39 protein-coding genes and 1 other RNA gene are annotated in these 50,702 nt (G+C 66.3%); 10 read left to right on the top strand and 30 right to left on the bottom strand.

Annotated features, from left to right (window positions below; translation table 11 throughout):
- Window positions 1–678 precede the first annotated feature (678 nt).
- Entirely contained in the window at window positions 679–1,011 is a 333-nt protein-coding gene (locus tag ACFFJ6_RS25465) for a hypothetical protein (protein ID WP_378393248.1), read from the bottom strand.
- A 264-nt stretch (window positions 1,012–1,275) separates the two neighbouring features.
- Between ACFFJ6_RS25465 and ACFFJ6_RS25460 the strand changes: the two genes are divergently transcribed.
- Window positions 1,276–2,052 carry a L,D-transpeptidase gene (locus ACFFJ6_RS25460; protein ID WP_378393246.1) on the top strand — a complete coding sequence of 259 codons (777 nt, stop codon included), beginning with the start codon at window positions 1,276–1,278 and terminating at the stop codon, window positions 2,050–2,052.
- 151 nt (window positions 2,053–2,203) lie between these two features.
- On the opposite strand, the gene ACFFJ6_RS25455 is transcribed toward ACFFJ6_RS25460, so the two are convergent.
- Entirely contained in the window at window positions 2,204–4,486 is a 2,283-nt protein-coding gene (locus tag ACFFJ6_RS25455) for a fused MFS/spermidine synthase (protein ID WP_378393244.1), read from the bottom strand.
- A gap of 296 nt (window positions 4,487–4,782) precedes the next feature.
- Between ACFFJ6_RS25455 and ACFFJ6_RS25450 the strand changes: the two genes are divergently transcribed.
- The gene (locus tag ACFFJ6_RS25450; protein ID WP_378393242.1) at window positions 4,783–6,393 is read left to right on the top strand and encodes a phytoene desaturase family protein; all 1,611 of its coding nucleotides are present in this window, start codon (window positions 4,783–4,785) and stop codon (window positions 6,391–6,393) included.
- Window positions 6,394–6,449: 56 nt separating this feature from the next.
- On the opposite strand, the gene ACFFJ6_RS25445 is transcribed toward ACFFJ6_RS25450, so the two are convergent.
- Complete coding sequence (locus ACFFJ6_RS25445) at window positions 6,450–6,761, bottom strand: hypothetical protein (protein ID WP_378393240.1); 312 nt, start codon at window positions 6,759–6,761, stop codon at window positions 6,450–6,452.
- A 361-nt stretch (window positions 6,762–7,122) separates the two neighbouring features.
- On the opposite strand from ACFFJ6_RS25445, the gene ACFFJ6_RS25440 reads away from it, so the two are divergent.
- The gene (locus tag ACFFJ6_RS25440; protein WP_378393238.1) at window positions 7,123–8,013 is read left to right on the top strand and encodes a 50S ribosomal protein L11 methyltransferase; all 891 of its coding nucleotides are present in this window, start codon (window positions 7,123–7,125) and stop codon (window positions 8,011–8,013) included.
- Window positions 8,014–8,031: 18 nt separating this feature from the next.
- On the opposite strand, the gene ACFFJ6_RS25435 is transcribed toward ACFFJ6_RS25440, so the two are convergent.
- Complete coding sequence (locus ACFFJ6_RS25435) at window positions 8,032–8,328, bottom strand: hypothetical protein (RefSeq protein WP_378393236.1); 297 nt, start codon at window positions 8,326–8,328, stop codon at window positions 8,032–8,034.
- A gap of 71 nt (window positions 8,329–8,399) precedes the next feature.
- Here ACFFJ6_RS25435 and ACFFJ6_RS25430 point away from each other — a divergent pair, with 71 nt between their 5' ends.
- Window positions 8,400–10,229 carry an aminopeptidase P family protein gene (locus ACFFJ6_RS25430; protein ID WP_378393234.1) on the top strand — a complete coding sequence of 610 codons (1,830 nt, stop codon included), beginning with the start codon at window positions 8,400–8,402 and terminating at the stop codon, window positions 10,227–10,229.
- A gap of 332 nt (window positions 10,230–10,561) precedes the next feature.
- The gene (locus tag ACFFJ6_RS25425) at window positions 10,562–11,851 is read left to right on the top strand and encodes a multidrug effflux MFS transporter (protein WP_378393232.1); all 1,290 of its coding nucleotides are present in this window, start codon (window positions 10,562–10,564) and stop codon (window positions 11,849–11,851) included.
- 210 nt (window positions 11,852–12,061) lie between these two features.
- Here the strand turns inward: ACFFJ6_RS25425 and ligA are convergent, their stop codons facing one another.
- The 9 genes from ligA to ACFFJ6_RS25380 all read right to left on the bottom strand — a co-directional run bounded on the left by ligA (window position 12,062) and on the right by ACFFJ6_RS25380 (window position 25,392).
- Complete coding sequence (ligA, locus tag ACFFJ6_RS25420; protein ID WP_378393230.1) at window positions 12,062–14,209, bottom strand: NAD-dependent DNA ligase LigA; 2,148 nt, start codon at window positions 14,207–14,209, stop codon at window positions 12,062–12,064.
- 55 nt (window positions 14,210–14,264) lie between these two features.
- The gene (gene recN, locus ACFFJ6_RS25415) at window positions 14,265–15,950 is read right to left on the bottom strand and encodes a DNA repair protein RecN (protein WP_378393228.1); all 1,686 of its coding nucleotides are present in this window, start codon (window positions 15,948–15,950) and stop codon (window positions 14,265–14,267) included.
- A gap of 12 nt (window positions 15,951–15,962) precedes the next feature.
- On the bottom strand, window positions 15,963–16,868 hold the full coding sequence (locus ACFFJ6_RS25410) for an outer membrane protein assembly factor BamD (RefSeq protein WP_378393226.1): 906 nt from the start codon (window positions 16,866–16,868) through the stop codon (window positions 15,963–15,965).
- 248 nt (window positions 16,869–17,116) lie between these two features.
- The gene (gene lpxC, locus ACFFJ6_RS25405) at window positions 17,117–18,079 is read right to left on the bottom strand and encodes a UDP-3-O-acyl-N-acetylglucosamine deacetylase (protein ID WP_378393224.1); all 963 of its coding nucleotides are present in this window, start codon (window positions 18,077–18,079) and stop codon (window positions 17,117–17,119) included.
- A gap of 365 nt (window positions 18,080–18,444) precedes the next feature.
- Window positions 18,445–20,238: a cell division protein FtsZ gene (gene ftsZ / locus ACFFJ6_RS25400; protein WP_378393222.1), complete on the bottom strand. Its 1,794-nt coding sequence runs from the start codon at window positions 20,236–20,238 to the stop codon at window positions 18,445–18,447.
- 93 nt (window positions 20,239–20,331) lie between these two features.
- Window positions 20,332–21,657 (bottom strand): cell division protein FtsA, encoded by a 1,326-nt coding sequence (gene ftsA, locus ACFFJ6_RS25395; RefSeq protein ID WP_378393220.1) that lies wholly within the window; start codon window positions 21,655–21,657, stop codon window positions 20,332–20,334.
- Window positions 21,654–22,646: a cell division protein FtsQ/DivIB gene (locus tag ACFFJ6_RS25390; protein WP_378393218.1), complete on the bottom strand. Its 993-nt coding sequence runs from the start codon at window positions 22,644–22,646 to the stop codon at window positions 21,654–21,656. Before ACFFJ6_RS25390 ends, ftsA begins: the two co-directional genes overlap by 4 nt.
- 279 nt (window positions 22,647–22,925) lie before the next feature.
- The gene (locus ACFFJ6_RS25385) at window positions 22,926–23,915 is read right to left on the bottom strand and encodes a D-alanine--D-alanine ligase family protein (RefSeq protein WP_378393216.1); all 990 of its coding nucleotides are present in this window, start codon (window positions 23,913–23,915) and stop codon (window positions 22,926–22,928) included.
- Window positions 23,916–24,075: 160 nt separating this feature from the next.
- Window positions 24,076–25,392 (bottom strand): glycosyltransferase family 87 protein, encoded by a 1,317-nt coding sequence (locus ACFFJ6_RS25380; RefSeq protein WP_378393214.1) that lies wholly within the window; start codon window positions 25,390–25,392, stop codon window positions 24,076–24,078.
- A gap of 290 nt (window positions 25,393–25,682) precedes the next feature.
- On the opposite strand from ACFFJ6_RS25380, the gene ACFFJ6_RS25375 reads away from it, so the two are divergent.
- Window positions 25,683–26,516 carry a bestrophin-like domain gene (locus tag ACFFJ6_RS25375; RefSeq protein ID WP_378393212.1) on the top strand — a complete coding sequence of 278 codons (834 nt, stop codon included), beginning with the start codon at window positions 25,683–25,685 and terminating at the stop codon, window positions 26,514–26,516.
- A 3-nt stretch (window positions 26,517–26,519) separates the two neighbouring features.
- Here ACFFJ6_RS25375 and murB read toward each other — a convergent pair whose 3' ends face one another.
- The 11 genes from murB to rsmH all read right to left on the bottom strand — a co-directional run bounded on the left by murB (window position 26,520) and on the right by rsmH (window position 40,253).
- A complete protein-coding gene (murB, locus tag ACFFJ6_RS25370; protein ID WP_378393252.1) occupies window positions 26,520–27,452 on the bottom strand; it encodes a UDP-N-acetylmuramate dehydrogenase in 933 nt (310 codons plus the stop codon).
- 2 nt (window positions 27,453–27,454) lie between these two features.
- Entirely contained in the window at window positions 27,455–28,858 is a 1,404-nt protein-coding gene (gene murC, locus ACFFJ6_RS25365) for a UDP-N-acetylmuramate--L-alanine ligase (RefSeq protein WP_378393210.1), read from the bottom strand.
- Window positions 28,859–28,989: 131 nt separating this feature from the next.
- Window positions 28,990–30,090: an undecaprenyldiphospho-muramoylpentapeptide beta-N-acetylglucosaminyltransferase gene (gene murG, locus ACFFJ6_RS25360; RefSeq protein ID WP_378393208.1), complete on the bottom strand. Its 1,101-nt coding sequence runs from the start codon at window positions 30,088–30,090 to the stop codon at window positions 28,990–28,992.
- 4 nt (window positions 30,091–30,094) lie between these two features.
- Window positions 30,095–31,237: a putative lipid II flippase FtsW gene (gene ftsW / locus ACFFJ6_RS25355; RefSeq protein WP_378393206.1), complete on the bottom strand. Its 1,143-nt coding sequence runs from the start codon at window positions 31,235–31,237 to the stop codon at window positions 30,095–30,097.
- Window positions 31,238–31,484: 247 nt separating this feature from the next.
- A complete protein-coding gene (gene murD, locus ACFFJ6_RS25350; protein ID WP_378393204.1) occupies window positions 31,485–32,885 on the bottom strand; it encodes a UDP-N-acetylmuramoyl-L-alanine--D-glutamate ligase in 1,401 nt (466 codons plus the stop codon).
- Window positions 32,886–33,003: 118 nt separating this feature from the next.
- Complete coding sequence (gene mraY / locus ACFFJ6_RS25345) at window positions 33,004–34,089, bottom strand: phospho-N-acetylmuramoyl-pentapeptide-transferase (protein ID WP_378393202.1); 1,086 nt, start codon at window positions 34,087–34,089, stop codon at window positions 33,004–33,006.
- Window positions 34,090–34,100: 11 nt separating this feature from the next.
- Window positions 34,101–35,537: a UDP-N-acetylmuramoylalanyl-D-glutamyl-2,6-diaminopimelate--D-alanyl-D-alanine ligase gene (locus ACFFJ6_RS25340; RefSeq protein WP_378393200.1), complete on the bottom strand. Its 1,437-nt coding sequence runs from the start codon at window positions 35,535–35,537 to the stop codon at window positions 34,101–34,103.
- Entirely contained in the window at window positions 35,534–36,991 is a 1,458-nt protein-coding gene (locus tag ACFFJ6_RS25335) for a UDP-N-acetylmuramoyl-L-alanyl-D-glutamate--2,6-diaminopimelate ligase (protein WP_378393198.1), read from the bottom strand. The genes ACFFJ6_RS25340 and ACFFJ6_RS25335 overlap by 4 nt, the downstream gene beginning before the upstream one ends.
- A 117-nt stretch (window positions 36,992–37,108) precedes the next feature.
- Window positions 37,109–38,809 carry a peptidoglycan D,D-transpeptidase FtsI family protein gene (locus ACFFJ6_RS25330; RefSeq protein ID WP_378393250.1) on the bottom strand — a complete coding sequence of 567 codons (1,701 nt, stop codon included), beginning with the start codon at window positions 38,807–38,809 and terminating at the stop codon, window positions 37,109–37,111.
- 50 nt (window positions 38,810–38,859) lie between these two features.
- Window positions 38,860–39,240 carry a cell division protein FtsL gene (gene ftsL, locus ACFFJ6_RS25325; protein WP_254986435.1) on the bottom strand — a complete coding sequence of 127 codons (381 nt, stop codon included), beginning with the start codon at window positions 39,238–39,240 and terminating at the stop codon, window positions 38,860–38,862.
- Complete coding sequence (rsmH, locus tag ACFFJ6_RS25320) at window positions 39,240–40,253, bottom strand: 16S rRNA (cytosine(1402)-N(4))-methyltransferase RsmH (RefSeq protein WP_378393196.1); 1,014 nt, start codon at window positions 40,251–40,253, stop codon at window positions 39,240–39,242. The genes ftsL and rsmH overlap by 1 nt, the downstream gene beginning before the upstream one ends.
- Window positions 40,254–40,753: 500 nt before the next feature.
- Here rsmH and ACFFJ6_RS25315 point away from each other — a divergent pair, with 500 nt between their 5' ends.
- Together ACFFJ6_RS25315 and rnpB are read left to right on the top strand one after the other, a co-directional pair.
- The gene (locus ACFFJ6_RS25315) at window positions 40,754–41,620 is read left to right on the top strand and encodes an N-acetylmuramoyl-L-alanine amidase (protein ID WP_378393194.1); all 867 of its coding nucleotides are present in this window, start codon (window positions 40,754–40,756) and stop codon (window positions 41,618–41,620) included.
- A gap of 64 nt (window positions 41,621–41,684) precedes the next feature.
- Window positions 41,685–42,115: RNase P RNA component class A (gene rnpB / locus ACFFJ6_RS25310), an RNA gene on the top strand.
- A gap of 58 nt (window positions 42,116–42,173) precedes the next feature.
- Here rnpB and ACFFJ6_RS25305 read toward each other — a convergent pair.
- The 4 genes from ACFFJ6_RS25305 to ACFFJ6_RS25290 all read right to left on the bottom strand — a co-directional run bounded on the left by ACFFJ6_RS25305 (window position 42,174) and on the right by ACFFJ6_RS25290 (window position 46,039).
- A complete protein-coding gene (locus tag ACFFJ6_RS25305) occupies window positions 42,174–42,749 on the bottom strand; it encodes a Fic/DOC family protein (protein ID WP_378393192.1) in 576 nt (191 codons plus the stop codon).
- Window positions 42,750–42,757: 8 nt separating this feature from the next.
- Window positions 42,758–42,958 (bottom strand): hypothetical protein, encoded by a 201-nt coding sequence (locus ACFFJ6_RS25300; protein ID WP_378393190.1) that lies wholly within the window; start codon window positions 42,956–42,958, stop codon window positions 42,758–42,760.
- A 50-nt stretch (window positions 42,959–43,008) separates the two neighbouring features.
- A complete protein-coding gene (locus ACFFJ6_RS25295; RefSeq protein WP_378393188.1) occupies window positions 43,009–44,595 on the bottom strand; it encodes a DHA2 family efflux MFS transporter permease subunit in 1,587 nt (528 codons plus the stop codon).
- Window positions 44,596–44,785: 190 nt separating this feature from the next.
- Window positions 44,786–46,039 (bottom strand): HlyD family secretion protein, encoded by a 1,254-nt coding sequence (locus tag ACFFJ6_RS25290; protein WP_378393186.1) that lies wholly within the window; start codon window positions 46,037–46,039, stop codon window positions 44,786–44,788.
- 174 nt (window positions 46,040–46,213) lie between these two features.
- Between ACFFJ6_RS25290 and ACFFJ6_RS25285 the strand changes: the two genes are divergently transcribed.
- Entirely contained in the window at window positions 46,214–46,858 is a 645-nt protein-coding gene (locus ACFFJ6_RS25285) for a TetR/AcrR family transcriptional regulator (RefSeq protein ID WP_378393184.1), read from the top strand.
- Window positions 46,859–46,890: 32 nt separating this feature from the next.
- On the opposite strand, the gene ACFFJ6_RS25280 is transcribed toward ACFFJ6_RS25285, so the two are convergent.
- Both ACFFJ6_RS25280 and ACFFJ6_RS25275 read right to left on the bottom strand, forming a co-directional pair.
- Complete coding sequence (locus ACFFJ6_RS25280; protein ID WP_378393182.1) at window positions 46,891–48,084, bottom strand: extensin-like domain-containing protein; 1,194 nt, start codon at window positions 48,082–48,084, stop codon at window positions 46,891–46,893.
- 108 nt (window positions 48,085–48,192) lie between these two features.
- Window positions 48,193–50,148, bottom strand: a complete 1,956-nt coding sequence (locus tag ACFFJ6_RS25275; RefSeq protein WP_378393180.1) for a methyl-accepting chemotaxis protein — start codon at window positions 50,146–50,148, stop codon at window positions 48,193–48,195.
- 216 nt (window positions 50,149–50,364) lie between these two features.
- Here ACFFJ6_RS25275 and ACFFJ6_RS25270 point away from each other — a divergent pair, with 216 nt between their 5' ends.
- Complete coding sequence (locus tag ACFFJ6_RS25270; protein ID WP_378393178.1) at window positions 50,365–50,601, top strand: hypothetical protein; 237 nt, start codon at window positions 50,365–50,367, stop codon at window positions 50,599–50,601.
- Window positions 50,602–50,702 lie beyond the last annotated feature (101 nt).

Raw genomic sequence — 50,702 nt, 5'->3', positions numbered from 1 at the left:
GCTGATCACAACGTTTGACGAGGTCCCACCATTGCATCAGCCTCAGATCCGAAAATCCAAAACCGACACTCGTCGCCGCGCTTCACAGCGCAAACGAACATGGTGTTTCCTTGAAACGTGTATCCGCCGAAGTCTTTCGTCCGGTCCCAATCGCCAAAGCCGAAGCCCCAACAACCGAGACCCGCAAGGACTCCGCCGTCCACGTTTCTCTTTCTTCTTCTCAACTTGTCAAACAGCCCGAGGTCACGAAGACCTCTACACCCTTAGCGGGGTGTCTACCCTACACCGACAATGAAAAACGCCAACCGATAACCTTTCGGCTGTTGCGTCACTCATCGAAGTGAGGATGCATCAAAGGCGCCAATTTCTCCCTTGGCCTGTAAGCCAAGAGAGGAAGCCCGACCCGCGGGCAGCGCGTAGATGTGTGTATAGACCCCGACCTCCGGGGCTGCAAGCGGAAAAATGAAAGTTTCAAGAATTTTCCCGGTTCCGGGCGTCAAGGCACCAGAGGGGCTGTATGCCGCGCCAATTCGGCTCCTGCGGCGGCCTTCACTCGAAGGATGCTTGCTTCCGGTGGCAGCCAACAAGGAAAAACTGGCGAAGCAGGCCGGCGCGTGAGGATCTCACGACAGAAATCGAACGACGGCGGGCCAGGCCCGCGCGCCGTCCGTAAGATGTTTACCGGCAGCGGAAGCGGCCGTGACGATAGTAACCGTAGCAACGGTGGCCGCGATGATAGCGATAACGCGGGCCCTGGTTCGGTATGCCGAGAACGCCGTTGACGGCGCCCACCGCACCGCCGACGCCGGCGCCAATGGCGCCACCCACCGCGCCGCCGATCGGACCAGCAGCGCGATTACCGCGATAGGCTCCCTCTTCTGCGCCGCGAACGATACCCTGAGAGTGGCCGGCCGTCGGGATCGCAAGCAGCGCCAGCGCCAGCGCGGCCGCAGCCAGCGTCGCCTTTAGCGGCCTGTAATCAAGGGCAACCGCCTTTGTCGTGGTCTTCATTGGAATCCATCCTCCGGATTGTCCCCCGAGCGATCGTCGGAGCCGATTTGCAATGCATCAACCCGCAGTCGCAACTTCGGTTCCATTCCGCCGCGATTCCGCCCCACCATCGTCTTCGCTCCGCCCGGCGCAGGCGCAATTAACACTACCAGCAGTTTTCTTGCTGCGCTGCGGGCGGATCTGGAAACAACCAGACCCGCTGCGCATATTACCGACGGGGACGGCTCACATCTTGGAAAGACCGGGCCGAGGAGGCCGGAATTCATGCGTTCGTATCTCGCTTCCCTCACCGGTCTGATCATGTTGGCAACCGCTGGCTCGGCCCACGCCAAGATTGCCATCACGGTCGACAAGGACAATCAACAGATGACCGTCGCGGTTGACGGCGTCGAACGCTATCGCTGGCCGGTCTCGACCGGCAATCCGTCCCACGAGACGCCGAACGGCTCGTTCCAGACCTTCCGGATGGAGCCCGACCACTACTCCAAGGAGTTCGACGACGCGCCGATGCCGCACGCGATCTTCTTCACCAAACGTGGCCACGCGATCCATGGCACAGATTCCGTCGGCAAGCTCGGCATTCCGGTGTCCCACGGCTGCGTGCGCCTGTCGCGCGAGAATGCATCGACGCTGTACGCGCTGGTCGAGAAGGATGGCGTGCTGAACACGACGGTGACGCTGACCGGCTCGTCGCAAGTTGCGCTGGCGCGACAGCCGGGCAAGGCCAACACCGCGGTGGCGCGCCGCGCGCCGCTGCCTGCCCCCACCTATGATGCGGACGGTCAGCCGGTGCAGCTCGCGCCGCCGACCCAACCGCGTGTGGCCGGTCCGCAGGTCGCCGACGACGGCTACATCTACCCGGCCGACGGCGACGACGGCCGCCGCTATCCGGCGCCTCCCGGCTACCGGCGCGGCTACGGACAGCCGCAATATCAGCCGCAGTATCAGTATTCGGACGACGACAGCTATGGCCGCCCCGTTTACGCCCCCCGCGGCTACTACCAGCCGCGTAGCTATTATGGCGGTTACTCGGCGTACTGATCCACCAACGAACCACTCCATCGACGCGCGGCTGTCCCGACAGCCGCGCGTTTTTGTTGGCGAGGACGCCCCACAACGCGGCGGCCATGGCACAACGAAGTCGCCGCCCAGCCGCGCTATGCGATGAGAAAGCTGAAAGCCGTAGCGGCGGCTATTCCTCGCCCTCGCGTAGCCTGCGCCACACCGCGCCAAGCACGTTGGAATAATCGTCCGTCCAAACCCGCTGGTGCGGGCGCGGTTCGGTCAGGGTCCAGTCCTGCGCCGTGGCAATGCTGCCGACATCCTCCGGCTCCCGGGCCGACACCACCACGGAGGTCGAGAAGATGTACTCGGCGTCGCGGTCCGAATCCTCCGAATAGCTCCAGCTTTTCAGCCCGTTGGCGGCCGCGATGCCGACCACCACGCTGGTCAGCTCGAGATGTCGATTGGAAACGTGCATCAGGACGGCCCCCTGCGGCGTCAATTTCGATTTGTAGATCGCCATCGCCTCCCGGGTCGCGAGGTGGATTGGAATGGCGTCCGACGAATACGCGTCGACGATGATCAGGTCGTAGGCGCCGTTAGGTTCGTCCGCGAAAGTCAGCCGCGCGTCGCCCATCACCGGCTGCAGATCGGGCGCGCATTTGCTCACATAGGTGAAGTATCTCGGATCGCGCGCGGTATCGACCATCGACTGATCGATCTCGAAAAACTTCCAGGTCTCGCCCGATTGCGACGCGCAGGCGAGCGATCCCGAGCCGAGCCCGATCACCGCGACGCGTATCGGTCCATTCTTGCGAGCGCGGATCGCCGAGATCCCCTGCCCGATGCCGCCATCCTTGTAGTAATAGGAAATCGGTTCCGGCCGGCCGGTCACCGGCGTGCCGTCGTCGTTCTGCATCTTCTCGGCACCGTGGATCGTCGTGCCGTGCAGCAGCACGTGATACTGGCCGTTCGACGTCACCTGGATCTTGTGAACGCCGAAGAAGCTGCGCACCGTCTCCACCCGTCCATCGTCGGATGGATAGAGCCGGATCAACGCCAGGGCCAGCACGACAGTGGCGAACACCTTCCAGCGGCTGGCGCGCAGCACCAGCGCCGCGAAAGCCGCCACCGCGGCAACGTCGCCGACGATCAGCAAGCGATTGATGCTGAGCCAGTCGTAGATCTTGCCCGAAGCGAAGGCCGGCGCGATCAGTGCCACTGCGAGCGCCGCCAGAAACGCCCAATACCAGCAGGTCCATTGCGGCACGCGCTCGAGCACACGCGGCCGGCACAGCACGGCGAGAGCCAGCAGGATCGGATATTCGGCGATCCAGGAGAAGCTGTACGGCGCCACCAGCCCGGCGAACAGGCCGCCGACCATGCCGCCGAACGACAGAGCCACGTAGAATCCGGTGAGATACCGTGCGTCCGGCCGGGTCCGTGCAAGTTCGCCATGGCAGGCCATCGCGATAATGAAGAACGAGATCAGGTGGCCGGCCAGCATCACCAGCAAATTGGCGGTGCCCGTATAGGCAAGCAGGACCGCAATTACGGCGATCGCCAGCGGCTGCAGCCCCAACATCCATTTGTGCGGCAGCAGCGGCCGCGACTGGAAAACCAGCACCCAGGTGAGCAGGTACAGCGACAGCGGCAGCACCCAGAGCAGCGGCGCCGCCGCAACGTCGGTCGAAATATGGGCCGTGACCGCGATCAAGAGGCCGGACGGGACCGCCGCCAGGAACACCCAGCGCGTCCGCAACATCCATGACGGCGCTGCCGCGTCGCTGTCGTCGGGGGCGCCTGCCCGGATATCCATTTTCGGGGAGCGCAGCAGCAGATAGCCGCAGCCGGCGATCAGCAGGATGAGCAGACCGTAGCCGCCGGTCCACACCAGATTCTGCGAGCGCAGCGCCAGTGTCGGCTCGAGTAGCACCGGATAGGACAGCAGCGCCAGGAAGCTGCCGATATTCGAGGACGCGTATAGGAAGTATGGATCTGGGCCGTTGGGGTGGCCGGTGCGCACGAACCAGGCCTGCAGCAGAGGGTTGTTGGCCGCCAGCGCGAAGAACGGCAGGCCGATCGATACCGCGAACAGCCCGAGCAGCCAGAACGCGTAGCCGCTGGCGGGCGGCGTGCCCCAACCACCGGCGATCGACAGCGGCAGCGTCAGCATCGCCGCCACCAGCAACACCAGGTGGATCACGATCGGAACCAGACGGTTGCGAAACTGGCTGATGAAATGGGCGTAGGCATAGCCGCCAAGCAGCAGCGACTGAAAGAACACCATCGCCACCGACCACACTGCCGGGGAGCCACCGAGCCGGGGCAGCACCATCTTGGTGAACAGCGGCTGGACAGAGAACAGCAGCAGCGCGCTGGTGAAGATCGCGGCGGTGTAGACGATCAGAATCAGCCGGTCGCGCGCCTCCGAATTGTGACGGGCAGCGGCAGGCAGCATCGGCTCGGTCATACGGTCTCCAACGTGGACGATCCGGCCAGGCCGGGCAGATCAACTCAAGACGCGCGGGCGAACCGCGCCGTGCGGCGCTCCCGTCCCGGGCCCGCCGGCCCGACCATCGCAGAACCCGGGGCCGCCATCCACTCGGATCGCACCACCGCGACGTTGTGCCGTGCCGGGCTGAGCCCCCGGCGTGCGCAACTGAGACGGCTCTGATAAACAGCTCGCGACAAGCAAATCTTTGATGACAAAACGGCGTTCCGGCGGTCCGACGCCGCCGACCGCCTTTGGGAAGGCCGAGAAAACCCATGTCCGATCTCGATGCGCTGATCATCGGCGCAGGTCACAACGGCCTCACCTGCGCCGCCTATCTGGCGCAGGCCGGGTTGAAGGTGAAGGTGGTCGAGCGCCGCAGCGTGGTCGGCGGAGCCGCGGTGACGCAAGAGTTTCATCCAGGCTTCCGGAACTCGGTCGCCGCCTACACCGTCAGCCTGCTCAACCCCAAGGTGATCGCCGACCTCAAGCTGGCCGAGCACGGCCTGCGCATCGTGGAGCGCCGCGCACAGAATTTCCTGCCCGCCCCGAGTGGCAAATATCTGCTGACCGGCGCCAAATACACAGCCGATTCTGTCGCGCATCTCAGCAAGCGCGACGCGAGCCGATTCGACGGCTTTGCCGCCGAGCTGGAGCAAATTGCCGATGTGCTGCGGCATTTCGTGCTGCGCGCACCACCCAACCTGGTCGACCGCTTTGGCATTGGAGCCATCCGGGAAAGCATCGCGGCGCTCGGCACGGCTAATCGGCTCCGGACCCTGTCTCTGGAGCAGCAGCGCCTGCTGCTCGACCTGTTCACGTGCTCGGCTGGCGAGATGCTCGATACGCGGTTCGAACACGACCTGGTCAAGGCTCTGTTCGGCTTCGACGCCATCGTCGGCAATTACGCCAGCCCCTACGCCGCCGGCTCCGCTTACGTGATGCTGCACCACGCTTTCGGCGAGGTGAACGGCAAGAAGGGCGTCTGGGGCCACGCGATCGGCGGCATGGGCGCCATCACCCAGGCGATGGCCGCTGCAGCTCGCGGCGCCGGCGCCGAGATCGAGACCGGGGCCGGTGTCCGCGAAGTGCTGGCGCAAAAGGATCGCGTCGTCGGCGTCACTCTCGACGACGGCCGCATTATCCGGGCGAAATACGTCGCCGCCAACGTCAACCCCAAGCTGCTGTACACTCGGCTGCTGCCCAAGGACGCCCTGCCGGACGACTTCCAGCGCCGTATGAAGGCGTGGAAGAATGGCTCCGGCACCTTCCGGATTAACGTCGCGCTGTCTGGCCTACCCTCGTTCAAGGCGCTGCCGGGGACCGGTGACCACCTGACCGCCGGCATCATTATCGCGCCCAGCCTCGATTATATGGACCGGGCGTTTATCGACGCGAAGCAGCATGGCTGGAGCCGGGACCCAGTCGTGGAAATGCTCATCCCTTCCACCCTCGACGACTCGCTTGCGCCGGAAGGTCGGCACATCGCCAGCCTGTTCTGCCAGCACGTCGCGCCGGAGCTGCCCGGCGGGGCCTCATGGGATGCGCATCGCGACGAGGTCGCCGATCTGATGATCGCGACGGTCGACCGCTACGCGCCGGGCTTTGCGGCCAGCGTGCTCGGACGTCAGATTCTGTCGCCGCTCGACCTCGAACGCGAGTTCGGCCTGCTCGGCGGCGACATCTTCCACGGCGCGCTCAGTCTGAACCAGCTGTTCTCCGCCCGCCCGATGCTCGGCCACGCCGACTATCGCGGCCCGCTCAAGGGCCTCTACCATTGCGGCAGCGGCGCCCACCCCGGCGGCGGCGTCACCGGCGCCCCGGGCCACAACGCCGCAGCGGCGATCCTTTCGGATCACCGAAGGCTGTTCACAAGCCGTGGATAAGCTCGTGCGCAAGCCTGTGGATATGATGTGGAAAAGCTCTCGGCCTCAAGGGCTGTTCAGCCCTTCAGGCAGCGCTTTGCTTCGGAAATCTGAGCCCAGGAGTAGCCGTTCTTGATCGCCCAGGCGATCGACTTGGCGCGGCCGTGCTCAGCGACGTGATAGCGGATCGTGGCGCAATCGACCGGGATCGCCGGCGGCGCAAAGGAGTGCTGCTGGGGGGAGGATTGCTGCGGGAAAGAGGTCAACTGGAGCTGCTCGGCAAACGCGTCCGTAGAGCCCACCCAGGAAGCGGCCAGGCACAAGGCCATCGTGGTCAGCAAGCCGCCGCGGCGCGTCGACAGTGGAGAAATTTCGCAAGTCTTGAACATTAGCCCTCATCGCTGTTGCGCTCGTGCAGAGCGCGGGAGGGGGCGCCAATGCTCAATCCAGCATTCGACACGGGGCCTCTTGGGCCCAGCCAAGCACCTCTCCTCCGGGGGAGTTAACGCGGGGATTCGTCTTTGGACCCCGGCTTGTGTCCCGTGGGACACAAATATGGCTTTTTGGCAACCGGCCGACCTCGCCGGCTCTCGCCTAAAGCTCTCACCCGTCATCTCAAAGGCCGCAATCAGAACCTCAGGGCTTGTGGATAAGTCATGGACATGCTGTGCCTTTTCGGCGCAGAAGCTGTGGATGCGATGTTGATAATCCGGGCGAGCGCACGCCTGCCGCCAACTTTTCGGACCTGCCATGCCTGATCCCGCCCCCACCGTCCGCGCCAGCTTCGTGCTCGGCGACGAGGCAACCGCCCGCCGCGTCACTGACCTGCTTGGCGAGTGCTTCGACGAGGCCGAGATGGCGATCGCCGCGTTCGAACGACCGGACCTGAGCTGGGAGGTCGCACTGCATTTCGGCGAGCAACCGAATCTCGAGGCAATCCGCGAGCTCGTCGCGCAGGCGGCTGGAGAGAATGCAGCGCAGGCGATCAGCGTCGAGACGGTCGCAGCCAAGGACTGGGTGGCGGCGAGCCTGGAAGGACTGGTGCCGGTGCCCGCCGGCCGCTTCGTCGTGCACGGCAGCCACGACCGGGATCGCATTCCGCCGAACAAGCTCGGCATCGAGATCGAGGCCGCGCTCGCCTTCGGCACCGGCCATCACGGCACCACCCGCGGCTGCCTGACCCTGCTCGATCTGGTGCTCCGCGCCGGGCCGCCGCGCAGCGTGCTCGACCTCGGCACCGGCACCGGTGTGCTGGCCATTGCCGCCGCCAAAGCGCTGCGCCAACCTGTGCTCGCCACCGACATCGACGGGCAATCGGTCGCGGTTGCCAAGGAGAATGCGCGCCTCAACGGCGTCGGCAATCTGGTCCACGCCGAATGGGCAACCGGCTTCGCGTCGCCGGCGTTCGCCGCGCATGCACCGTTCGATCTGGTGCTGGCGAACATCCTCGCTAATCCGCTGCGCGCGCTGGCGCAGCCGATGTCCGAGCACCTCGCGCCGTCGGCGCTGGTGATCCTGTCGGGCCTGCTGCAGCCGCAGGCGCAGAGCGTGATCGCGGCCTATCGGGCGCGCGGCTGCGTGTTGCTGCGGCAGATCGTGATCGAAGGCTGGAGCAGCCTGCTGCTGGCGAAAACCTTTTGAGGCAAACCTGCGGCGGGGCTACTCGGCCGGCTTGGTGGGGAAGCGAACATGCGCGCCCTGACTGGTCGGCGGCTTTTTCACGCGCGCGTCGGACAACCGGTCCAACATCTGGGTGATCACACCGCGCGGCTTCTTGTCGTCGGGCTCGGACTTGGCAACGGAGTTTGGACGAACGGGCGGTGCGATCTTCTCGAATGAAAAAGCAGGCATGTGTATCCCCTCATCGTTGAGTTGAGACACTCCCGGGTTGATCCCGGACGCGTTATCAGAGTGCTGGCGCACCCGCGCCTGTTGCTTGCAGGCTCGATAAATCAAGCATAACTCGTGCCATAAGCAAAGCTTTTCGCAGTCACCGCACGCGTCGCGCAGGATGAGGAACCGCACCGATGTTCGAAGCGCATTTTCAAACCTTCGAGGATCCCGAAAGCGGCGTCGCGCTCGGCGCGCGACTTTCCGCGGTTCGCGAGGAGCTGGCGCGCCGCAAGCTCACCGGCTTCGTCGTTCCGCGCTCAGATCAGCAGCAGAACGAATATGTTGCGCCGTCCGAGGAGCGGCTCGCCTGGCTCACCGGCTTCACCGGATCGGCGGGGTTAGCGGTCGTGCTGAGCCAAGGGGCCGCCGTGTTCGTCGATGGTCGCTACACGCTGCAGGCGGCCAAGCAGGTCGACACCGCAGCGTGGGCGATCGAGTCGCTGGTCGAGCCGCCGCCGGAACGCTGGCTGGAAGCGCATCTGCAGGCCGGCGACCGCCTCGGATTTGATCCGTGGCTGCACACTTCTTCGGCAGTCGAGCGGCTGCAGTCCGCTTGCGCCAAAGCCGGCGCGGAGCTGGTCGCGGTGGACAGCAATCCGATCGACGCGGTGTGGAGCGAGCGCCCGGCTCCGCCGCTCGGCGCCGTCAGTATTCATGGCGCGGAATTCTCCGGCGAAAGTGAAGCGGCCAAACTCGACCGCATTCGCGAGGAACTCGGACGGCTGAAAGGCGACGCCCTCGTGCTATCGGACTCGCACGCCGTGGCGTGGACCTTCAACATCCGCGGCGCGGACGTCTCGCACACACCGTTGCCCCTCTCCTACGCGCTGGTGCCGAAAGACGGCCGCCCCACCATTTTCATCGACGCGCGCAAGCTGTCGAACAGCGCCCGCGATCATCTCGAGCAGACCGCCGAAGTCGCCGAGCCCTCCGCCCTCGCGCCGGCGCTGCAAGCGATGGCTGCGACCGGCGCCGCGATCGCGCTGGACAGCGCCACCGCCGCCGACGCGTTGACGCGGCTGATCAAGAACGCCGGCGGCAAGCCGCTGCGCGGCGCCGATCCGGTCGCGCTGCTCAAGGCAGTGAAGAATGAAGTCGAGATTGCCGGCACGCGAACCGCGCATCAGCGCGACGCGGTGGCGCTGGCGCGCTTCCTCGCCTTCATCGATGCCGAAGCGCCAAAGGGAACGCTGACCGAGATCGACGCGGTCGAGGCGCTGGAGAGTTTTCGTCGCGACACCGGCGCGCTCAAGGACGTGTCGTTCCCGACCATCTCCGGCACCGGCCCGAACGGCGCGATCGTGCATTATCGTGTCACCCGCAAGAGCAACCGCCGGATCCAGCCGGGCGATCTGCTGCTGATCGATTCCGGTGCGCAGTATCGAGACGGCACCACCGACGTCACCCGCACGATCGCGATCGGCGAGCCGACCGCCGAAATGCGCGATCGCTTCACCCGCGTGCTGCGCGGCCATATCGCCATCGCCCGCGCGGTGTTTCCCGACGGCACCACGGGCGCGCAGCTCGACACGCTGGCGCGGCAATTTCTGTGGCAGGCCGGAATCGATTTCGAGCACGGCACCGGCCACGGCGTCGGCTCTTATCTGTCCGTGCACGAAGGCCCGGCGCGGATCTCCAAATTGGGCACGACGCCGCTCAAGCGCGGCATGATCCTGTCCAACGAGCCCGGTTACTACAAGACCGACGCATTCGGCATCCGCATCGAGAACCTCGAACTGGTTGTTGAGAAACTGGTCGAAGGCGCAGAGAAGCCGATGAACGCTTTCGAGACGCTGACGCTGGCGCCGATCGACCGCCGGCTGATCGACCTCGACATGCTCAGCCAGAAAGAACTCGCCTGGCTCAACGCCTACCACGCGCGCGTCCGCGCCGAAGTCCGCCCGCATCTCGACGGCCCGACGCAACTCTGGCTCGACGCCGCCACGGCGCCGCTGGAGCGCTAACCCCCCGTGCCCCGGACGCGCTGCGACACGCAGTGCGCCTCCCTCGTGCCCCGGACGCGCTGCAGCACGCAGTGCTGCTGCGCAGATCCGGGGCCCCGGTTATCGCCGAGTGTGGCGTGTGACAAAACCGGGGTCCCGCATCTGCGGCGCATCGCTGCGCGTTGCGCCTTGTGCGGGACACGGGGCTTCGCGAGCGAGAGGCTCCACGCGGGTCTCAGCCCCTCCCCGCATAGCCGTATGCCGAAAACGGCCTGTTAGGGCGCATCCGGCACGATACAGTCGGTCGCTCACCGACACCTCACACCAGCACGCCTTCCAGGAACCGCCCCTACATGCACGGCATCGTCGGCAGATATGGCAGGATCGACGCCAGCGCGCGCGACCGGCCACCGTCGAAGCTGCTGATCCTCCTGCTGGTGCTGATGAACGGCGCCGCGCCGATCGCGCTGTATATCTTCGTGCCGGCGTTGCCGGTGCTTGCCAGCGATTTCGGCAGCGACATCTCGGTCGCGCAGATGACCGTGTCGCTCTACATGGTCGGGCTGGGGTTGTCGCAGCTGATCATGGGACCACTGTCGGACCGCTTCGGTCGACGCCCGGTGCTGCTCGGCGGGCTGCTGCTGATGGTCGTGGCCAGCATCGGCTGCATCTTTGCCCACACGCTGCCGCAGCTGATCGCCGCGCGATTCTTCCAGGCGCTCGGCGGTGCCTCCGGCATGGTGATCAGCCGTGCGGTGATCCGCGATCTTTACAGCCGCGACCGCGTCGGCGGCATGCTCAGCCTCGTCATCGCCGTGATGATGATCGCGCAGATGCTGTCGCCGCTGTTCGGCGGCCTGATCGAAACCGCGCTGGGCTGGCGCGCCATCTTCTACGTTGTCACGGCCGGCGCGATCATCGTCGCCGCCGCGGTCGCGCTGGCGCTGCCGGAGACGCGCCGCCGAGGTGGACCTGCCGCGGCCGGCAGCTTCCGCGGCGATGTCGGCGCACTATTCCGGAGCCGCGCCTTCATCGGCTACGCACTGTGCCAGGTGCTGGCCTCGGCGATCATCTTCACCTTCGCGGGCGGCGGACCTTATGTCGTGGTGACGCAGATGGGCCGCACCAGCGCCGAATACGGCGCGTGGTTCGCCAGCTCCGGTTTCGCCTATCTGCTCGGCAATGTGTTCTGCGTGCGCTTCGGACCGCGCACCTCGCTGGACAAGCTGATCTGGTTCGGCCTCGCCATGCAGATCGGCGGCGCGCTGCTCAATCTCGTCTGGGGCGTGCTCGGCTGGAATCAGGTGCCGGTCTGGCTGTTCCTCACCCACATGATCATCATGTTCGGCAACGCCAGCGTGATGGCCAACGCCACTGCGGGCGCGATCAGCATCCGCCCGCACGCAGCCGGCACCGCATCGGGGCTGCTCGGCTTCACACAGTTCGGGATCGGCTCGCTGTGCTCGCAATTCGGCGCCTATCTCGGCGGCCATTTCGCCACGCCACTGCCGCTCAACATCGCAGTGTTCGGCCTCGCGCTGGCCTGCGCCGCCTCGATGACCTTCCTGGTGCCGCGAAGTAACTTCGTTCCGACCGAGGACCTGATCGAGCGCGCGGAGAGCGAAGAGCCGCCGGTGATGTGAGGCGACGCGCGCCTCGCAATAACTCGCGGCGCGGACCGTGAATCACCGCGATGCTCTGGGATACTGGGTCGCCCGCCTGCGCGGGCGATGACGGGGGTGGATGGGGCACGGCCGCGCGTCACAACAGGCCGTCATCCTCCGCAAATGCGGAGGACCCAGTATCCCAGAGCCTGTCGATTGCAGCACCTCCCGACGAAGCGCGGGCCGGCGCTATCCCCCGATCAGCGCCAGCCACTCGTCCTCGGTCAGCACCGCGACGCCGAGGTCACGGGCCTTGGTGAGTTTCGAGCCGGCGTCCTCGCCGGCCACCACGTAGTCGGTCTTCTTCGACACCGAACCCGCCACCTTGGCGCCGAGCCGCTCGGCCGCGGCCTTGGCTTCGTCGCGGGTGAACTTCGACAGCGAGCCGGTGAACACCACGGTCTTGCCGGCCACCGCGGTGTCGCGCTTGACCTTCTCGGCGGGCAGCACCTCGGTCAGTTCGGCAAGCAGCGCATCCAGTGCGGCCCGGTTGCGCGTTTCCGCGAAGAACTCGACCACGGCATCGGCCACGACGTCGCCAATGCCGGCGATATTGTCGAGGTCCTGATAGGCCTCGGATGGATTGCCCTCCTCGGTCTGCGCGTCGGCGGCGGTGCGCATCGCGTCGAGAAAGGCGTCGATCGTGCCGTAGTGGCGCGCCAGCAGCTTGGCGTTGCCCTCGCCGACGTGACGGATACCGAGCGCGAAGATCAGCCGGTGCAACTCGATCGAGCGCCGGGCATCGATCGCAGCAAACAGATTGCGTACGGAGGTTTCGCCATAGCCTTCGAGCTCTTCGAGCTTCAGCTCGGCGTTGCGTTTCTGCAGCGTGAAGATGTCGGCGGGCTCCTGCACCCATCCCTTCTCGTGAAACAGCACGATCTGCTTTTCGCCGAGACCATCGATGTCGAACGCCAGCCGCGACACGAAGTGCTTCAGCCGCTCCACCGCCTGCGCCGGACAGATCAGCGCGCCGGTGCAGCGCCACACCGCCTCGCCCTCTTCGCGCACAGCGTGGCTGCCGCACACCGGGCATTTGTGCGGGAAGCGATACGGCTCGGCCGTGGCCGGCCGCTTGTCCAGCACCACGCTGACGATCTGCGGAATCACATCGCCGGCGCGCTGCACCACGACGGTGTCGCCTTCGCGGATATCGACCCCGTCGCGTAGCGGCGAGCCGTCGTTACCGAGGCCCTTGATGTAGTCCTCGTTGTGCAGTGTGGCGTTCTGCACCACGACGCCGCCGACCGTGACCGGCTGCAGCCGCGCCACCGGCGTCATCGCGCCGGTACGGCCGACCTGGATGTCGATCTTTTCCAGCACCGTGGTGGCCTGCTCGGCGGCAAACTTGTGCGCGATCGCCCAGCGCGGCGACCGCGACACGAAGCCGAGGCGCTCCTGATAATCGAGGCGATCGACTTTGTAGACGACGCCGTCGATGTCGTACGGCAGCGACGCACGCTGCTCGCCGATCCGGCGATAGAACTTCAGTGCGTCCTCGACGCTGTGGCACTGCGTGATCTCGGGATTGACGACGAAGCCGACGTGATCGAGCCACTGCAGCATCTTGTGCTGGGTCGGCTCGTCCATCGGATAGTCGCTCATCTCGCCCCACGCATAGGCGAAGAATTTCAGCGGCCGCGACGCGGTGATCGCAACGTCCTTCTGCCGCAGCGAGCCGGCGGCCGAATTGCGCGGATTGGCGAACACGGTGTCGCCCGCCTCTTCCTGCCGCTTGTTGAGCGCGAGGAAATCCTGCTTCAGCATGTAGACCTCACCGCGCAGCTCGCAGGCCGCGGGGATCGCCTTGCCGTTCAGTGTATTCGGAATGTCCTTGATGGTCCGGACGTTGGCGGTGACATCTTCGCCGGTGAAGCCGTCGCCGCGCGTCGCCGCGCGCACCAGTTCGCCGTGCTCGTAGCGCAGCGACAGCGACAGACCATCGATCTTCGGCTCGGCAACAATCGCGGGCACAGCGTCGAGCCGCAGGAAGCGCTGCACGCGCTCGACGAATTCTGTCACCTCTTCGTCGGTAAATGCGTTGCCGAGCGACAGCATCGGCACGACATGCTGAACCTTGGCGAAGCCCCGTGCCGGCGCCGCACCTACGGTCTGGGTCGGTGACGAGTCGCTGACGAGATCGGGGAACTTCGCCTCGATCGCCTCGAGACGCCGCCGCAAGGCGTCGTACTCCGCGTCCGAAATCTTCGGCGCATCATGCTGATAGTAAGCGGCGTTGTGCCCCTCGATCTCCAGCCTCAGCCGCATCAGCTCGATCTTGGCTTTCGGCCTGGTGAGCTTGGCGAGGTCGGGGGCGGGTTTCGGCGACTTGGTCATAACCGATCGATACAATGGCGGCTTCGGAAGTGCCACCCGCTCACCACGTCCGCCCTTACCCCGCGGCCTTGATCAGCCGGTCGGCCGCCGCCCGTGCTTCGGCGGTAATCTCGGCGCCGGCGAGCATGCGGGCGATTTCCTCGCGGCGGTGATCCTGTTCCAGGGCGGCAACGCGGGTGGCGACGCGTTTGCCCTTGTCGAGGGCGGCCTTAGAGATCAGCAGATGCTGGTCGGCGCGGGCGGCGACCTGCGGGGCATGGGTGACGGCCATCACCTGGACCTTAGAGGCCAACCGCGCCAGCCGGCCGCCGATCGCGTCCGCAACCGCTCCCCCGACGCCGGTGTCGATCTCGTCGAACACCAACGTCGGCGCCGAGCCCTTGTCGGACAGCACCACCTTCAGCGCCAGCAGGAAGCGCGACAGTTCGCCGCCGGACGCGACCTTCATCATTGGCCCCGGCCGCGTGCCCGGATTGGTCTGGACCCAGAATTCGACGCGGTCGATGCCCTGCGGCCCGGCCATCGCGGCGTCGGCCTCGACCTGGGTCATGAACTTGGCGCGCTCCAGCTTCAGCGGCGCGAGCTCGGCGCCCACCGCCTTGTTGAGCTTCTCGGCGGCCTTGCTGCGCGCCGCGGAGAGTTTTGCGGCAGCGGCGCTATAGCGACCGTCCGCCTCGCCGGCGGCCTTTTCAAGCGTGACCAACCGATCGGCGCCAGCATCGATCAGCGCGACATCTGCGGCGTATTTCGCCGCCAGCGCGGCGAGCCCGTCCACCGGCGTCGAGTATTTTCGCGCCGCCGCGCGTAAAGCGAACAGCCGCTCCTCGATCCGCTCCAGCTCGAGCGGGTCGAAATCGGCGGCGGCGAGCGCGGCGTTGAGGTGCTGATCGGCCTCTTCCAGCGCATTGATGGCGGTATCGATCGCCTTCACGGCCGGCTCGATCAGTTGCGGCGCGCTGCCGGCGCGGCGCTCCAGCCGGCGCACCGCGGAGGCGAGCGCGGCGACCGGCGAATGATGCCCGCCAACCACCTCCTGCGCCTCGCGCAGATCGGCGGCGATCTTCTCGCCCTGCATCATGGTGGTGCGGCGCTCGGCCAGCGACGTCTCCTCGCCGTCCTTCGGCGCGAGCTGCTTCAGCTCGTCGGAGGCGTGGCGCAGATAGTCCGCCTCGCGGGCGGCGCGCTCCATGCCGGCGCGATGCTCGTCGAGCGCAGCGCGCGCCGTGCGGCGTGCGTCCCACAGCCCCTCGAGCGCCGCGACGTCCTTCTCCAGTCCGGCGAAGGCATCGAGCAGCCGCCGATGGGTGGCGGCGTCGACCAGCGCGCGTTCGTCGTGCTGTCCGTGGATCTCGACCAGCGTCGCCCCGACCGCCTTCAGGGTCTGCACGCTGACCGACTGGTCGTTGATGAAAGCGCGGGTGCGGCCGTCGGCGAGCTGCACGCGGCGCAGGATCATTTCGCCAGCGTCCTCCTCGTCGCGATCATCGAGGCCGTTGGCGGCCAGGATCGTGAACGCCGGATGGCCCTTGGCGAGATCGAAGGTGGCGGTGACCTGGCCGTGCTCTGCGCCGTGGCGGACGAGCGCGGCATCACCCCGGCCGCCCAGCGCCAGCGCAAAGGCATCGAGGAGAATCGATTTGCCTGCGCCAGTCTCGCCGGTCAGCACGGCGAGGCCGCGGGAGAACTCGATGTCGAGCCGCTCGATCAACACGATATCGCGGATCGAAAGGCGCGCGAGCATGCGAGGTAAGTCCTATCCGAGACCGAGCTTTTTAAAGGACTTGCTGATCCAGGAGCCCTTGTTCTCGGTGGGTTCGAGTCCCCCCGACTTTACAAGATTATAAGCGTCTTTGTACCAGCGGCTGTCAGGAAAATTGTGGCCAAGCACGGCGGCGGCCGTCTGCGCCTCGCCGACGATGCCGATCGCCATATAGGCCTCGGTCAGGCGGGCTAGCGCTTCTTCGACGTGGCGGGTGGTCTGATAGCGCGTCACCACGGTCTTGAAGCGGTTGATCGCCGCCGCGTAGTCGCGCTTCTCCATGTAATAGCGGCCGACGTCCATCTCCTTGCCGGCGAGCTGGTCGCGGGCGCCTTCCAGCTTCTGCTTGGCTTGGGTGGCGTATTCGGAGGTCGGATATTTGCGGATCACCTCTTCGAGCGCGGCGATCGCCTTCTCGGTGCGGCCCTGGTCGCGGGAGATGTCCGGAATCTGGTCGTAATGCGAGGCAGCGATCAGATACTGCGCGTAGGCGGCGTCCGGGCTGCCGGGATGCAGCGTGACGTAACGCGTCGCCGAGCCGATGCAGCTGTCGTAGTCGCCGGCCTGATAATAGGAATAGGCCGACATCAGCAACGACTTGCGGGCCCAGTCCGAATACGGGTGCTGGCGGTCGACTTCCTCGAACTTCTTGGACGCGGCCTTGAGGTCCTTGTCCTTGTTCATCAGGTACAAGCCCTCATTGTAGAGCTTGTCGGCCGGCTCGTCGTTGAACTTGTCCTCGTCCTTGGCCAGGAACTTGTCCCAGATCGCGCCGGTGCCGCAACCGCCGAGCGGCAGCGCCAGCATCGCCAGACTGGCCAGCAGGGGAAGGCTGCGCCAGAAACGGTCGCTTCCGCGCGAGACCAGCCTGTTTCGCAGTCCGAGCCGCTGTGCCGACATCAATTCCAACCTGACCAACTGGAGAACGTTGCGCTCCGGCATCCGGTAGAGCCGTCATGGCTCGCGTCCGGCCTGCCCCCGAAGCATCGAGTCAACCGTCCGGCTGTTTAGCCGAAAAAGGTTATCGGACCAACCGGGTAAGCAGGCATTCCGCCGGGAATAAGGCGACTGGGCGGTCGCGTCCGAGACATGGGAAAACAGGCGCGGCGGGACTTGGAGCTGTTGAGAAGAGCCCGGGGCCGGCGGGATCAGGACATATCCGGCCCGTAGGCCGGAGCAACCATACCGCCGACCAGACCGGTGACGGCCTCGGCGTGCCCCCGGACGGCGCGGCGCGCCGGCTCGGATTCGATCACGCGGTAGGCGGTGCGATCGGCCAGCAGCGCCGTCAGCACCGAGTGATTGAGCTTGTGGCCGCCGCGGACCGAGCGATAGGCGCCAAGGATCGGCAGGCCCGCCAGCGCCAGATCGCCGATCGCGTCGAGCAGCTTGTGACGGGCGCATTCGTCGGCATAGCGAAGGCCTTCGGCGTTCAGAAGACGCTCGTCGTCGAACACCACCGAATTCTCGAACGATGCGCCCTTGGCGTAGCCCATCTCCCACAGCCGGGCGACGTCGCTCATGCAGCCGAAGGTACGGGCGCGGGCGACTTCGCGGCGGAACGCTTCCGGCTCGACGCCGAGGGTGTAGCTCTGCTGGCCGATCACCGGATTGGAGAAGTCGATCTCGACCTCGACCCGGAAGCCACCGGCATGGGGGCGAATCTCGCCGACCGACTTGCCTTGCGTGACGCGGACCGGCTTGAGAACCTGGATGAAACGGCGGGGAGCCGACTGTTCGCGAACGCCGGCCTGATCGATCGCAGCGACGAACGGGGCGGCGCTCCCGTCCATGATCGGGACTTCCGGACCATCGACTTCGATCGTGGCGTTGTCGATGCCCATGCCGCGGAGAGCGGCGAGAACGTGCTCGGCAGTCGAAACCAGAGGGCCTTCGCTGTCGCCGAGCACGGTGGCAAGTTCGGTGGCAACAACCGATTTGGCGGTGGCGGCGATTTCACGATCCGCGCCGTCGAGACCGGTCCGAACAAAAATATAACCCGCGTCGATGGATGCGGGCCCGATGGTGAGATTCACTTGCTGACCGGAATGAACACCTACGCCCGTCACCGTGGCTTGCGAACGCAGCGTTGTCTGCCGGCTGAATTTCATGCGTAAACCGCCCAACATTGACCACCAGTCAGCCCAACCCGGACGTTATTCCGATCTCTTCTCAAGACCTTGTCCGGCGACTCGACCGTGTGTCCCCAAGTCCGGAAAACCATAGCACTGCCCCAAAGAGCGCCAACTCACGCTTTTTTACGGATTGTTACCCCAACTCCGCCGCAATACCGCCGCCGCTGCCATGAATTCAGACGCAATCGTGGCAGAGATCGTTCCCTGCCCCGCCTGATGATTTTCAATTTTCCTTTTAGGATCAATCATCTAGACCCTCGCTCAATCTTTGCATCGCACAAAAAGAAGACCCCGGAGGAGGTCCTCCGGGGTCTTGTCATGGTTGGAAATGAGGCACGGGATCAGTTGGCCTGCCGCCGCAAGAAGGCGGGGATATCCAGATGGTCGTCACCCTGTGGCGCCTGGGATACAGGTGCCGGCCGGCCATGGAGGTCCAGTCCCTGCGGGGCCGGACGCTTGGCATATTCCGAAACCGGGTCATGACCCATCTGCTCGGCGACGCTGCGCTGCGGACGGCGTTCCGGCAGCGGCGGCATCTGCGGGACCGCGGGAGCGGCGGCGACCCGGACCGGCGGCGCCGTCTCCGATTCGTCGTCGCGGCGGCTGAGGCCGTTCGCCAGGCGCTGCAGCAGCGAAAGCCGGGTCTTCTGCGGTTCGTCGTCCGTCTCGCCGCGGGCGGCCTGACGGATTTCGTTCTGCGCCGGCACCGGCAGCTCGTCGAAGCGCGGCATGCGGGGCGCGCGCAAGGCGGCCCGGTCCGGCTGCTGCGGAATGAACGAGTCCGGCGCCTCCGGCTCCTCGGACACCGCACGAGTCTGCTCCATATCCGGGAACAGGGACGGCTTCTGCGGAATCGGGCGGACGGTGACGTCGCCGTAGGACGCCGGCTCAACCGGAGCCTGAGCGACCTGCGGGGCCGGCATCTGCTCGGTGCTGACGGCGGCGGCGATCGCGGCCAAGGCGGCGCGTTCGACGTTCGGATTGCGCGGAGCCGGAGCCACCGCGTTGACCGCTGGGGCGGCAGGAGCCTGCGCGGCGCGTGCCGCCGCAGCTTCGGCGATGCGCTGGTTGTCGGCGCGCAGCTTGGCAGTCAGTTCAGCCAGACGGCTGTCCGCCGGCGCAGCAACCTGGGCAGCCGCGCCGGCCGCAGCCGCGTTCCGCGACAACTGAGCCTGCTCGATGCCGGTCGCCACGACCGACACGCGGATGATGCCGTCGAGGCTTTCGTCGAAGGTGGCGCCGACGATGATGTTGGCGTCCTGGTCGACCTCCTCGCGGATGCGGGTGGCGGCTTCGTCGACTTCGAACAGCGTCAGGTCCTTGCCGCCGGTGATCGAGATCAGCAGGCCGCGGGCGCCCTTCATGGACGAGTCGTCGATCAGCGGATTGGCGATCGCGGCTTCGGCGGCGGTCAGCGCGCGCTTCTCGCCGGAGGCTTCGCCGGTGCCCATCATCGCCTTGCCCATCTCGCGCATCACGGCGCGGACGTCGGCGAAGTCGAGGTTGATCAGGCCTTCCTTGACCATCAGGTCGGTGATGCAGGCGACGCCGGAATACAGCACCTGGTCGGCCATCGCGAAGGCGTCGGCGAAGGTGGTCTTCTCGTTGGCGACCCGGAACAGATTCTGGTTCGGGATGATCAGCAGCGTGTCGACGACTTTGTGCAGCTCGGTGATGCCGGACTCAGCGGTCCGCATCCGGCGCGCGCCCTCGAAGTGGAACGGCTTGGTGACGACGCCGACGGTGAGGATGCCCATCTCGCGCGCGGCCTTGGCGATCACCGGCGCGGCGCCGGTGCCGGTGCCGCCGCCCATGCCGGCGGTGACGAACACCATGTTGGCGCCGTTAAGATGATCGCGAATCTCGTCAATCACTTCCTGCGCTGCAGCAGAGCCGACGTCGGGCTGCGAGCCGGCGCCGAGCCCCTGGGTCACCTGCGTGCCCATCTGGATCAGCCGCTGCGCCTTCGACATCGTCAACGCCTGCGCGTCGGTGTTGGCGACCACGAAATCAACGCCATCGAGACCGGCGGTGATCATATTGTTGACCGCATTGCCGCCGGCGCCGCCGACGCCGAACACGGTGATCCGGGGCCGCAGCTCGCGAATGTCAGGAACGTTGAGATTGATGGTCATGGTTGCCTCTCGATTACGCGCGCGTTGGTTCGTGAAGTCCCCGGCAAGCGGCCTGGACAATCTGTGATGGCGGAAGGGGGCGGAAAAGAGTCATCAAAAGCCCTCGCGCAGCCAGCGGCCGACTTTGCCGAAGTAACCGGCGTGATCGGCGCTGCGGACCTGGCGGGAATGCCGCGGCTCGATGTGCTCCAGATGGGCGTATTGCGGGTAGACCAGCAGGCCCGTGGGAACCGCGAAGGATGCGCTCTTGGCTTCCTGCGGAAGCCGGCCGAAGCCGAGCGGACGGCCGACCCGCACAGGGCGACCGAGAATGCGAGTGGCGAGTTCGGGAATGCCGGTGAGTTGCGACGCGCCGCCGCTCAGAACCACGCGGGCGCGCGGCTCAGCAGCAAACGGCGAATCCGCCAGCCGGTCCCTGACCATCTCAAAAATCTCCTCGGCGCGATGCCGGATGATGTTCGCGATCGTCGCGCGGGAGATCACCTGCGGGGTGTCCCGCTCATTGTCTCCGGCGGCCGGAATAGACATCAGTTCGCGCGCATCAGAACCGCCGGTTAGCACCGTGCCATATAACGTCTTGATTCGCTCGGCATCCGCAATGCAAGCGCCGAGTCCGCGCGCCAGATCCATCGTGATGTGGTGACCGCCGAGCGCGAAGCCGCTCGAATGGACGAAGCGCCCGGCCGAGTAGATCGCCATCGTGGTGGTGCCGGCGCCCATCTCGATCAGCGCCGCGCCCAGGTCCGCCTCGTCGTCGGTGAGAACGGACAAGCCGGCCACATAAGGACTCGCCGCCATCGCCTCGACGCTGAGATGGCAGCGCTCGACCGCCAGCATGATATTCTTGGCGACAGTCGCGTCGGTGGTGACGACATTCATGTCGACGCCGAACTGTCGCGCGACCATGCCGCGCGGATCGCGAATGCCCTTGACGCCATCGAGCGTGTAGCCGACCGGCAGCGCGTGCAACACGGCGCGGCCCGGCGCAGTCGCGTGATGCATGCCGGTGGAGGTCACGCGGCTGACGTCATCCGACGTGACGGCACCACCCTTGATATCGGCGGCGGCTTCGATCAGTTGGCCCTGAAGCCGGCCGGCCGAGACCGACAGCAGCACGGACTCGACGCGCACTTTTGCCATCCGCTCGGCCAGCGCGACGGCGTGGCGGATCGCCTTCTCGCACTCGACCATGTCGACGACCGCGCCGGCCTTGACGCCGCGCGACTGGATCTGGCTGTAGCCGACCAGCTCGATGGCGTGGGTGCGGCCGCGCAGTGCGTCCTTCGGCGGCGACGGCTTCAGCCGCGCGATCATGCAGGCGATCTTGCTGGTGCCGATGTCGAGCGACGCCACCATCGCGGTCCGATGCGGCGGCATCGGGCGGGTCTTCGGAGTCTGAGTGCGATCGAAGCCGGTCACGCGTCACCAGCCTTCTTTTTGGACTTCTTGTCCTTGAACAGTTCTTCGCGCGCCTTCGCCGCATCGTCGGACAGCCGCACGGTCAGCCGATCGGGCAGCCGCATGTCGACCGTCGTGATGTCGCGCGAAAACAGCTTGTCTTCCTGATCGAGCCTGCTCAGCGTCGCCAGCGAATTGCCGACGTCCTGCTCCGGCAGCCGGATCACGAGCCCGCTGCTGAGCCAGACGTTCCAGCGCCGCTCACCCACCAGGGCGACGGCGCGGGTCTGAGCCTGAACCTGCGGATAGCGCGCGAGCAGTGCGAGGAAATCCTTAGCGCGCGTCCCCGCCCCTTTGCCGACCACCAGCGGCAGCGACATGAAGCGCCGCGCAACGTAGGGCTCGAGCACGGCGCCATCGTCGGCGATCACAGCGGTGCGCCCGTCAAGCTGCCAGCGCGCGAACGCGGTGCGCTCGACGATGTCGATCTGCAGTTCGCCCGGATAGAACTTCAGCACGGTCGCATCGGCGATCCACGGATTGGCCTTCAGCTTGTCGCGCACCGCGGCTGCATCGAGGAACAGCAGAGACGACCGGCCGGTGACGCCACCGATCGCCAGCACTTCGTCCTGAGTCAGCTGCTTGCGGCCGCTAATCGCGACCTGCTGGATGCGGAAGCCGGCGATGTTGGCGATGGCGTTGCGGGCATCGTCCAGCCCCTGCACGAATTCGTCGACATGGCCGCCCTTGACGATGCCGAGTCCGGCGCTGCCCATCAGGATCAGCACCGTGGCGACGACACCGATGCGGCGCGGGGTGTATTTTTCGAGAGTCGCGATCAGCCCACCGGGCTGCTCGGGACGGACCAGCCGCGCCGGCCGGGGCTCGGGCCGCCTGCGGCGCGCCCAGCGGTGGCGCAACAATGCAACGATCGCCACGGCGACCGCTTTCAGGTCAGACTGAAACCCCGACAGTCGCGACGACCGGGCGAGGCGCCCTCCACCATGCATTGCTAGAGCTCGTACACGTTATGCCCGCAACCAACCGGGCTAAGGCGCAAGCAGCATCTCGAGGCTGTGCGATTACGCCATGAAGAGACGGAAGGTCCGCCCGGTCATGCCTCGCCAGTCGAGCGCCAACATGCGCAGCCAGCGTTAACCTTCGGCCCAACTGGTAAACAAAAAGTAAAGGCGCCCGAATCAGGGCCGGATTTGTTGCGATTCATGAGGGATTTGGCTGGAGAAGAGGTAAATCTGCAGGGGTTCCGCGGGAACCTGACTGCGCGCTCGTTAACGCCGGAGGCTGCGTTCGGCGAGCGCGATCTGGCCGTGAAGAAAGTCGGCGAATTCGATGCCCTGCGCCTTCAGCGCCTTGGGGTAGAGCGACGCCTTGGTCAGCCCGGGCAGCGTGTTGGTCTCGAGGAAGACCGGACCGTCGGCGGCCACGATGAAGTCGGACCGCGAGTAGCCGCGGCATCCGATCACGCGATGGGCCCTGACGGCAAAATCCATGATCACGGCAGCGACCTCGGGGGCGAACCGGCCCGGGCAGATCTCCTGCGTCGACTTGGCGAGATATTTCGCCGTGTAGTCGAAGCCGCCGTCGGCTGGCACGATTTCGATCGACGGCAGCGCCAGCAGCGAACCGTCCGCCTGCTCCAGAACACCGCAGGTCGCCTCGATGCCGGAGACGAACGGTTCGATCAGATAGTCTTCCGTCTTGGCCGCGTTGCGGACCGCGACCAGATCCTGCTTGGCGTTGACGAAGAACAGTCCGTAGCTCGATCCGTCCCGGGTCGGCTTGGCGATCAGGCGGCCGTAGGTCTCGAGCGCAGCCTCGGCGTCCGCCAATGCGACGCCGCTCAGCGTACGAACGCCCGCGATCGCGGCGAAGCGCTTGGCGGCGACCTTGTCGAAGGCGAGATGCGATGCCGCCGCGCCCGAGCCGGTGAACGGCACACCGCGCATTTCGCACATCGCCTGCAATTCGCCGTTCTCGGCGACGCCGCCATGCAGGCCGAGCACCAGCAATCGTTGTTCGGCCGCGGCTCGATCGAGCGCGACATCCAGTGCCCCGATCACCTCGCCCGCCGGACGAAACGGCTCTTCGAACGGCCGGTCATGCGCCAGCAGCGCCTGCGGCGTCACGCGGTGCACGGTGTCGTCGTCGTTCCAGAACCAGAGCTCAGCATCCGGCAACGCCGCGTGTAGCGCCTGTGCCGAAGCGACCGACACCAGCCGCTCTTTGCTGGTGCCACCGAAAAGTATCGTCTGTCGCATGGATCGGTCCGCCGGGCGGTCCCTGTTGGGTCAGATTGGTCCGAGCGTCTCGCGGGCCGGCGCGGACGCAATGTCCCCGATTTGGCTGATTCGGAGAAGCTGCAGGGAAACGTTTTCGTCCGTGCGGCAAGCCGGAGGAAGATCGAGAGGCCGACGTCGTCTAGCGCACGCGGCGCAAGCAAAGCAGTCCGCAACCGAGCAGGACTGCAATCGCCGGCGTCGCCAGACCGATGATGCGCAGCGGCTGCCATACGCCGCCCTCGGTCCCGAACATGCCGATCCACATGACGCAGGCCCACAGCACCAAGAACGTCACCAGCGTCGTCTCGCCGTTGCGGCGCCAGGCGTCGAACAGCATCACCGCGACCAGCGGCGCAACGAAGGCGACATAATTGGGCTGCGACACCGACAGCACCAATGGCAGCGAGGCACACAGCACCGCACCGCCGATCAGGATCGCTTCGGACAGGGGCGGCTGCGGGCCGCGAATCCGCCAGAACCGGCCCTGGCCGATCCACACCAGCGCGCCGATGAAGACGGCGTCGAAGGCAAGCTGGCCGAGCGTCGCGAAAAGCGGCAGCTTGTCCTCTGCGGGCAGGCCGCCGGCTGCGATCCGCGCCAGCATCGCGCCGATGCTCAGCATGTCGTAGGACGTGAAGGTGATCTCGGCAGCGATCTTGTCGTTCGGCGCGCCCGTGAAGACGCCGCTGAGATGCTCCGTCCACATAGCAGTGTAGAGCTTGATCACCTCTGCGGGGCCGAGGCACAGCGTCGGGACGACGAACAGAAGCAGCGAGCTGAAACCGGCAACGGCCAACACCGTCCGGCTGTCGCGTCTGAGCACAGGAAACAGCAACAGCACCAGCGGAAACAGCTTGATGGTGAAGCCGAGCGCCAGCGCGAAGGCGGCGGAATAGACTCGTCCCTTTGCGTAAAGAACGAGGAAGCCGACCATTGTCAGCAATACCAAGGCGCTCGGCTGGCCACGGCCGAGACCGTCACCGATATACGGCATCAGGATCGCAAGCGGCCCAATCCGCAGCATCCACCAGGCATTCCAGTCGCGCTGGACCAACGGCGGAGCATCCCGTTCGAGCGCCCTCGCCCACCAATCCACCGCGATCAACAGCACAGCGACACTGAGCATGTACCAGATTGCCACGGATGCCGGCAGCGGCAACGCCCAGGACGGCCTTGGATAGCCCTCAAGCGGGTGGCCGAACGGCCCCATCAGGAGCGCGAAGAACGGTGGATAGTGATAGGTCCAGCCGTGATGATCTGCGACTTCGTACAGCGGGTAGCCGGTCCACACCGCCCACCCTGCGCGGAAGAACACCTGTACGTCGCCGAAGCCCTGCACTGCCGATCGCTTCACGACGATCGGCAGATAGATGCAGAGCGCGAGCGCCACCACGCCTATCAGTGCGATCTCGTACCAGTGCAATTGCCGAAGGCGCGGCGCGAATTGTCGATGCAACGAGAGCGCTCCAGTCCGTCGGTCCGGGGGGATGCCACGCCGGCCCGGCAGAAGCATGGCGTCTGTGTTTCAGCTTATGTGAAGCCGGCAAGACTGTACAACCCGCGATTGTCGGAGATTTCGCAATCGCGACATGCATCCGCGCGCGCACCGTCACCGCGAGCGAAGCACGGCCGGTGGACGGGAGCTGCAGATGCCGCCAAAGTCCGACGTCCGAGACGTTGGAACAGTTCCCGATTCGACTGCGCCGACGTATGCCGCATCCGAACGATCGATTGACGGGAACCACGATGATCAGGGCCTGGCTCGACCTCTCCACCACCGGCACCTTCGTGACGCTGGCGCTGCTTTACTATGGCGTCGCGCTGACGCTCGTCATCGTGACGTTCGTATCGCCGGCGCGCGGGCCGATCTCCAAGCTCAACGGCGTCGTCGCACCGTTCTTTTCTTCCGTGGCCGTGCTGTTCAGTCTGCTCACCGGCTTCCTCGGCTACGAGGTGACGGAGCGCAATCGTCGGGCGACCAGCGCGGTCCAGACCGAGGCGGGCGAACTGCAGAACCTCTATACGCTGAGCATCGCGTCGGTGACCGACATGCGCAAGATCAGGATCGCGCTCAAGGACTACGCCAGGTCGGTGGTGCGCGACGAATGGCCCGCGGCGCGTGGCGAAAGCGCGGCATCCACCACGGAAGCCTACGACGAACTGCTGACTCAGCTCAGCGATCCGGGCATCAGCCGCGACGCCAGTGCCGCCGTGCATGTCGCGATGCTGAGCGCGGCGGTCCGGGTCGGCACCGCGCGCAATTCGCGGCTCAGCCTGTCGACCGACCGGACCAGCGAACTGAAATGGATTTCGGTGCTGCTGCTCGGCATCATCACGCAGGTCGCGCTGACGCTGGTGCATCTGGAGAAGCCGCGGGCCATGACCGCCGCGCTCACTGTGTTCGCCACCGGCGCGGTCGTGGCACTCGGATTGATCGCCCTGCAGGAGGATCCATTCAGCGGCGTGTTCCGCGTCTCCTCAGCGCCGCTCGAACACGTGCTGAGACTGCCGGACACGCCGGCATTGCCCCCGTCTGCGCAGCCACCGGTGCCGCCGTCACCACCGCCGACGGCGAAGTAATATTCAGCGCCCGGCGTCCGCAGCGACGCCGATGCGCTTGATCTCCCACTGCAACTCGACGCCGGACTGCGCCTTGACGCGCGTCCGCACTGTTTCGCCGAGGGTCTCGATGTCGGAGGCGCTGGCCTCTCCGGTGTTGATCAGGAAGTTGCAGTGCATTTCCGAGACCTGCGCGCCGCCGATCTTCAAACCTCGGCAGCCGGCGGCGTCGATCAGCTTCCAGGCGCTCTGGCCAGGCGGATTCTTGAAGGTGGAGCCGCCGGTCTTCTCGCGGATCGGCTGCGCCATCTCGCGATGCGCCTGCACCTCGTTCATCTTCGCCCGGATCGCATCTGACGATGCCGGCGTGCCGCGGAAGCGAGCTGATGTGAAGATCAGTCCGGTGTCGGCGCCGCTGTGCCGATACGAGAACTGCATTCCGGCGTTGTCGAGCACATGCTCGCGGCCGCTGCGATCGACCGCGGTGGCATCGATCAGTACCTCGCGGGTTTCGCGGCCGTTGGCGCCCGCATTCATCCGCAGCGCGCCGCCGATCGTCCCCGGGATGCCGAAGTAGAATTCCAGTCCGCCGAGACCGGCTGCGGCTGCCGTCTCGGCAACGCGTTTATCCAAGGCGGCGGCCCCTGCATGCACCACCTGCCCGTCCGCGCGCACGTCGCCGAAACCACGCGGAGCCAGCCGGATCACCACGCCCGGCAGCCCGCCGTCGCGCACGATCAGATTGGAGCCGACGCCGATGCACAGCACCGGCACTTCCGCGGGGAGTCTCGAGAGGAAGTAACCGAGATCATCGGCATCCGCCGGCGTGAACAGCACCTGCGCGGGACCACCGACGCGAAACCAGGTCAGCGGAGCCAGCGACTCGTTACTCAGCAGCCGGCCACGCAACTCCGGCATCGCGGCTTTGAGGTCGGAGGTGATGTCGGGGAACGCCACGATCAACCCAGCGCCTTCAGCTCACCGGGCAGCGCATAGGCCCATTGGGTGATATTGCCGGCGCCGAGGCAGACGACGTAGTCGCCGCTGTTGGCGACGCCCGCGACGACGCCCGCAAGCGATGCGGAGTCCTGCAACGGGATCACTTCGCGGTGGCCATGCGCGCGCAGACCGAGCACGAAGTGATCGCGGTCGATGCCGGGGATCGGTGCTTCACCGGCCGGATAGACGTCGGCGACGATCACGGTGTCGGCGTCGTTGAAGCAGGTGCAGAACTCTTCGAACAGCGACTGCAGCCGCGTGAAGCGATGCGGCTGCACCACGGCGATCACCTTGCCGGCCGTCGATTGACGCGCCGCCTTCAGCACCGCCGCGATCTCGACCGGATGATGGCCGTAGTCGTCGATGACGGTGACGCCGTTCCACTCGCCGGTCTTGGTGAAACGCCGGCGCACGCCGCCGAAGCCGGCCAGCGCCTTGCGGATGGTGTCGTCGGAAAGCCCGAGCTCGTGCGCCACCGCAATCGCCGCCGTGGCGTTGAGGGCGTTGTGGCGGCCCGGCATCGGCACCGTGAGATCCGTGATCTCGTGCGAAGTCCCGGCCTTGCGATCGCGAAACGCGACCTTGAACGTCGAACCGGCGCCGGACGGCTTGAGGTCGAGCAGCCGCGCGTCGGCCTGCGGGTTCTCACCGTAGGTGATGATGCGGCGATCCTCGATCTTGCCAACCAGCGTCTGCACCACCGGATGATCGATGCACATCACGGCGAAGCCGTAAAACGGTACGTTCTCGACGAAGTTGCGGAACGCATCCTGCACCGCGTCGAAGGTCTTGAAGTGATCGAGATGTTCGGGATCGACGTTCGTCACGATCGCGACGTCGGCCGGCAGCTTGAGGAAGGTGCCGTCGCTCTCGTCGGCCTCGACCACCATCCAGTCGCCGGCGCCGAGCCGCGCGTTGGTCCCATAGGCGTTGATGATGCCCCCGTTGATGACGGTCGGATCGAGTTCGCCGGCATCGAGCAACGCCGCCACCATCGAGGTCGTGGTGGTCTTGCCGTGGGTGCCGGCGATCGCCACGCAGCTCTTCAGCCGCATCAGCTCGGCCAGCATCTCGGCACGTCGCACCACCGGAATGCGCTGCGCACGCGCAGCCAGCAGTTCCGGATTGTCGCGCTTGATCGCGGTCGAAACCACCAGCACGTCGGCGCCCTTGATGTTGTCGGCCTGATGGCCAACGTGGATCTGGATGCCCTTCTCGCGCAGCCGGTTGACGTTGGCGCTCTCGGAGGCATCCGAGCCCTGCACGGTATAGCCGAGATTACACAACACCTCGGCGATGCCGCTCATGCCAATGCCGCCGATCCCGACGAAGTGAATGGGTCCGATCTCGCGCGGCAGTCTCATGGGCAAAGTCTCTCAAAGGTCGGTCGACAGGGCCGGGCTTGTCCCGGACAGCGACGATTCAGGCACTTCATGCAAGACGAGGATGGCGGGGACAAGCCCGGTCCGGACAAAAGCCGGGAACCCGGCCCAGTTCAGACCTGCGCCACCCGCATGACCAGCTCCGCCAGCCGATCGGCCGCATCCAGCCTGCCCACCGTACGGGCCGCTGAGGCCATTGCGGTTAGCTTCGCCGGGCCAGCGGCCAAGGCGGTGATCTCCGTGGCAAGTCGCTCCGGTGTGAAATCCGCCTGCACAATGCGAATGGCGCCGCCGGCATCTGCCAGCACGCCGGCATTGGCAAACTGATCCTGATCAAGCGCGCCGGGCAACGGGATCAAAATGGAGGGCCGGCCGATCGCGCCGAGCTCGGCAACGGTGCCAGCACCGGAACGGGATACCACAAGCTGACTGGCGGCGAGCCGCGCCGGGAGGTCGGTGAAGAATGGCGCCAGCTCGCAATTCAGCTTCAGCCGGTCGTAGACCGCCCTCACCCGGGCCATGTCCTCATCGCGGACCTGCTGGGTCAGCACCAGACGGGCCTGCAGAGCCGGGTCGAGTTTCTCGATCGCGCCGGGCACGATGTCGGCCATCACCCGGGCGCCCTGGCTGCCCCCGACCACGAGCAGGCGCAGCGGTCCGGCCGGATTGAGCGGCGCGAACGGCACCGCGGCAGCGGCGAGGATCGCCGGCCGCATCGGTGTGCCGGTCGTCGTCGTCTTGGCGGCCAGCGCCGGATCGCGGTCGAGCACGCCGGGCAGCGAGGTGGCGATGGCAGTGACGCGCCGCGACAACAGGCGGTTGGCTCGGCCCATCACGGCGTTGGCGTCGTGGATCAGCGTCGGGATTCGGAGTGCGCTTGCGGCGAACAGCGGCGGCAGCGTCGGGTAGCCGCCGAAGCCGATCACGGCGGCGGGGCGGCGCCGCAGCATCAGCGCCATGGCCTTCGCCGTGCCGGCACCGAGCATCAATCCGGTGCGGGCCAGTGCCCAGGGCGTTCTGCCGCGCACCGTCTCGCTTGGGACCACGTCGATCATATCGGTCGAGAACAGTCCGCTGTAACGCATCGCCCGGCTGTCGGTGACAAGTCGGACGCGAAGTCCGCGCTTCATCAGCACCACGCCGAGCGCTTCGGCGGGAAACAGATGTCCGCCGGTGCCGCCGGCGGCAAGGAGGATGAGAGGCGCGTCGCTCATGGCCTTACGCGTAGCTTCCGGCGGCTTCGATCGCGTTGACTTCGGTCTGCGGCCGTTGCCGGGTCAACGCCAGCATCATGCCGACGCCGTAGGCCAGCGACACCATCGACGAACCGCCATAGGAGATGAACGGCAGCGTCATGCCCTTGGCGGGGATCAGTTGCAGGTTCACCGACATGTTGATCGCAGCCTGCACGCCGAACAGGATCGCCAGCCCGGACGCGGCGAAGCGCGTGAACAGATCGTCGGACTTGTAGGCGCGCGACAGCGTGCGCAGCACGATGAAGCTGAACAGCGCCAGCAGCGCCAGGCACAGCACGATGCCGAACTCTTCGGCCGCCACGGCAAATACGAAGTCGGTGTGACTATCCGGCAGGCTGCGCTTGGCGATGCCCTCGCCGGGCCCGAGCCCGAACCAGCTGCCGTTGCTGAATGCTTCGCTCGCCATGTCGACCTGGAAGGTGTCGCCCGATGCCGGATTCATGAAGCGCTTGATGCGGCCGGCGACGTGCGGGACCAGCAGGTAAGCGGCGAACAGTCCTCCGGCGGCTGCGCCTGTCAGCCCGAACACCCATATCACCCGCATCCCGGCGATGAAGAACAGCGCGCCCCACACCATCGTGATCAGCATGGTCTGGCCGAAGTCCGGCATCATCACCAGCAGCGACACGAGCATCAGCAGCAGCACCATCGCCATCGAGGTGGCGGGCATTTCCGGCCGCCGCGCCGCTTCCGAGAACAGCCACGCGGCCAGGATCACGAAAGACGGCTTGGCGATTTCGGAGGCCTGAATATTGACGCCGAGCAACGTGATCCAGCGCCGCGAGCCCTTCACTTCCGGCCCGAACAACAACGTCACCACGATCAGTACGATCGCCAGCGCGAACACGATGAGTGCGGTGCGCCGGATCTGCCGCGGCGACAGAAACGAGACGCCGATCAACACGATCAGCGACGGCGCCAGGAACAGCACGTGACGATTGAAGAAGTGGAACGGGTCGAGTCCGATGCGGGTCGCCACCGGCGGCGACGCGGCTAGCGACAGGATCACGCCCGCGAGCATCAGCGCGATCAGCGCCGCAAGTAGCACGCGGTCGACGGTCCACCACCATTCGCTGAACGGCGTGCGTTGTTCACGGGAGATCATCGGCGATCCTGGGACAAAGGTTCGACCATTGGTGCGCCCGTGTGGTTGCCAAGAGGTTAACGGATTGGCTTGGAATCGAGGATGTGAACGGGGCTTTGGCCACCCGCCGGCCCGTTGGCACGCCGCTCGATCCGGAGCAGCAAGTGCCCTCGCGGGCTTGTGGCAAACCTGAGGCAGGCGGGGAATCCGGGTGGCGGGCCTGCTCAGGCGATAACGACAGTCGTTGGCAGCGCGCCGGGCCGCTCGCTCAGACCATCGGCTTGACGCCGTCGAGCGCCAGAACCAGATCGCGGAACCGGTTACCGCGGATTTCGAAGTTCCGGAACTGATCGAACGAGGCGCAGGCGGGGGACAAAAGGACCACCGGCTCAGCCAGGCCGGCGGTCGCCGCGTCGCGGGCCGCGGCCGGCACCGCGTTGTCGAGCGTCCGGCTGATTTCGTAGGGCACGCGGCCGTCCAGCGTCTTTGAAAACTCCGCCGCGGCTTCGCCGATCAGATAGGCTTTGCGGATGCGCGGGAAGTACTCGGCGAGACTCTCGATGCCGCCGGTCTTCGGCTTGCCGCCGGCGATCCAGAAGATGTCGCCGAACGACGACAGCGCCTTGGCGGTGGCGTCCGCGTTGGTGCCCTTGGAGTCGTTGACGAACAGCGCGGCTCCCTGGCGGCCGACCTGCTCCATGCGATGCGCGAGTCCGGGGAAGCTGCGCAGGCCCTGCTGCAGAACGTCCGGCGCGACGCCGAGCGCGAGCACGGCCGCGGACGCGGCGGCCGCGTTCTGCGCATTGTGCAAACCGCGTAGCGAGCCGATTCCGCCGAGCTTCGCGATCTCGTTCGATGCGCCACCGGCGACGCGCGAGATCACTTCGTGGTCGGCGACGATGCCGTCCGCCAGCGGCTGCTTCACCGAGATCCGTACCACGCGCTTGCCGGCGCGCTCGAGCCGGTCCGCCATGTCGCGGCCGAAGCCGTCGTCGACGCCGATGATCGAGGTGCCGCCGGCCGGCACGCCGGCGACGAGGCGTTCCTTCACGGCGGCGTAGTGCTCGATCGTGCCGTGGCGGTCGATGTGATCCTCGGTGACGTTGAGCATGATGCCGACGGTCGGATCGAGCGATGGCGTCAGGTCGATCTGATAGGACGACATTTCGATCACGTGGACGCGGCCGGCACGCGGCGGCTCCAGCGACAGGATCGCGGTGCCGATATTGCCGCCCATCTGGGTGTCGTAGCCGGCTTCGCGCATCAGATGCGCGATCAGCGCCGTGGTGGTCGATTTGCCGTTGGTGCCGGTGATGGCGACGAACGGTGCGTCCGGTGCATGCAGCTTCCGCTCGCGGCAGAACAGCTCGACGTCGCCGATCACTTCGACGCCGGCCTCGCGCGCCTTCAGCACGGTCCAGTGCGGCGCCGGATGCGTCAGCGGCACGCCGGGCGTCAGGATCAGCGCGGCGAAGTTCGTCCACGAGACGTTGCGCAGATCCGCGGTGATGAAATTGGCCTGCGCGGCTTCGACCATGCGATCGAGATTGTCATCGCACGCGAACACTTCGGCGCCGCCGGCGCGCAACGCATGACAGCTCGCCAGCCCCGACCCGCCAAGGCCGAACACCGCGACGGATTGGCCCGCGAAAGAGGTGATGGGGATCATGGCAAGCCTCTCCCCGTCATTGCGAGGAGCGCAGCGACGAAGCAATCCGGCTCCGTGCACTGCGCTGGATTGCTTCGCTTCGCTCGCAATGACGAAATCAAGGCCTCGCCCATCATCCTCACCGCAGCTTCAGCGTCGACAGGCCCGCGAGCGCCAGGATGACGGCGATGATCCAGAAGCGGATCACGATCTGCGGCTCGGTCCAGCCCTTCTGTTCGAAATGGTGATGGATCGGCGCCATCCGGAACACGCGCTTGCCGGTGAGCTTGAACGAGGCGACCTGCACGATCACCGACACGGCTTCCAGTACGAACAGGCCGCCGATCACGGCGAGCACGATCTCGTGCTTCACCGCCACCGCGATCGCGCCGAGCATGCCGCCGAGCGCCAGCGAGCCGGTGTCGCCCATGAAGATCGAGGCCGGCGGGGCGTTGAACCACAGGAAGCCCAGACCGGCGCCGAGCAGCGCGCCGCACAGCACCGCGAGTTCACCGGTGCCGGCGACGTAGTTGATCTGCAGATATTCGGCGAACACAGCGTTGCCGACCAGATACGAGATCATGCCGAAGCTGGCGGTCGCGATCATCACCGGCACGATGGCGAGGCCGTCGAGGCCGTCGGTCAGGTTCACCGCGTTGCCGGCGCCGACGATCACGAAGGCGCCGAAGATGATGAAGTACCAGCCGAGATTCAGCGCGACATCCTTGAAGAACGGAATCACCAGCGAGCTCGACAGCGAGCCGCGCCCGAGCCACACCAGGGCGAAGCAGGCCGCGCCGGCGATCGCGAATTCGATCATCAGCCGGGTGCGGCCGGAGATGCCGGCGTGGGTCTGCTTGGTCACTTTCATGTAGTCGTCGTAGAAGCCGACGAAGCCGAAGCCGAGCGTTACCGCCAGCACGATCCAGACATACGGGTTGAGCAGGTTCGCCCACAGCACGGTGCCGACCGTCAGTCCGGACAGGATCATCAGCCCGCCCATCGTCGGCGTGCCACGCTTGGAAACGAGATGCGACTGCGGGCCGTCGGCGCGGATCGGCTGTCCCTTGCCCTGGCGCAGCCGCAGATTGTCGATGATCCAGGGGCCGAACAGGAACACGAACAGCGCGCCCGTCACCACCGCGCCGCCGGTGCGGAAGGTGATGTAGCGGAAGACGTTGAAGGCCGGAAAAGAACTGGAAAGATCGATCAACCAATAGAGCATTCGGGGCCGCCTTACACCGCAGCGTCGAGCGCGGCCTTGCCGGGAAAGCGCTTCTCGAGCGCGGTGACAATCGTTTTCATGCGCGAGCCGAGCGATCCCTTGACCATCAACACGTCGCCGGCCCGGATCGCCGCGACGACCTGAGATTCGAGTTCGGCCGCGGTCTCTGCATAGCCCCCTCGTTTGCCGGAGGAAAGGGCGTCCCACAGATGGCGCATCAGCGGCCCGCAGCAATACACCAGGTCGATCGCGTTGCTCTTCACCGCGTCGGCGAGGCCGGCATGAAGATCCGGCCCGGTCGGCCCCAGTTCGAGCATGTCGCCGAGCACGGCGATGCGCCGCCCCTGCCCGCTGATCGCGGCGCTGCCCAGCACGCCGAGCGCGGCCGCCATCGAGGCCGGATTGGCGTTGTAGCTCTCGTCGATCAGGATCGCTTCGCCCTGCCCGAGGTCGAGCGCGCGGCGAACGCCGCGGCCGGCCGCGGGCTGCACCTGCGACAGCGCCAGCGCCGCCAGCGCCAGATCGGCGCCGACGAGTTCGGCTGCCGCCAGCACGGCGAGCGAATTCATGGCGATATGACGGCCCGGAATGCCGAGCTTGTAGGTGACGTCGTGGCCGAGGATGTTGGCGTGGACGGCCGAGCAATCCGCATGCAGCGCGACGTCGAGCAGCCGCGCCTCGGCCTTCGCATCCGCGCCGAACGACACGACGCGGCCGACGCCGGCCTTGGCGGCGTTGTCGCACAGCCGCGCGAACAGCGGATTGTCGCGGTTCAGCACCGCCGTTCCGCCCGGCTCGAGGCCCGCAAAGATCTCCGACTTGGCGTCGGCAATGCCTTCGACGCCCGAGAAGAATTCCAGATGCACCGGCTCCACCGTGGTGATGATCGCCACATGGGGTCTCACCATCTTCACCAGAGGTTCGATTTCGCCGGCGTGGTTCATGCCGATTTCGAACACCGCGTAGCGCGTGCCCTGCGGGCAGCGCGCCAGCGTCAGCGGCACGCCCCAATGGTTGTTGAACGAAGCAACCGAAGCGTGTGTCTCGCCCTGAGCGCCGAGCACGCCACGCAGCGCCTCTTTGGTCGAGGTCTTGCCGACCGACCCCGTGACGGCGATCACTCTGCCGTCCAGCCGCGCCCGTGCCGCGCGCCCGAGATCGCGCAGACCATCGAGTACATCGTCCACCACCAGCAACGGCGCGTCGGCCGCAAACTTGTCGCGCTGCGCGGCCTCGACCACCGCGAGCGCGGCGCCGGCCTTGAGCGCCGCCTCGACGAAGGCGTGGCCGTCATGCACGTCGCCCTTGATGGCGAAGTACGCGTCGCCCGGCGCCAGCGTGCGGCTGTCGATCGAGATGCCGAACACGTCGCGCGGCAGCGTGCCGTTCGTCGCGGCGCGCATCGCCGTGCTCATCGCGTCCGACGTCCATAGCGGCTGTTTGCTCATGCTGCACTCGCTGAGAGGGCCGCCGCGGCGGCTTCGTGATCGCTGAAATGCAGCACCGTGTCGCCCACGATCTGCCCGATCTCGTGTCCCTTGCCGGCGATCAGCAGCGCGTCGCCCGGCTGCAAGTCGCCGATGGCCGTGCGGATCGCCTCGGCGCGGTCGCCAATCTCGCGCGCGCCCGGCGCCGCTGCGAGAATGGCGGCGCGGATCGCCGCGGGATCTTCGCTGCGCGGATTGTCGTCGGTGACGATCACCACGTCGGCATTTTCAGCCGCGATCGCGCCCATCAGCGGCCGCTTGCCGGTGTCGCGATCACCGCCGGCGCCGAACACCACGACGAGCTTGCGCTTGGCATAGGGCCGCAGCGCCTGCAGCGCCTTGGCGAGCGCATCGGGCTTGTGCGCGTAGTCCACGAACACCGGCGCGCCATCATGCGCGCCGACGAGATCGAGCCGGCCCGGCGCGCCTTCGAGATGTTCGAGCGCCGCGAACGTCGCCGCGGCGTCGCCACCGGTGCCGATCACCAGCCCGGCCGACACCAGCGCGTTCTCGATCTGGAACTCGCCGACCAGCGGCAGCTTGAGCGCAACGCGCTGGCCGGCATGTTCGACGACCAGCCGCTGCGCAAAGCCATCGACCGCGGCGTCGATCAGCTTGATGCCCTCGCCCGGATCACCGTTGCGGCCGATGGTCATCAGACGCAGCCCGCGCTGGCGCGCCGCGTCGATCACTTCGGACGAGCAGTCGTGGTCCGCCGAGATCACCGCGGCGCCGCCGTCCTGCACGAGATTGCGGAACAGCCGCAGCTTGGCATTGAGATAGTGCGCGACGTCCGGGTGATAATCCATGTGGTCGCGCGACAGATTGGTGAAGCCACCGGCCGCCACCCGCACGCCATCGAGACGGAACTGATCGAGCCCGTGGGACGAGGCTTCGAGCGCCAGATGCGTCACGCCCTCGCCGGCGATCTCGTCGATCGACCGATGCAGCGCGATCGGATCGGGCGTGGTCAGCGAGCCGTAGACGCTGCGCGTCGGCGTCACCAGACCGATGGTGCCGATGCTCGCGGAGGCATGGCCGAGACGCTGCCAGATCTGGCGCGTGAACGCCGCCACCGAGGTCTTGCCGCTGGTGCCGGTGACGGCCGCGATCACGGCCGGCTGACGCGGGTAGAACCGCGCTGCGGCGAGCGCCAGCGCGCGGCGCGGGTTGCGCACCGTCACGAACGGAACGGCGAGTTCGCCCGCCGGCGGGTGCTCTCCGGCAACCGCCACGGCGCCAGCCGCGACGGCGGCGGCGATGAAGCGCGCGCCGTCGGTCTTTGCGCCGGCGAGCGCGAAGAAAAGGTCGCCGGGCTTCACCGCGCGGCTGTCGACCGCGAGCCCGCCGATGTCGAGATCGGCGACTGCGGCGCCGGTCGTGACATCGTCGCTCAAGAGGTCGCGGAGCTTCATGGTCCTCGGGTCCGGTCGGCCGGTTCGATGGAATTCAACACGCAAACCGGGCTTTTAACGCAAGCGGCCCGCGGCGCAACACGACTGACGCATCACCGCCGCGCGCAGGGCGCGGCGCTATTGGCCGGCCCTCGATGACGCAAGAATGAGGCGGTCGGGCGGCGGCAGGTCGAAGCGCGGCTCGATCCCGAGCAGCGGGGCGATTCGGGCGATCACATTGCCACCGGTGGGAACCGCGTTCCAGCCGGAGGTGATGAAGCCGTGGGTCTCCGGCAGCGCCTTCGGCTCGTCGAGCATCACCAGCACCTGAAACTGCGGATTGTCGGCCGGCAGCACGGCGGTGAACGAGTTCAGCACCTGCTTCTTGGCATAGCGGCCGTTGACGACCTTCTCCGAGGTGCCGGTCTTGCCGCCGATGTAATACCCCTTGGCGATCTGGTCCGCGGTCTTGGCGGTGCCGACCTCGGCGTTCAGCCGCATCAGATAGCGGATCTTGTCGCTGGTCTCTTTCTTGACGACGCGCTTGGCCATCTTCAGCGCGTCTTCCTCGCTCCGGCGCAGGAAGGTCGGCGGGATCAGGTAGCCGCCATTGACCATGGCGTTGATGCCCATCACCGCCTGCAGCGGCGCCACCGCGATGCCGTGGCCGAACGAGATGGTGATGGTGTTGAGGTCGCCCCAGCGCTTCGGCACGATCGGCGACGCGCTTTCGGGAAGCTCGGTGCGCAGCCGGTCGAGCTGGCCGACCTTCTTCAGGAACGCCTTGTGCGCCTCGACGCCCATCGACAGCGCGACGCGGGCGGCGCCGACGTTCGACGAATAGGTGAACACTTCGGACAGCGAGATCGCGCGGCCCATGTTGTGGGTGTCGTGGATCTTGAACTTGCCGTAGTGCAGCGGGCCGCGCGCGTCGTACATCGAATGCAGCGTCGCCTTGCCGGCGTCGAGCGCCATCGCCAGCGTCAACGTCTTGAAGGTCGAGCCCATCTCGTACACGCCGGTGGTGAGCCGGTTGATGCGATCGGGATCGTTGGCCTCGCGCGGATTGTTCGGGTCGAAGTCCGGCAGCGACACCATCGCGACGATCTCGCCGGTCCTGACGTTGGAGACGAGGCCCGACGCCGCCTTGGCGCTGTACTTCTCCTTGGCCTTGATCAGTTCGTCACGCAGCGCGTGCTCGACGCGGATGTCGACGGCCAGTTCGACCGGCTTCTGCAGGCGGTCCGAGGCGAAGCCGGCGCGGTGCAGATCGGCGAGGCCGTTGGTATCCAGCCATTTCTCGATGCCGGCGATGCCCTGGTTGTCGATGTTGACGAGGCCGATCAGATGCGAGACTTCCGGCCCGGTCGGATACACGCGCTTGTTCTCGCGCAGGAAGCCGATGCCCGGGATGCCGAGGTTCTTGATGTCGGCCTGCTGGCGCGGCGAGATTTCGCGCTTCAGCCAGACGAAGCCCTTCTTCGAGGCGAGGCGCTCGCGCACTTCCTGCGTTTCGAGATCGGGCAGCGTCGCGGTGAGCAGCTCGACCGCCTCGTCCTGATCGATGATGCGGCGCGGCTCGCCGAACAGCGACGGTGTCTTGACGTCGGTCGCCAGGATGGTGCCGTTGCGGTCGACGATGTCGGGGCGCGCGGTGGCGATCGCGTCCGACGCACCGGTCCGGCGGGTGCCGTGGCTGTCGCCGAGCACGGCGATCATCGACAGCTTGAAGGCGATGATGCCATACACCGCCGCGAACGCCAGCATTGCCAGCCCGACGCGGGCCCGCGCCTTGGCGTCGCGATCCACGTCCTTGCCGTAGATCAGGCTGCGGATCATACGCCGGCGCCAGTTGACGTGATGCCCGACGAGGGGGAGCGACGGTTCGGTCAATGCGCTGCCTCCGGCACCGGCAGCGAGCCGGTGATGATGTCGGGGTCGATCTTCTCGATCATCGAGGCGATCGGATCGGGATCGCCCGGATTGACGATGCTCGGCGGCCGCTCCGGCAGGTTCTTGAGCTGGTCGAACTGTCGGGCGTTGATCGGCTTCAGCTTGAGGTGCCGTTCGGCCAGCCCCTGCAGACGGCCGGGCGCATCGAGCTTGGCCCATTCGGCGCGGAGCTGCGCGATCGCCTCGCGCTCCTTGCGCACTTCGGCATGGAGCTGCAGCACCTTCTCGGTGCGCACCGTCGACTCCATCTTGATCCGATAGACATAGGCCGCGGCGAACACCAGCATGGCGATCACGGCCACATGAATGATGCGCATCATCGGCCGGCCCTCGTCCCGCCCGGCTTCATCACCGCCGCGAGCGTCGGCCAGCCCGGCAGATCGTCGGGCGCATGTGCCGGCGCGTCGGTGCGTTCGCCGCCGCGCAGCTTGGCGGAGCGCGCGCGCGGATTGGCCGCGACCTCGGCATCGCCGGCAGCGATCGGACGCTTGGTCAGCACGGTGAAGCTCGGCTTGGCGGTCGCCAGCTCGGGCAGATGCCGCGAGCCGCCGCCGACGCGGCTCCGCTCGGTCAGGAAGGTTTTGACGATGCGGTCTTCCAGCGAATGGAACGACACCACCGCGAGCCGGCCGCCCGGCTTCAGCACGCGCTCCGCCGCGGCGAGCGCCTGATACAGCTCGTCGAGCTCCTCGTTGACGAAGATCCGCAGCGCCTGGAACGTCCGCGTCGCCGGATGGATCTCGCCGGGCTTGCTGCGTACGACCTTGGCGACGATGTCGGCCAGCGCGCGGGTTGTGGTGATCGGCGCCTCGCTGCGCGCGACGACGATCGCCTTGGCGACGTGGCGGGAGTAACGCTCCTCGCCGAAGATGTAGATGATGTTGGCGAGATCGGTCTCGGAGGCGCGGGCGATCACATCGGCGGCGGTCGGGCCGTCGCCGCCCATCCGCATATCGAGCGGCCCGTCGAGCCGGAACGAGAAGCCGCGCTCGGCCTGATCGACCTGCATCGACGACACGCCGATATCCATCACCACGCCATCGACGCGCTCGTGCCCCTGCGCGGCGCAGACCTCGGCCAGGTTGGAGAAGCGGTCCTCGACCAGGGTCAGCCGGCCGCCGGCGCCCTGCACCAGATCGAAGCCGCCGGCGATCGCGGTCCGGTCACGGTCGATCGCGATCACCCGCGTGTCCGCGGCCTCCAAAATCATCCGCGTGTAGCCGCCGGCCCCGAAGGTGCCGTCCACATAAATTCCACCCGCGCGCGGCGCGAGCAAGCCGACCGCCTCGTGACCCAGGACCGGAATATGGCGCGGACGTGCTTGGTTCATGCGCCCAGCCCGCCATGCGCGCAGGCCCGCCCGCCCGCTGGGATCGAGCGCCCAGCCGGCAGCGAGTTCGGCAGAGACATCGTCGGCAACCGGCGCATCGTGGATCGAAACTCCCGGTTCCACACGGAATTTGGCCGGCACACCCGTCCCCCATCCTGGCGAACCCGGCGCTCCGGCGGGAATCTGTTGGATTGCCATCGGCTTATGGGCTGTTCAGAGGGGGCCGGCAGTTCCCGGCAATACGGCTCTTCACCCCTCAGTAACGTCTCTTAGCCTTAAGAAAACGTTGACGGAGCCGCTTCACGATCCGGCGATCTTCACGGTTTCAACCGCTTGGCCCAGCGGTATCCCTGTGATGCCGATCATCCACACTCCACAGAAAACGACCAAATCATGACATGCGCGCGTTGCGACCTGGGGTCGTGCCCGGGATAGTGCATACGGCGCCGCGTGTTGCGTCGGGCGCCTCCGCCGTTCTCCTGCCGGGTTTGGATAGTGTGATGCCAGCTTCGTTCGCGTCTGCGGGTCCAGAGTCGAAACAACGACGTATCGTCCCACTGCCCAAGGGCATCGTGGCCATGCAGACTTTCATTCCAGATTCTTCAGTCGTTTCCGATGTGATCCCTTCGCCTAATTTCGGCGAACGCAACAAGGGCCGGCAGCCCGACATGATCGTGCTGCACTACACCGGCATGCCCGACGTCGAGAGCGCGCTGACCCGGCTGTGCAAGGCCGGCACCGAGGTCTCGGCGCATTACGTGGTGCTCGAGGACGGCCGGATCCTGCAATGCGTTCAGGAAGCCAAGCGCGCCTGGCACGCCGGCGTCGCCAAATGGGCCGGCGAGGACGACATCAACTCCTGCTCGATCGGCATCGAGATCATCAATCGCGGCCATGATTGGGGCTATCCCGACTACCCGCTGCGGCAGATCGCGGCGGTGATCGCGCTGTGCCGCGGCATCATCATCCGCCGCGGCATCGCTCCACACCGCGTGCTCGGCCACTCCGACGTCGCGCCGGCGCGCAAGAAGGACCCCGGCGAGAAATTTCCGTGGCGATCGCTCGCCGCCTCCGGCGTCGGCCTGTTCGTCGAGCCGGCCCGGATCGAACCCGGCGGCGAGACACTGAAACACGGGGCCGAGGGCGAGAATGTCCGCGCGCTGCAGCAGGCGCTGGCCGATTACGGCTATGGCATCGCCGTCAGCGGCAAATACGACCACGCGACCGCCGAGGTCGTGACCGCGTTTCAGCGTCACTTCCGGCCCGAGAAGGTCGACGGCATCGCCGACACCTCGACGCTGGCGACTCTGCACGCGCTGCTCGGCATCCTGCCCGCCGACGCACACCCGGTCGCCGCGGTGGGCTGAGGGCGGACCACGCCGCGCCCTTTCGCCTTGACGCAGCGGCGCGAAGCCCGCATGGCTTGCCGCGTCAGTCGGCCGGACGGCCGCTCCGGCAAGCGCCGAAAGGCCGCCGGGGAGGAAAGTCCGGGCTCCATCGACATACGGTGCCGGATAACGTCCGGCGGGGGCGACCCCAGGGAAAGTGCCACAGAGAACGAACCGCCCCGCGTCGCCGTCAGGCGAAGCGGGGTAAGGGTGAAAAGGTGCGGTAAGAGCGCACCGCGTCGCCGGCAACGGAGACGGCATGGTAAACCCCACCGGGAGCAAAACCGAATAGGGACGGCATCGCGGATAGTTCGCTCTTCGGGGCGATAACTCCGCAGGGTGATGTCAAACCCGCCGTCCGGGTAGGTTGCTCGAGGCGCTGTGCAAACAGCGTCCCAGAGGAATGGCCGTCGCGTATCACTCGTGCAAACGAGCGGTGCCCTCCAGAACCCGGCTTACAGGCCGGCTGATACTTATCATGAAGGGCTCGGCGTGATGCGCCGGGCCCTTCGCCATTGGCGGTCCTGGTCGGCTACTTCGAGACTAGGTCCCGGATCACGGACTGCAGTGGGATTTCGTCTCCAGAAAAGCTGGTAATCATTGCAGCCAACATCTGCGCCGGATCAAATCCCTGCCGCCGAAGCGGATGACCGGCACGCTCCGCCAGGAACGCGAAGAATGCGAGCTGCGTTCGTCCGTTTCCCTCGCGAAACGGATGAATCGCATTCAGCTCGCTTAGAAAGTGAGCGCCCTTGACGGCAAACGCCTCGATCGAGAGGGAGCGAAGGAATTGCTGTTGCTCGAGGTCGGCAAATAGACGCTGAACCTGAACCGCAATGTGTTCCGGAAAACAGAAGGGATTGCCTCCCTTTGCGATCCGCACCGTCCGGTACTCACCGGCCCAGGCATATACGTCCTGAAACAGGTGACGATGAAACGCGCAGTACAGCGCCGGGCTGACTTTGCCCTCGGGAAAAGGTTCCCGCGCGCGGTCCGAGGTGATCTCCGCCTCATAGCGATCGAGCACGACCTGATCGCGGAGGTCGAGCAAGTTCTTCAGTACAGTGCTGCCGGGGTAGCAATACGGATCGGCGACTGCATCGTACATCCGGGAGCTCAGCTCTTCCGGTAGACGGCCTTGATGCGCTCGCGGCGTTCGTCTGGTGAAAGCTTCAGACGCTCGGATTCCCTGGCACGCCGAAGCATGTCATCGGTGAGTTCGATCCCCTCGACCGCGCTGATCTTCTCGAACAACTCAGCGCCGAGGAGGAAGCCCTCCTCCGCTGGCCGTTTGGTGCTGCGTGTATCTGAAGCCATGCTTCAGCCTAGCATGGCGAGTGGGGCACGTCACGCCACCGCAGCCGCCCTCAATGGCCCCCGCCCCCGGCCGCCGCCGGATTCGCCGGCTTCGCCACCAGCACCACCATCGTGCTTAGGCCGATGTAGAAGATCGTCAGCAGGAAGAAGGCGTCGCCGAAGCTCATGGTCACGGCCTGGCGGTGGACGATCTGGTTGAACTGTTTCAGCGCCATCATCGAGGCGTCGCCCATGCCCTGGAAGCGCTGGGTCAGCATGGTGAGGAAATCGACCGCCTGGGCGTTGCCCCAGTTCACCTTGTCGTGCAGGCGCGAGATGTGGAAGTCGGTGCGGTTGTCGAGCGCGGTGTTGATCAGCGCGAGGCCGAGCGCGCCGCCGAGGTTGCGGGTCAGGTTGAACAGGCCAGAGGCGTTCTTGACGCGTTGCGGCGGCAGCGTGCCGAGCGCGATGTTGTTGACCGGCACCATCGCCATCATCATGCCGACGCCGCGGAAGATCTGCGGCCACAGCAGCTCGTAGAAATCGTAGTCGCGCGTGATCCAGGTCATTTGCCAGGTGCCGGCGGCGAATAGCAGCAGGCCGATGGCGATCAGGAGGCGCATGTCGACCAGCGTCATCAGCCGGCCGACCAGCGGGGCCGAGAGAAACATCGCGATGCCGGAGACGAACATCGTCTCGCCGATCATCAGCGCGCTGTAGCCGCGGACTTCGGCGAGGTAGCGCGGATAGATGTAGGTCAGCCCGTACAGGCCGATGCCGACGCAGAACGAGAACAGGCAGCCGAACGCGAAATTGCGGTTGGTGAAGGCGCGGATATCGACGATCGGCTCGCGCGCGGTCAGCACCCGAAGGAAGAACCCGACGCCGCAGACCACGCAGACGATCGCGAAGATGAAGATCGACTCGTCGTTGAACCAGTCGTTGCGCGGGCCTTCTTCCAGCACGTATTCCAGCGAGCCGAGGAAGCCGGCCATGAAGCCGAGCCCCCACCAGTCGAAGTGATCGAGCAGCTCGTAATGCGGCTCGTCGAAATCGACCAAGAACCAGACGCCGATGGTGATGCCGATGCCGGGAACGACGTTGATGAAGAACAGCCAGTGCCACGACATCAGGTCGGTGATGTAGCCGCCGACCGTCGGGCCGATGGTCGGCGCCAGCGTCGCGACGAGACCGATGATCGGGCCGACCAGATTGAATTTGCTCCGCGGAAACACCGTGTAGGCCGAGGCGAACACGGTCGGGATCATGCCGGCGCCGAGGAAGCCCTGGATCGCGCGCCACACGATCATCTCGGTGATCGACGAGGTGAAGCCGCACATCAGGCTGGCGAAGGTGAAGCCGGCCGCCGAGATCGCGAACAGGTTGCGGGTGCCGAGCGCGCGCGACAGAAAGCCCGACAGCGGAATCGCGATCACTTCGGCGATCAGATACGCGGTCTGCACCCAGGAGACTTCGGACGACGACGCCGATAGGCCGGCCTGGATTTCGGAGAGCGATGCCGAGACGATCTGGATGTCCAGGATCGACATGAACATCCCGAACACCATGATCAGGAACGCGATCAGCCGGCTCGCCGGCACGTGCTCCGACGGCTCCTGCGGCACTGCTTCGGCAGTTGTGGTTGTCGATGCCGACATCGGCGATTCCCTAGAGCCTCATGCTCCCACCTCCGTCATGGCCGGGCTTGTCCCGGCCATCCACGCCTTTGTCGAGGCTTCCCCAGCAAGGCGTGGATGCCCGGCACAAGGCCGGGCATGACGAGCAACTCATTCTGTGCTCAGACGTCGACGCGTCGCCGGCAGGAAGTCTGCCGCCGCAGCAATATGCTTACTTCCCGGTCCTTGTATCGACCTTGACGTACACCGACATGCCGGCGCGCAGCAGGCCTTCGCGGGCGACGTCGGCGGGGACGCGGATGCGGACCGGGACGCGCTGCACGATCTTGGTGAAGTTGCCGGTGGCGTTGTCGGGCGGCAGCAGCGTGAACACCTGCCCGGCTGCCGGCGCGAGGCTGTCCACCGTGCCCTCGATCTTGCGGCCGGAGTAAGCGTCGACCGACAGATCGACCGTCTGGCCGGGCTTCAGCCGCGCCAACTGGGTTTCCTTGAAGTTGGCGTCGACATAGACGCCGTCGAGCGGCACGATGTTGGCGAGCCGTTGGCCGGCATTGATGTAGTCGCCGGTGTTGACCAGACGGTTGGAGAATGTGCCGGTGACGGGCGCGCGGACATTGGTGAAATCGAGGTCGCGCTCGGCCTTGGCCAGCGCGCTCTGCAGCTCGGCGAGCTGGGCGCGAGCCTCGTTCTGCTGCGCCTTGGTGACTTCGACATTGTCGCGCGCGGCGTCGTAGGCCGCCTTGGCGGCGGCGACCGAGGCGACGCCCTGGTCGCGGCTGGCCTGCGAGGTCTCGAACACGGCGCGGGAGGCGAAGCCCTTGGTGCTCAGCGCCTGCTGGCGATCGAAATCGAGATCGGCACGCTTGGCCGCTGCCTCGGCGGAATTGAGCTGCGCCTGCGCCTGCTCGACCGCGCTCTGCTGGGCGGTGACCTGGCGGCCGATCCGTTCGATCGTGGCCTGCTGGGTGGCGATCTTGGCGCGGGCGCTGTCGACCGCGATCTTGTAGTCGCCGTCGTCGATCTTGAACACGACCTGCCCCGCCTTCACCAGCGTGTTGTCCCCGGGCAGGATCGCGGCGATGTGGCCGGCGACGCGGGCGCCGAGCGTGGTGTTGTTGGCCCGCACATAGGCGTCGTCGGTCGACACCATGAAGCGGCCAACCAGCATGTATTCGGTGCCGAAATAAGCGATGGCGGCCAGCGCCGCGAGGCCGACGCCGAGCAGCAGCATCCGCTTGCGGCGGGGCTTCTTGACGACGGGTGCGGGACGCGCCTGAGCCGCGACCGGCTCGGCCTCGGTCTTCGCTTCCGACGGTTCGGCGAGCTTCAGCGTCGAGGTATCTTCCAACCGCGAGCGCAGCGCATCGCTCTGGGAGGGCCCGGTGTCTTGCGGCAGAGCCGCGGCGGGCGCCGCCTCGTCGGGATTGGATCGAAGAACGCGGGCAGCTTGGTCGCGTCCGGACATCGGCATCTCCTGACTGGCTCACGATGAGCGCCTGCCCGGACCCCTTCGCCCTGACAGTCATTCTCAAATAAATTGACCGAACGGTTCGGTCAAGATAGTTTCCTGAGCAAATCTACCAGGCAGGGATCAATGTTTGGGCTGACGCCCGCGACGATTTCAGGACACGCTGAACCAATGGTTGCACACGCATCGGCCCCGGTGCCCCACATCGACGAGGACAGCGCCAAGCGCCGTCAGATCGTCAAGGGCGCGCGCCAGGTGTTTCTCGAGCAGGGCTATGACGGCGCCAGCATGGGCGAGATCGCGCGCGCGGCGGGCGTCTCCAAGGGCACGCTCTACGTCTACTTCGCCGACAAGAACGCTCTGTTCTGCGAGATCATGGAGCAGGAAAGCCTGTCGCAGGGCATGTCGGCCTTCGAGTTCGTGCCGGCGCTCGACGTCGAAACGTCGCTGAAAGTATTCGGCGCGGCCTACATCAAGCTGCTGTGCGATCCGCGCGGCGCGTCCGCCATCCGCACCGTGATGGCGATCGCCGAACGGATGCCGGAGGTCGGCCGCCACTACTACGAACGCGTCATCGCCAATTCGCTCGGCAAGTTCACGCGCTATCTCGAGCAGCAGGTGCAGGCCGGCACGCTGCAGATCGACGACTGCCACCTCGCCGCGTCGCAATTCACCAAGCTGTGCCAGGCGACGCTGTTTCTGCCGTTCATCTTCCAGATGACGAGCGCGCCCTCGCCGCAGCACATCGCCGAGGTGGTGGACAGCGCGACGCGGATGTTCCTGGCCACCTACAGGACGAAGCCGGGCGCCGACTGACCGCCGCCGGGCCCGCCGCAACCAAGCCCCAACTAATCGTCCTCGGCTTCGTCGCGGCTGACGGCCTTGCGCGCCGTCGGTCGGCCGATCGAGCCGGTCGGACCGTTCCAGCCGCTCGACGCATAGGGATTGCGCTGCTGCAGCCGCGCCGCGATCACTTCGCCGGGCACTGCCGCCGGCTTGCAGATGCTGCGGGCGCTACGCCGGCGCATCAGGTCGACGTGGATGTGATCGTAGTGATAGACGTTCGACCCCGGCGCCAGCACCGTGGTGAACATCTGGCAGGCCGAGTCCTGCACGTCGTGCAGAAACGCCTGCTCTTCGGGCAAGCCCTTCCAGCCGCCCTTCACGGTGATGCGCCGACCGTCCGCCAGCACGAAGGCGGCGATATCGAGCGCGTTGCCGAAAGCGTGTTCGGAAATGTGCGCGTTCGGATTGCCGTTCATGCCGCGGCACGAATAGGCGGAGATCTGCTTGATCTCGACGACGCGCTGGCCGAACCAGCGCATCGCCGCCGGCTGCACGGACTCGGCGAGCCAGCGATCCAGCGCCGAAACGATCGGGCACGCCAGCGTCGCGGTCGGCTTCAGCGCCACCGGACCGACCGAGCCGGTGACATTGCTCTGCGCCGGTCCGAGCCGCGGCAGCGGGCGCTGTTCGTCGGGATAGCGCGGTGAGGCATTCGGTTCGCGCGAGTAGCCGGTGACGTTCTCGGCCGGCGGACGGTCCGCCCCTTCCGGCGGCAGCTCGATGTCCTGCGCGGCCGGCGCCGTTCCCGGCGCGCTCAGCGAGACCGGACCGCCGCGTCCATTGTCGTAGCTGGCGTTTGCGCCATAGCCGCCTTGCGCGGCGCCGTAGGATGGCTGCTGCGGCGGATAGTTGCGCGGCTGTGCGCCGTAGCTCGGCTGCGCGCCCGGCCAGCGCGGCTGCGAGCCGCCGCCGACCGACGCCGGCGGACGCAGATCGTCGGCAAAGCCGATCGCGCTGCTTTCACCGAGGGCCGCGACCTTGAGAGGAAACTCGGCGCCGCACACGCCCGGCCCGGAGATCGGATCGATCCGGACCAGATCCGGGCCTTCCTTGACGGCGCCGGATTTCAGACATGCAACCTCGGCCTCGGTTCGCCACGGTTCACGTTCGGCGGTCTGAAACAGACCGCGTCCGCAACCGGCAAGCGATACGAGGACGATGGAGCCGACGAGATACAAACGAACTCCGCGCGTCATGACGCGCACAGTCGCTCAATCTGATTAAAGAGAATTGAATGGTATCTTTTTAGCGTCGCTTAACCATACGGCCGCAAGAGCGGAACTCTCGCGGCCGTCGAAGCGAGATCAGGCGGCGCGAACTTCGTCCAGGAACGCCTTCACTTGCGCCTTCAGGGTTTCGCCGGTGTGCGAAAGCTCGGTGGCGGCGTCCACCACCTGGCTGGCGGCAACGCCGGTCTCGCGCGCGGCATCGCTCACATGCACGATGTTGGTCGACACCTCGGTGGTCGAGCGCGCGGCCTCGGCGACGTTGTGGGCGATCTCGCGCGTCGCGGTGCCCTGCTCGCGCACCGCGCTGGCGATCGCCGTGGCGATCTCGTTGACGCGGCCGATGGTGGTGGTGATGCCTTCGATCGCCGCCACCGAGCTTTGCGTCGCGAGCTGGATCGCACCGACCTGCGACGAAATTTCCTCGGTCGCCTTGGAGGTCTGCTCGGCCAGCGCCTTGACCTCGGCGGCGACCACCGCGAAACCGCGGCCGGCCTCGCCAGCGCGGGCAGCTTCGATCGTCGCGTTCAGCGCGAGCAGATTGGTCTGTGCCGCGATGTCGCTGATCAGCGTCACCACCTCGCCGATCTTCTGCGCCGCCTCGGCGAGCCCCTTGACCTCATGGTTGGTGCGGCCGGCCTGCCCGGCTGCTTCGCCGGCGACCTGCGCGGACTGATCGACGTGCTTGCCGATCTCGGCGATCGAGGCGTCGAGCTCTTCGACGGCCGCCGCGACCGCCTGCGCATTCGAGGTCGCTTCCGCCGACGCACTGGTCGCCGCGCTGATGCGTCGTTCGGATTCGGTGGCGGTGCCGGCCATCGAGTCAGCCGTGCCGCGCAGTTCCGTCGCCGCCGAGCCGACCAATTGCACCGCGGTGCCGACGCTGGCCTCGAACCGCGCCGCGAGTTCGAGCATGGTCTTGCGGCGCTCGCTTTCATTGGCGATCCGCTGCTCGTCCTGGGCGGCGCGCAGCCGCTCGGTCTCGATCAGGCTTTCCTTGAACACCTCGACGGTCCGCGCCATCGAACCGACCTCGTCGCGCCTGTTGCAGCCCGGCACGTCGACCGCGTGATGGCCCTTGCTGATCTCGTGCATCGCGCCTTCGAGCGCCACGATCGGCTTCGCCATGCTGCGGCCGAGCCACACGGCAATCGCCGCCGCCGCAAGCGCCGCGCACAGCGTCGCGAGCACCAGCCACTCGATCGCGCTCTCGGTGAGTGCCGCATAGGCGCTGGCGTCGCGCACGATCTGCATCACCGCGACCGGAGCGCCCGAGTAGTTCTTGATCTGGCCGAACGACACGCCGGTCGCCTTGCCGCCATCTTCGCCCTTGCGGATCACCAATTCGCCCGACATCGCGCGGCGCACGGCGTCGGCATCCGGCACCAGGGCCGGGATCGACGAGGCGATGACGTTGATCTTGTCGCCGGCGGGCTGCAGGATCGCGACGTCGACGCCGAAACGCGACTTCATGCGCCCGACGAAATTGGCGCCGAACGGCGAACCGACATCCATCGTGCCGATCAAGCCCTTGGCATCGATGATCGGCGCCGTGCCGAACACAGTCAGATTGTCACGGCCGGGCTCGATGCCACCTTCGGCACGCGCCTTGGTCAGCGCTTCCACCACCATCTTGCGGCGACCGGACACGTCGTCGCCGAACGCGTCCGGCTTGTGGACACGGGCGAATGTGACCGACGGCGGAACCTGGATGGTGATCAGATCGAGTCCGCGCGGCGCCAGCTTGCCGTGCGCTTCCTTCATCAGCAGGACCGTGCGGTCGCGATCGCCGGAACGGATCGCATCCTTGACCACCTGCATGGCGGCCAACGTTTCGCTGACCGCCAGCGTGGTCCGGGTTTCTGCCTCGATCGCGCCGACCAGATTGGCATAATCGCTGCGCAGTTCGCGCTCCAGCGCCACCTCGATGGTCGCCTGCTGGCGCCAGAAGCTGAAGCCGGCGAGCATCGCGCACGAACCGATGGCCACCAGCGTAATCGCCACGATCATGCGTGCCGAGATCGATTTCAGCATCAATTCGTCTCCCATCGCGCGGCACGTCTCAATGCTCGCGTAGCCTGCTCAATTTACTTGAGGTAAACGTGTAGTTGCAGAGAAAGAATAGAATGTTAACGGGGGAACTGATCCGGCTATGCACGAAATGGGACTTAGCGGCCCCGGTAAGGTTGATCGGTTAGGTTAAGGGGGCAATTTCGTTGACCCGTGCGGCCCAGATGCTCAATTGGCCGCATGATCAAGGACGACGACTACGAACTCGACTCCTCCGGCAACAGGGTGCTGATCGGCCTCACTTCAGAAGAAACGGCCGAGTTCTTCCGGCTGGACGAGATCATCGCCAAGAGCGGCCCGCCGCCGGCGATCGAGGACGACTGGTACAGGCCGGAGGACCGCCGCTGGCTCGAACTCTACGAGAAGCACGAATCCGCCCGCCGTCCGTTCCTCAAGAGCAGCAAGACGATGCACTGAGGCGGGGCTCCGCCGCGCCGTCACGACCGCTCGGGATCACCACGCGTAGCGCAGCACGCCCTTGCCGGCGTAGCTGCGGGTGACGTCGGAGAACTCGCCTT

Origin of the sequence: Rhodopseudomonas telluris (assembly GCF_042432815.1) — a bacterium.
GTDB lineage: Bacteria > Pseudomonadota > Alphaproteobacteria > Rhizobiales > Xanthobacteraceae > Rhodopseudomonas > Rhodopseudomonas telluris.
This window is presented reverse-complemented; position numbering and strand designations above follow the sequence as displayed.

Excerpts from the sequence above, each read along its gene's own strand:
- ACFFJ6_RS25465 (WP_378393248.1), bottom strand. The coding sequence starts at position 1,011 with ATGAAGACCACGACAAAGGCGGTTGCCCTTGATTACAGGCCGCTAAAG.
- ACFFJ6_RS25460 (WP_378393246.1), top strand. The coding sequence starts at position 1,276 with ATGCGTTCGTATCTCGCTTCCCTCACCGGTCTGATCATGTTGGCAACC.
- ACFFJ6_RS25455 (WP_378393244.1), bottom strand. The coding sequence starts at position 4,486 with ATGACCGAGCCGATGCTGCCTGCCGCTGCCCGTCACAATTCGGAGGCG.
- ACFFJ6_RS25450 (WP_378393242.1), top strand. The coding sequence starts at position 4,783 with ATGTCCGATCTCGATGCGCTGATCATCGGCGCAGGTCACAACGGCCTC.
- ACFFJ6_RS25445 (WP_378393240.1), bottom strand. The coding sequence starts at position 6,761 with ATGTTCAAGACTTGCGAAATTTCTCCACTGTCGACGCGCCGCGGCGGC.
- ACFFJ6_RS25440 (WP_378393238.1), top strand. The coding sequence starts at position 7,123 with ATGCCTGATCCCGCCCCCACCGTCCGCGCCAGCTTCGTGCTCGGCGAC.
- ACFFJ6_RS25430 (WP_378393234.1), top strand. The coding sequence starts at position 8,400 with ATGTTCGAAGCGCATTTTCAAACCTTCGAGGATCCCGAAAGCGGCGTC.
- ACFFJ6_RS25425 (WP_378393232.1), top strand. The coding sequence starts at position 10,562 with ATGCACGGCATCGTCGGCAGATATGGCAGGATCGACGCCAGCGCGCGC.
- ligA (WP_378393230.1), bottom strand. The coding sequence starts at position 14,209 with ATGACCAAGTCGCCGAAACCCGCCCCCGACCTCGCCAAGCTCACCAGG.
- recN (WP_378393228.1), bottom strand. The coding sequence starts at position 15,950 with ATGCTCGCGCGCCTTTCGATCCGCGATATCGTGTTGATCGAGCGGCTC.
- ACFFJ6_RS25410 (WP_378393226.1), bottom strand. The coding sequence starts at position 16,868 with ATGTCGGCACAGCGGCTCGGACTGCGAAACAGGCTGGTCTCGCGCGGA.
- lpxC (WP_378393224.1), bottom strand. The coding sequence starts at position 18,079 with ATGAAATTCAGCCGGCAGACAACGCTGCGTTCGCAAGCCACGGTGACG.
- ftsZ (WP_378393222.1), bottom strand. The coding sequence starts at position 20,238 with ATGACCATCAATCTCAACGTTCCTGACATTCGCGAGCTGCGGCCCCGG.
- ACFFJ6_RS25390 (WP_378393218.1), bottom strand. The coding sequence starts at position 22,646 with ATGCATGGTGGAGGGCGCCTCGCCCGGTCGTCGCGACTGTCGGGGTTT.
- ACFFJ6_RS25385 (WP_378393216.1), bottom strand. The coding sequence starts at position 23,915 with ATGCGACAGACGATACTTTTCGGTGGCACCAGCAAAGAGCGGCTGGTG.
- ACFFJ6_RS25375 (WP_378393212.1), top strand. The coding sequence starts at position 25,683 with ATGATCAGGGCCTGGCTCGACCTCTCCACCACCGGCACCTTCGTGACG.
- murC (WP_378393210.1), bottom strand. The coding sequence starts at position 28,858 with ATGAGACTGCCGCGCGAGATCGGACCCATTCACTTCGTCGGGATCGGC.
- murG (WP_378393208.1), bottom strand. The coding sequence starts at position 30,090 with ATGAGCGACGCGCCTCTCATCCTCCTTGCCGCCGGCGGCACCGGCGGA.
- ftsW (WP_378393206.1), bottom strand. The coding sequence starts at position 31,237 with ATGATCTCCCGTGAACAACGCACGCCGTTCAGCGAATGGTGGTGGACC.
- murD (WP_378393204.1), bottom strand. The coding sequence starts at position 32,885 with ATGATCCCCATCACCTCTTTCGCGGGCCAATCCGTCGCGGTGTTCGGC.
- mraY (WP_378393202.1), bottom strand. The coding sequence starts at position 34,089 with ATGCTCTATTGGTTGATCGATCTTTCCAGTTCTTTTCCGGCCTTCAAC.
- ACFFJ6_RS25340 (WP_378393200.1), bottom strand. The coding sequence starts at position 35,537 with ATGAGCAAACAGCCGCTATGGACGTCGGACGCGATGAGCACGGCGATG.
- ACFFJ6_RS25335 (WP_378393198.1), bottom strand. The coding sequence starts at position 36,991 with ATGAAGCTCCGCGACCTCTTGAGCGACGATGTCACGACCGGCGCCGCA.
- ACFFJ6_RS25330 (WP_378393250.1), bottom strand. The coding sequence starts at position 38,809 with ATGATCCGCAGCCTGATCTACGGCAAGGACGTGGATCGCGACGCCAAG.
- ftsL (WP_254986435.1), bottom strand. The coding sequence starts at position 39,240 with ATGCGCATCATTCATGTGGCCGTGATCGCCATGCTGGTGTTCGCCGCG.
- rsmH (WP_378393196.1), bottom strand. The coding sequence starts at position 40,253 with ATGAACCAAGCACGTCCGCGCCATATTCCGGTCCTGGGTCACGAGGCG.
- ACFFJ6_RS25315 (WP_378393194.1), top strand. The coding sequence starts at position 40,754 with ATGCCAGCTTCGTTCGCGTCTGCGGGTCCAGAGTCGAAACAACGACGT.
- ACFFJ6_RS25305 (WP_378393192.1), bottom strand. The coding sequence starts at position 42,749 with ATGTACGATGCAGTCGCCGATCCGTATTGCTACCCCGGCAGCACTGTA.
- ACFFJ6_RS25300 (WP_378393190.1), bottom strand. The coding sequence starts at position 42,958 with ATGGCTTCAGATACACGCAGCACCAAACGGCCAGCGGAGGAGGGCTTC.
- ACFFJ6_RS25295 (WP_378393188.1), bottom strand. The coding sequence starts at position 44,595 with ATGTCGGCATCGACAACCACAACTGCCGAAGCAGTGCCGCAGGAGCCG.
- ACFFJ6_RS25290 (WP_378393186.1), bottom strand. The coding sequence starts at position 46,039 with ATGTCCGGACGCGACCAAGCTGCCCGCGTTCTTCGATCCAATCCCGAC.
- ACFFJ6_RS25285 (WP_378393184.1), top strand. The coding sequence starts at position 46,214 with ATGGTTGCACACGCATCGGCCCCGGTGCCCCACATCGACGAGGACAGC.
- ACFFJ6_RS25280 (WP_378393182.1), bottom strand. The coding sequence starts at position 48,084 with ATGACGCGCGGAGTTCGTTTGTATCTCGTCGGCTCCATCGTCCTCGTA.
- ACFFJ6_RS25275 (WP_378393180.1), bottom strand. The coding sequence starts at position 50,148 with ATGCTGAAATCGATCTCGGCACGCATGATCGTGGCGATTACGCTGGTG.
- ACFFJ6_RS25270 (WP_378393178.1), top strand. The coding sequence starts at position 50,365 with ATGATCAAGGACGACGACTACGAACTCGACTCCTCCGGCAACAGGGTG.